This window comes from Colwellia sp. C1TZA3 (genome assembly GCF_007954265.1).
Lineage (GTDB): Bacteria > Pseudomonadota > Gammaproteobacteria > Enterobacterales > Alteromonadaceae > Cognaticolwellia.
Map to the genome: position 1 here is coordinate 1 of NZ_VOLS01000037.1, position 42,364 is coordinate 42,364.

General features: G+C 39.4%; 38 protein-coding genes. 26 read left to right on the forward strand and 12 right to left on the reverse strand.

From position 1 onward, the window contains the following. The 12 genes from ESZ39_RS11625 to ESZ39_RS11680 form a co-directional block, all read left to right on the forward strand. On the forward strand, positions 1–196 hold a 196-nt coding region (locus ESZ39_RS11625), incomplete at its 5' end, for a transposase (protein ID WP_191321678.1). A 241-nt stretch (positions 197–437) separates the two neighbouring features. Beyond that, positions 438–1,343, forward strand: coding sequence for a transcriptional activator NhaR (gene nhaR, locus ESZ39_RS11630; RefSeq protein ID WP_146880069.1), 906 nt, complete (start codon positions 438–440; stop codon positions 1,341–1,343). Positions 1,344–3,137: 1,794 nt separating this feature from the next. Further along, entirely contained in the window at positions 3,138–3,716 is a 579-nt protein-coding gene (locus tag ESZ39_RS11635; RefSeq protein WP_146880070.1) for a Na+/H+ antiporter subunit E, read from the forward strand. Beyond that, the gene (locus tag ESZ39_RS11640; RefSeq protein WP_146880071.1) at positions 3,716–3,973 is read left to right on the forward strand and encodes a monovalent cation/H+ antiporter complex subunit F; all 258 of its coding nucleotides are present in this window, start codon (positions 3,716–3,718) and stop codon (positions 3,971–3,973) included. Before ESZ39_RS11635 ends, ESZ39_RS11640 begins: the two co-directional genes overlap by 1 nt. After that, a complete protein-coding gene (locus tag ESZ39_RS11645; RefSeq protein WP_146880072.1) occupies positions 3,970–4,293 on the forward strand; it encodes a cation:proton antiporter in 324 nt (107 codons plus the stop codon). Before ESZ39_RS11640 ends, ESZ39_RS11645 begins: the two co-directional genes overlap by 4 nt. Beyond that, on the forward strand, positions 4,290–4,601 hold the full coding sequence (locus ESZ39_RS11650; RefSeq protein WP_146880073.1) for a hydrogenase subunit MbhD domain-containing protein: 312 nt from the start codon (positions 4,290–4,292) through the stop codon (positions 4,599–4,601). Before ESZ39_RS11645 ends, ESZ39_RS11650 begins: the two co-directional genes overlap by 4 nt. Further along, positions 4,594–5,343 (forward strand): Na(+)/H(+) antiporter subunit B, encoded by a 750-nt coding sequence (locus tag ESZ39_RS11655; RefSeq protein WP_146880074.1) that lies wholly within the window; start codon positions 4,594–4,596, stop codon positions 5,341–5,343. The genes ESZ39_RS11650 and ESZ39_RS11655 overlap by 8 nt, the downstream gene beginning before the upstream one ends. Continuing rightward, positions 5,340–5,636, forward strand: a complete 297-nt coding sequence (locus ESZ39_RS11660) for an NADH-quinone oxidoreductase subunit K (RefSeq protein ID WP_146880075.1) — start codon at positions 5,340–5,342, stop codon at positions 5,634–5,636. Before ESZ39_RS11655 ends, ESZ39_RS11660 begins: the two co-directional genes overlap by 4 nt. Continuing rightward, positions 5,636–7,150 carry a complex I subunit 5 family protein gene (locus ESZ39_RS11665; RefSeq protein ID WP_146880076.1) on the forward strand — a complete coding sequence of 505 codons (1,515 nt, stop codon included), beginning with the start codon at positions 5,636–5,638 and terminating at the stop codon, positions 7,148–7,150. Before ESZ39_RS11660 ends, ESZ39_RS11665 begins: the two co-directional genes overlap by 1 nt. Before the next feature lie 2 nt (positions 7,151–7,152). Continuing rightward, the gene (locus tag ESZ39_RS11670) at positions 7,153–10,299 is read left to right on the forward strand and encodes a complex I subunit 5 family protein (RefSeq protein ID WP_223270364.1); all 3,147 of its coding nucleotides are present in this window, start codon (positions 7,153–7,155) and stop codon (positions 10,297–10,299) included. Between the two features lie 35 nt (positions 10,300–10,334). Then, on the forward strand, positions 10,335–11,270 hold the full coding sequence (locus tag ESZ39_RS11675; RefSeq protein WP_146880078.1) for a universal stress protein: 936 nt from the start codon (positions 10,335–10,337) through the stop codon (positions 11,268–11,270). A 127-nt stretch (positions 11,271–11,397) separates the two neighbouring features. Further along, complete coding sequence (locus tag ESZ39_RS11680) at positions 11,398–11,598, forward strand: hypothetical protein (protein WP_146880079.1); 201 nt, start codon at positions 11,398–11,400, stop codon at positions 11,596–11,598. A gap of 1,335 nt (positions 11,599–12,933) precedes the next feature. Here ESZ39_RS11680 and ESZ39_RS11685 read toward each other — a convergent pair. Further along, positions 12,934–13,296, reverse strand: a complete 363-nt coding sequence (locus tag ESZ39_RS11685) for a DUF2237 family protein (RefSeq protein WP_146880080.1) — start codon at positions 13,294–13,296, stop codon at positions 12,934–12,936. Positions 13,297–13,344: 48 nt separating this feature from the next. Here ESZ39_RS11685 and ubiG point away from each other — a divergent pair, with 48 nt between their 5' ends. Continuing rightward, positions 13,345–14,142 (forward strand): bifunctional 2-polyprenyl-6-hydroxyphenol methylase/3-demethylubiquinol 3-O-methyltransferase UbiG, encoded by a 798-nt coding sequence (gene ubiG, locus ESZ39_RS11690; protein ID WP_146880081.1) that lies wholly within the window; start codon positions 13,345–13,347, stop codon positions 14,140–14,142. Between the two features lie 371 nt (positions 14,143–14,513). Here ubiG and ESZ39_RS11695 read toward each other — a convergent pair whose 3' ends face one another. The 9 genes from ESZ39_RS11695 to rnm form a co-directional block, all read right to left on the reverse strand. After that, positions 14,514–15,062 carry a YcgN family cysteine cluster protein gene (locus tag ESZ39_RS11695; protein WP_146880082.1) on the reverse strand — a complete coding sequence of 183 codons (549 nt, stop codon included), beginning with the start codon at positions 15,060–15,062 and terminating at the stop codon, positions 14,514–14,516. 64 nt (positions 15,063–15,126) lie between these two features. Continuing rightward, complete coding sequence (locus ESZ39_RS11700) at positions 15,127–16,194, reverse strand: lytic transglycosylase domain-containing protein (protein ID WP_146880083.1); 1,068 nt, start codon at positions 16,192–16,194, stop codon at positions 15,127–15,129. Continuing rightward, on the reverse strand, positions 16,194–16,493 hold the full coding sequence (locus tag ESZ39_RS11705; RefSeq protein ID WP_146880084.1) for a YcgL domain-containing protein: 300 nt from the start codon (positions 16,491–16,493) through the stop codon (positions 16,194–16,196). The genes ESZ39_RS11700 and ESZ39_RS11705 overlap by 1 nt, the downstream gene beginning before the upstream one ends. 176 nt (positions 16,494–16,669) lie before the next feature. Beyond that, positions 16,670–17,821: a ribonuclease D gene (gene rnd, locus ESZ39_RS11710; protein WP_223270365.1), complete on the reverse strand. Its 1,152-nt coding sequence runs from the start codon at positions 17,819–17,821 to the stop codon at positions 16,670–16,672. 1,592 nt (positions 17,822–19,413) lie between these two features. Then, positions 19,414–20,274 carry a 23S rRNA pseudouridine(2605) synthase RluB gene (rluB, locus tag ESZ39_RS11715; RefSeq protein WP_146880085.1) on the reverse strand — a complete coding sequence of 287 codons (861 nt, stop codon included), beginning with the start codon at positions 20,272–20,274 and terminating at the stop codon, positions 19,414–19,416. 139 nt (positions 20,275–20,413) lie between these two features. Next, positions 20,414–20,977 carry an SMC-Scp complex subunit ScpB gene (gene scpB / locus ESZ39_RS11720; RefSeq protein ID WP_146880086.1) on the reverse strand — a complete coding sequence of 188 codons (564 nt, stop codon included), beginning with the start codon at positions 20,975–20,977 and terminating at the stop codon, positions 20,414–20,416. 50 nt (positions 20,978–21,027) lie between these two features. Then, positions 21,028–21,900 (reverse strand): segregation and condensation protein A, encoded by an 873-nt coding sequence (locus ESZ39_RS11725; protein WP_146880087.1) that lies wholly within the window; start codon positions 21,898–21,900, stop codon positions 21,028–21,030. A 112-nt stretch (positions 21,901–22,012) separates the two neighbouring features. Next, positions 22,013–22,633 (reverse strand): L-threonylcarbamoyladenylate synthase, encoded by a 621-nt coding sequence (locus ESZ39_RS11730; RefSeq protein ID WP_146880088.1) that lies wholly within the window; start codon positions 22,631–22,633, stop codon positions 22,013–22,015. Between the two features lie 160 nt (positions 22,634–22,793). Continuing rightward, complete coding sequence (gene rnm, locus ESZ39_RS11735) at positions 22,794–23,672, reverse strand: RNase RNM (RefSeq protein ID WP_146880089.1); 879 nt, start codon at positions 23,670–23,672, stop codon at positions 22,794–22,796. Between the two features lie 422 nt (positions 23,673–24,094). Here rnm and ESZ39_RS11740 point away from each other — a divergent pair, with 422 nt between their 5' ends. Genes ESZ39_RS11740 through trpA form a run of 6 tightly spaced genes read left to right on the forward strand, consistent with a single transcriptional unit; the run spans position 24,095 to position 31,089 of the window. Beyond that, positions 24,095–25,807 (forward strand): anthranilate synthase component 1, encoded by a 1,713-nt coding sequence (locus tag ESZ39_RS11740; RefSeq protein ID WP_146880104.1) that lies wholly within the window; start codon positions 24,095–24,097, stop codon positions 25,805–25,807. After that, entirely contained in the window at positions 25,804–26,526 is a 723-nt protein-coding gene (locus tag ESZ39_RS11745) for an aminodeoxychorismate/anthranilate synthase component II (protein ID WP_146880090.1), read from the forward strand. Before ESZ39_RS11740 ends, ESZ39_RS11745 begins: the two co-directional genes overlap by 4 nt. A gap of 49 nt (positions 26,527–26,575) precedes the next feature. Continuing rightward, positions 26,576–27,613: an anthranilate phosphoribosyltransferase gene (gene trpD / locus ESZ39_RS11750; RefSeq protein WP_146880105.1), complete on the forward strand. Its 1,038-nt coding sequence runs from the start codon at positions 26,576–26,578 to the stop codon at positions 27,611–27,613. Beyond that, a complete protein-coding gene (trpCF, locus tag ESZ39_RS11755) occupies positions 27,613–29,001 on the forward strand; it encodes a bifunctional indole-3-glycerol-phosphate synthase TrpC/phosphoribosylanthranilate isomerase TrpF (RefSeq protein WP_146880091.1) in 1,389 nt (462 codons plus the stop codon). Before trpD ends, trpCF begins: the two co-directional genes overlap by 1 nt. A 1-nt stretch (position 29,002) precedes the next feature. Further along, positions 29,003–30,250 carry a tryptophan synthase subunit beta gene (gene trpB / locus ESZ39_RS11760; protein ID WP_146880092.1) on the forward strand — a complete coding sequence of 416 codons (1,248 nt, stop codon included), beginning with the start codon at positions 29,003–29,005 and terminating at the stop codon, positions 30,248–30,250. Continuing rightward, positions 30,250–31,089 carry a tryptophan synthase subunit alpha gene (gene trpA, locus ESZ39_RS11765; RefSeq protein ID WP_146880093.1) on the forward strand — a complete coding sequence of 280 codons (840 nt, stop codon included), beginning with the start codon at positions 30,250–30,252 and terminating at the stop codon, positions 31,087–31,089. Before trpB ends, trpA begins: the two co-directional genes overlap by 1 nt. Before the next feature lie 357 nt (positions 31,090–31,446). Here trpA and glnS read toward each other — a convergent pair whose 3' ends face one another. Beyond that, positions 31,447–33,129 carry a glutamine--tRNA ligase gene (glnS, locus tag ESZ39_RS11770; protein WP_146880094.1) on the reverse strand — a complete coding sequence of 561 codons (1,683 nt, stop codon included), beginning with the start codon at positions 33,127–33,129 and terminating at the stop codon, positions 31,447–31,449. A gap of 281 nt (positions 33,130–33,410) precedes the next feature. Here glnS and ESZ39_RS11775 point away from each other — a divergent pair, with 281 nt between their 5' ends. From ESZ39_RS11775 to ESZ39_RS11795, 5 genes are all read left to right on the forward strand, one after another. After that, a complete protein-coding gene (locus ESZ39_RS11775; protein ID WP_146880095.1) occupies positions 33,411–34,355 on the forward strand; it encodes an alpha/beta fold hydrolase in 945 nt (314 codons plus the stop codon). A gap of 170 nt (positions 34,356–34,525) precedes the next feature. Next, a complete protein-coding gene (locus ESZ39_RS11780) occupies positions 34,526–35,398 on the forward strand; it encodes an energy transducer TonB (protein WP_146880096.1) in 873 nt (290 codons plus the stop codon). Positions 35,399–35,653: 255 nt separating this feature from the next. After that, the gene (locus ESZ39_RS11785) at positions 35,654–36,346 is read left to right on the forward strand and encodes a hypothetical protein (RefSeq protein WP_146880097.1); all 693 of its coding nucleotides are present in this window, start codon (positions 35,654–35,656) and stop codon (positions 36,344–36,346) included. 23 nt (positions 36,347–36,369) lie between these two features. After that, positions 36,370–37,812 (forward strand): hypothetical protein, encoded by a 1,443-nt coding sequence (locus tag ESZ39_RS11790; RefSeq protein WP_146880098.1) that lies wholly within the window; start codon positions 36,370–36,372, stop codon positions 37,810–37,812. Then, positions 37,809–38,117, forward strand: a complete 309-nt coding sequence (locus ESZ39_RS11795) for a hypothetical protein (RefSeq protein ID WP_146880099.1) — start codon at positions 37,809–37,811, stop codon at positions 38,115–38,117. Before ESZ39_RS11790 ends, ESZ39_RS11795 begins: the two co-directional genes overlap by 4 nt. A 406-nt stretch (positions 38,118–38,523) precedes the next feature. Here ESZ39_RS11795 and ESZ39_RS11800 read toward each other — a convergent pair whose 3' ends face one another. Further along, positions 38,524–39,078 carry a DUF4136 domain-containing protein gene (locus tag ESZ39_RS11800; RefSeq protein WP_146880100.1) on the reverse strand — a complete coding sequence of 185 codons (555 nt, stop codon included), beginning with the start codon at positions 39,076–39,078 and terminating at the stop codon, positions 38,524–38,526. Between the two features lie 575 nt (positions 39,079–39,653). Between ESZ39_RS11800 and ESZ39_RS11805 the strand changes: the two genes are divergently transcribed. Continuing rightward, complete coding sequence (locus ESZ39_RS11805) at positions 39,654–41,378, forward strand: acetolactate synthase 3 large subunit (protein ID WP_146880101.1); 1,725 nt, start codon at positions 39,654–39,656, stop codon at positions 41,376–41,378. Then, positions 41,378–41,878 (forward strand): acetolactate synthase small subunit, encoded by a 501-nt coding sequence (gene ilvN, locus ESZ39_RS11810; RefSeq protein WP_146880102.1) that lies wholly within the window; start codon positions 41,378–41,380, stop codon positions 41,876–41,878. Before ESZ39_RS11805 ends, ilvN begins: the two co-directional genes overlap by 1 nt. The last annotated feature ends 486 nt before the right edge of the window (positions 41,879–42,364 follow it).

Here is a 42,364-nt window from a genome sequence, read left to right on the forward strand (position 1 = left end):
ACCCGCTTATTCACCTGAATTAAATCCAATTGAACAGGTATGGCAGTGGTTAAGACAGAATGAGTTAGCGAATAAATGTTTTAAGGATTATGACGATATTGTTGAATCTTGTAGTAATGCATGGAACGGCTTCATAAGTGATATAAAAAGGGTGAAAGATATATGCTTTAGAGACTGGCTAAATTTGAGTGGTTAATTAATGTAATTGGTATAAGTCAGCATTAACACAAATTATTTAGTCTATATTTACTAAAAGCTTTTTTATATACTTAAGCACTTCAGTAATAGCCCTATGTTGTTAAATAAGCACAAGTGATAAAATTAAAACGTTGCAATGTAAAAACCTGAGTATAAATTATTGTTAAATTGACAATATCCTTGTCATCGCCCTGCTATTATTATAATTTTAGCGATTAAAGCCTTAAGGTATTTTACTTTTGTCTGAGTTCATTAACTATAAACATTTGCGTTACTTCTGGGCTGTAGCACACGAAGGCAGTATAGCTAAGGCAAGTAAACGCTTACATATAACACCTCATACCATTAGCGGACAACTCTCACTATTAGAAGCTAGTATGGGCTGTGCGTTATTTGAAAAACAGGGCAGAAACTTGGTGTTAACCGAGCCGGGTAGAACCGCGCTAAAATACGCTGATGAAATTTTCAAATTAGGCCATGAACTCGGTGGTGTAATGCGAAATTCTGCTTTATGTAACCAGACTGAGTTTATGGTCGGTGTCGCCAGTTCACTACCTAAAACTATTGTCTGTAAAATTATTGAACCCGCACTGCTAATATCTGGTGGCCTCAATTTGATAAGTACAGAAGGCCCTGTTTTAGGTTTATTGGCTGACCTATCTATGCACAAATTAGACATGGTTATCAGTGATGCACCCACTAATAATACCCTAGGAACTAGCCTTTTCAATCATTACCTTGGTGAGTCTGGCTTAACGTTTTTTGGCGTTGCTGAATTACAAAAAAGTTTAGCAGCAAACTTTCCAAAATCTCTACACCACGCGCCGATGCTATTACCCACAGCACAATTTGGCATCAGACAGTTATTTGATCAGTGGATACATAAGCAGAAAATATTTCCTAATGTTGTGGGCCAGTTTGATGACAGTGCTTTAATCAAGTCATTCGGCCAACGAGGTCTTGGTGTTTTTTTTATGCCTACAGCAATCGCCGATGAGGTCTGTCAGAACTTTGGTGTGGAAGTTATTGGCCAAACTGATGAGGTAAAACATAGGTTTTATGCTATTTCAGCCGAGCGTAAAGTCAGTCACCCTGCCGTTTTAGCTATTTGTAAAACGGCAAGAACCTGTATCTTCCGTGATTAAGCGACTCTAGGATCTAAAGTGTTTGAATTAGTGGAGAATAAGTCTGATAATGTCGGCATAGCGCTTGTGTTTGGCTCGTTTGTTTTTTGTGGTGATTAACATATTACCAGATATCAAGCGCTTACTCCTCAAACTTGTGGGGATTCCTCAGACTAAAGTCCAACCTACATCAGGCCTACGGATGATCATGCAGCGTTAAATTTTTTTGTGAGCTGTTGTAAATCTTTTGTAGGTCGGACTTCAGTCCGTCAAGCGTATAGCCAGATAATTAACCCGATGAGTCAAAAAAATCTACAGCGCTCTATTATGTTTGTCATTCACCAAATACACCAAAACTAGTTAAATTTCATTTAACCTGATGGACTAAAGTCCAACCTACATCAGGCCTACGGATGATCATGCAGCGTTAAATTTTTTTGTGAGCTGTTGTAAATCTTTTGTAGGTCGGACTTCAGTCCGTCAAGCGTATAGCCAGATAATTAACCCGATGGGTCAAAAAAATCTACAGCGCTCTATTATGTTTGTCATTCCCCAAATACACCAAAACTAGTTAAATTTCATTTAACCTGATGGACTAAAGTCCAACCTACATCAGGCCTACGGATGATTAATACGATAGTGGCAACAAGTTTTTGTAGGTCGGACTTCAGTCCGTCAAGCGTCTAGCCAGATAATTAAACCGATGGGTCAAAAAAATCTACAGCGCTCTATTATGTTTTTCATTCACCAAGTACACCAAAACTAGTTAAATTTCATTTAACCTGATGGACTAAAGTCCAACCTACATCAGGCCTACGGGTGATTAATACGATAGTGGCAACAAGTTTTTGTAGGTCAGACTTCAGTCCGTCAAGCGTCTAGCCAGATAATGAACCCGATGGGTCAAAAAAATCTACAGCGCTCTATTATGTTTGTCATTCACCAAGTACACCAAAACTAGTTAAATTTTATTTAACCTGATGGACTAAAGTCCAACCTACATCAGGCCTACGGATGATTAATACGATAGTGGCAACAAGTTTTTGTAGGTCGGACTTCAGTCCGTCAAGCGTCTAGCCAGATAATTAAACCGATGGGTCAAAAAAATCTACAGCGCTCTATTATGTTTTTCATTCACCAAGTACACCAAAACTAGTTAAATTTCATTTAACCTGATGGACTAAAGTCCAACCCACATCAGGCCTACGAGTGATTAATACGATAGTGGCAACAAGTCTTTTGTAGGTCGGACTTCAGTCCGTCAAGCGTCTAGCCAGATAATGAACCCGATGGGTCAAAAAAAATCTACAGCGCTCTATTATGTTTGTCATTCCCCAAATACGCCAAAACTAGTTAAGTTTCATTTAACCTGATGGACTAAAGTCCAACCTAAATCAGGCCTACGGGTGATCATGCAGCGTTAAATTTTTTTGTGAGCTGTTGTAAATCTTTTGTAGGTCGGACTTCAGTCCGTCAAGCCTATAGCATAACTTGATGTAAAAAAACCTACCAGAAAAAGCAAACTCACAGTTGTTACTTTTAGCTGATAGCTGATAACTATTTTACTAACGGCTGCCTCTTAAAGCCTCAATGCTTCACTGCTTCACTGCTTCACTGCTTCACAAATCCAATTTTATCGGTAAATCCGATTTAACATATCGTTTTATTCGACTTTTTATTTTCTCTCTTCTGGTTAAAACTGCAATTTTACAAATAGATCTAAAATAAACGCTACATTAACTTTATATCAACCTATTATAAACTTTAGCCTAACTTTTTATAAAATTAATATTACCTAGACATTAAGGGGATAAAATGAAACTTTTCAAGCAAAACAATGAATTGTCGAGTTCACCATCTGCGTTCAACTTTCGCTCAGTGTTTAGCTGGAGATTTTTGATTCGGTTCACTTTATTGAGTCTATTTTGGGGCTTACTTACCGGTTGGCAGCGAAGTTCTCTGGGCGTAGGTATCGTTTTTATTGCTATGGCTAGCTTACTTAGCCTCTATTTAGCGCCACAACAACAACAACAAAAACGACATCAGTGGCTAAAAAACCCATTCAGTATTTTATCATTTTTATCTTACTTCTGTGTTCAGTCTTTGCGAGGCGGATGGTCTATCGCCAAACTGGCACTTAACCCTAAGCTAAAGCTTTCACCTGGCTTTATAAAATATCACACTGATTTAACCAACGACTCACAAGTGTTTACCTTTATGCAGGTGCTAAGTTTATTACCCGGTACCGTAAGCGCTAGACAGAGTGCGCAAGAGCTGACCATTCATGTGATAGATCTAAACACCTTTAATCAGGCCGAAATAGACGATTGCCAAATGCGTATTAAACAACTTTTAGGCACTAGCGTTCAACCGCTTATTGATGGCGAAAAGTGATGATGACCTTACTAGTAATTGCCAGCATAGTGTTAGCTATTTTACTGCTGTTAAGTTTGCTGTTTGTCTTGCGCGCACCAAGTTACGCAGATTGTATTTTGACAACGCAGTTAGTGGGCACTATCGGTGTTGCTATACTGGCACTTCTGTCGGTTATTCAAGATCAGCCTTATCTGCTCGATGTCGCCTTAGTGCTTGCATTGTTAACGTCGATAACGATTGTAACCTTCACCCAACTTAGAGGTAAGTCTCAATGAATTTAGCTGATAGTTTTAGTGTCATATTTTGCTTAGCAGGGCTATTTTTTTTCTTTGCTGGCACGGTTGGTTTAATACGATTTCCCGATGTACTCAGTCGCCTACATGCACTAACCAAGGCTGACAATCTAGGTCTTGGGCTAATAGTGATTGGGCTATTACCACAACTATCTTCACTTACTGATGGCTTAAAGTTAGTGCTTGTTTGGGGCTTAGTTATATTCTCCAGCGCCGCTTGCAGCTATTTAATCGCCTCTCAAGTGATTAACGAGCAAGCCTTAAAAACACCAACACCACCTTCCGTTGAGGGTAAGTCATGAGCCTAGTGATGATTTTTGATGCCCTATTAATATTCAGTATGTTTACCCTTGGCTGGATGAGTATTTTTTCTCTCTCACTTTTTCGTTGTATCGTATTTTTTGTTTGCTTGGGTCTTTTAGCCGCTATTGCTTGGGGACGGCTTGGCGCCTTTGACGTAGCTATTGCCGAAGCCGCCATTGGTGCAGGTATCACCGGCGCTTTGTTGCTGGCTGCATGGAATCGAATTAGACCGCACCGCACAAAAGCAATTGAGCTCAACGTGACTAACGCTAAGACAAGCCAAAAGGATACTACAGAGCATGTTTAACACATTAAATATTGAATATGACAGCCCCGCAGTCGATAAAAGTGCATTGAGTTTAATTGCCTCAGTATTAGTTGCCGGGTTTTTATTAGCAGTAACGATAACAATAGTACTTAGCGATAAGGGCCATAACACTGGCCTAGCCCCTTTAATTACTCAAAATATCGAGCTTAGTGGTGTTACTAACCCAGTTACCGCTGTGTTACTCAATTTTCGCGCCTACGACACCTTGCTTGAAATCGCCGTACTACTGGTGGTTGTGCTGGCTATTTTACCAACGCGTGATCACCATGCGCCATTCTTTAAACGCATCGTAGTCAGTAAAAAAAATTTGGTGCTATCGGCACTGCAACGTTGGATTGCACCCGCAGTGGTCGTTTTTGCCGGTTATCTGCTTTGGGCGGGTGCGCATCAGCCTGGTGGTGCATTTCAAGCGGGCGCTTTGTTGGCCGGTGCTAGCGTGCTGATGTTTCAAAGTGATACTTATCAGGTTAACTACACATCTCTTATGGCGCGTGTTTTGTTAGTGCTTAGTTTGGTTGTCTTTATTACCATTGGCACAGCGCTTATTTACTTTGAAGGCAGCTTACTCACTTATCCCCTAGCATTTTCTGGCCTGCTGATACTGTTAATAGAAACGTGCGCTACGGTATCAATAACCCTTGCATTAGCCTCACTTTATAGCAGCTTTATTGTTAGTGAAAATACATCAGTTACCGACAATAAACACCGGACTATAAAATGACCTCTGCATTGCTTTACGCTATAGCTGGCTTAGCACTTTTTGCTATTGGCTTTTTTGGTGTGGTGGTGGCTAGCCATGTGATGCGAAAAATACTGGCGCTCAATGTCATGGGTGTGGGTATCTTTATGTTCTTGATTGCCTGTGCTAAACGCAATCCACTGGTGGTCGACCCATTGCCTCATGCTATGGTATTGACCGGCATTGTCATCGCCGTAGCAGGAACCGCACTCGCCCTTAATCTAATGGTGCGAATTCATCACATTGATCAGTCTAGCCAAGAGCAAAGTAAGTGATGAATGAACTAAGCTCATCGCTGCTCTTGCCAGCCATCGTATTTTTACCGTTATTGGCAGCAATAATAGCGTTTCTTATCGGCCGAAATCAGCTACAAGGCCGGATAAATATATGTTTTTCACTAGCGCAATTTTTGCTCGTTGTGTTAACAACGCTGCTGTTTTTACATGAACAAACTTATCAAAGTGAGCGTTATGTCATTGGTGGCTGGGGAGCACCTCTTGGCATCGATCTAATTGTTGATGGTTTTTCAATCTTGATGATCGCACTAACAGGCTTACTAACGCTATTAATAACCCTATATAGCGCCTCATATTTTTCAGATAAATATAGCGCTAGCGAAAAAAGCTTACGTTTTTGGCCGCTGTGGTGGTTATTAATCTCAGGGCTTAATGCCTTGTTTATGTCAGCAGATGCTTTTAACATTTATGTCTGCCTAGAGATTATCGGACTCTCTGCCGCAGCCTTAGTGGCGTTGCAAGGCAGTCGCGCCGCCTTAGAAGCCGCATTGAGGTATTTGTTAGTCGGTCTATTAGGTTCACTTTTTTACTTGTTCGCCATTGCTATTCTCTATCGTAGTCACGGCACGTTAGACCTAATGCAAATAGCGGAAACAGCCAATCATAGTTTTCCTGATAAGGTCGCAATGATTTTGATCACTATTGGACTTCTGCTCAAAATAGCTTTGTTTCCACTGCATTTTTGGTTACCACCTGCACATGCAAATGCCCCAACACCGGTCAGCGCAATACTTTCTGCACTAGTAGTTAAGGCTTCATTGTATATCTTAATAAAGTTTTGGTTTGACGTGTTGGGTGCAACCATCACCTTGGGTGCTTCTCAAATGTTAGGTGCTTTGGGCGGTGCAGGCATTATTTATGGCTCATGGTGCGCATTTCGTGCCACACAATTAAAGGTGCTTATTGCTTATTCTACGGTTGCCCAACTTGGCTACATATTTTTATTATTTCCGTTAAGTGAATACTCAATGGGGGTTAGCTCGTTTACTGGCTCTGCATCACAGGCAGCTGTCTATTTCATTGTTGCACATGCGTGTGCAAAGGCGGCAATGTTTCTAGCGGCTGGCAATTTGATCTTAGCGCAAGGTAATGGCGAAATTGCTCAACTCAAGGGTATCGCGGTGCGCGAGCCACTGAATGTTTTAGTCTTTGCTGTCGCAGGGATCAGTCTTATTGGTTTACCGCCAAGTGCTGGTTTTATCGCAAAATGGTTACTACTGACCACGGCCATCGAAAGTGGTCAGTGGTGGTGGGTGATTGTCGTCATTATAGGAGGACTCTTAGGGGCAATGTATTTATTCAAAGTATTAAGTTTGGCTTTTTCTACAGACCCGGCAGTGGTTGAGTCGCCCACATCAAAATCGACACCGCAAGTATCGAACGTTATGACAACAGTCGCCCTAATACTTGCGCTGATCACCCTAGCGTTAGGTTTCAACGCAGAGTTTATTCTTAATATCAGCAATACGGTAAGCGAGGTAAGTGGTATATGAACATGAGCACACTATTACCTGCATTCATTGTTATTTGTCCTATTTTAGTTGGTTTGGCCGTTATGGCCACGCCTGAGCATAAAGCCTTGCAGCGTCGAAGCTTAAATATTGCCGGTGCACTGATCACACTTGGCTTAATCGGCATGCTGCTGTCAGGTGTTGTCAATGGCTTAGATTTTGAAACCCGCCTACCGCTGTTACCTAATATCGATTTTGTCCTTCATGGCGATGCTCTGTCACTGTTATTTGTTAGCTTGTCAGGCCTGTTATGGTTGTTTACTACTATTTATGCCATTGGCTATTTTAAAGACAGCGCTAATCGAAGCCGATTTTTTGCTTTTTTTAGCTTATGCGTTGGTGCCACAATAGGCTTAGCGCTTGCTGGCAATTTAGTTACCTTTTTAATCTTTTATGAATTACTAACACTCGTTACCTACCCGTTAATTGCCCACAAAGGCAATGCGGCATCGATTAAAGCTGCGCGCACCTATCTTATTTATACCATGATAGGTGGCGCATTGCTGTTAACTGGTGTGGTATGGCTAAAAGTGCTAGCTGGGCCGCTCGACTTTACCTCGGCAGGTTTATTAGCCGGGTTGCCAGGGTTAAACAACACACATTTGCAAATCATTTTTGTCTTACTCATTGCGGGGCTAGGCGTTAAAGCGGCGCTGTTCCCTTTACATGGTTGGTTACCTATTTCGATGGCCGCACCTGCACCAGTAAGTGCCCTGTTACATGCCGTTGCTGTTGTCAAAGCCGGTGCGTTTGGTATTGTGCGCGTTGTTTATGATATTTATGGTGTCGAATTTGCCAGTGACTTAGGGCTAACCATCCTACTGGCGGTTATTGCTGGCTTTACCATCATCTACGGCTCAGTTAAAGCGTTGAGTCAGGATGATCTTAAAAGACGCTTAGCCTACTCAACAGTAAGTCAGGTCTCTTATATCGCGCTCGGTACTGCGATTGCAGGGCCAATAGCCACTATTGGTGGCTTAGTGCACTTAGTGCATCAGGGGTTAATGAAAATCACACTGTTTTTCTGTGCAGGTAATCTTGCAGAAACACTGGGGGTTCATAAAATAAGCCAAATGAATGGCGCTGGTAAACGTATGCCCCTTACCATGGCAGCGTTCACTATTGCGGCGTTTGGTATGATTGGCGTGCCACCTATCGCTGGTTTTGTCTCTAAATGGTATTTAGGTGTCGGTGCATTAGAAGCACAGGCCTATTGGGTACTCGGCGTACTGGCCATCAGTAGCCTATTAAATGCCAGCTATTTTTTACCCATTATTCATGCCATTTGGTTTAAAGAGCAAAGTCAGCCGTGGCCCAAAGAAGTAGCTAAATTGCGTTTAGAAACACATTGGATGCTACTGCTACCACCTTTAGTTACCGCTTTTTTTGCTTTAGCTGTTGGGCTGTTTGCCTCAAGTGCTTTTAGCCCGCTCACTTGGTCTGCGTTAATTGCCTCACGGGAATACCAAGCGATTTTCCCTGACATTTCAGGCATAGCACTTAAATACAGTACGGGTCATCTCTGGGTCTTGATTTTACCAACTTTATTATTGTTGGCGATGGCATTTAAGACTTTACGCGCTAAAGTCATTCGTTTAATCCCGCTTGCTCCACTACCCACATTATTAGCGGCGCTACTTGTCGCTAATGAAGATAAGATTGGCCAGTCATTTTTGCTATTAACCTCCGCCATTTGGTTTATTGCCGCGCTTTATGCCCAAGCTTATATGGCTAACGATAACAAACGACACCGTTTTTACCTGTTCTTTATCCTAACGATGATAGGTAACCTTGGTGTGGTGTTATCGCAAGAAATTTCATCCTTTATTGCTTTTTTTGCACTGATGAGTTTCTCTGCTTACCCGCTGATCCTGCATTCAGAAAGTGACGAAGCAAAGTCGGCAGCAACGACTTATATCCGGTGGGTGATATTTTCAGAAATAGTGTTATTTCTTGGCTTAGTGGGGAAAACTTATTACGCTGCATTTGGCACAGAGCAATTACCTGTTGTCTGGGTTTCGGCATTATTGATTATTGGTTTTGGTGTTAAAGCGGGTTTGGCCACTTTGCATGTCTGGCTGCCTAAAGCGCACCCCGTAGCACCAATACCCGCTAGTGCGCTGCTCAGTGCGGTTATGGTGAAAGTAGGCTTGTTAGGTTGGATACGTTTTCTGCCCTTAGGTGATGCAACCATCAATATTTTGGCCCAACCTATGATGGTGCTTGGTTTTACCGCCACTTTCTTAGCTGCCATTTATGGCGCACTGCAAGACAATGCTAAAACAGTATTAGCTTACTCAACGGTTAGTCAGCTCGGCATTATAGCCGCCAGTATTGGTTTTGCTTTAGCAACCCCTGACAGCTGGGCATTATTGTTGCCCGCAATAGTACTTTTTGCCATGCATCATGGTTTTGCCAAGGCAAGCTTGTTTTTTTGTGTTGGGCTCAGTTCAGCGTTAAAACCCGGCCATAAGCTCACTCCGTTCTTGTGGCTATTGGTATTAGTGCCAGCGCTATCATTAATCGGCTTACCACTAAGCAGTGGTGCATTGGCCAAAGCAGCACTCAAAGATGCCACTTCAAGCTGGCCATTATTCTCCACACTGTTAGTTATGTCAGCTATAGGTACCGCATTACTGATGGGGCGTTTTATCGAACTGATGAGAAAACAAGCGATGTTAAGTGCATCAAGCGCTAAACTAAATTGGCGACTTATCTTACCTACGGCGCTTTCAGCCTTGATGTGTTTAAGCTACTTTTACACACCACCGTTTGAATTTAAGCAATTTCAGACCATAGTTTCAACACTAAGTTGGTCTGCTGTTTGGCCAGCATTAACCGGATTATTGATCATTTTTGCCACTACAAAGCTACGCGCTAAATTACCCGTACCACCGGCCGGCGATCTGTTAATTGCCTACCAAACATTAGCACACTTAAGCGATAGAACCAGGCAAAAAATTGCTAATTTAAACACCAATATTGCTCAATATATCAACATGATGCTAAGTCATTTGCAACGGTGGTCGCTAATCGTATCTGGGCATTTAAGCAAGCTATTAACGCTTGATACGCCAGGCACCGTCATGACCGTTATGCTAGCCGCTCTACTCTATGCCTTTTTAACTTAAGCCAAATTGTCTAATCAATAGCAGGAGATAACCCGATGAAACGTTTTAAACATATAATCATCAAAGTCAATGAGCAAACTAAGCCTGAATTGGATATCGCCGTATTGCGAGGTGTTGAACTGGCTAGCACAACCGGTGCAAAAATAACCTTATTTGACGTAGTGGAACCACATGAAACTATCCTCAGTAGTTATGCCGATATTGTCAGCCCTGCCGAGCTAACCGAATTTATTGTCGCTCAGCGGCTCGACCAATTAACTGATTTAGCACAGCAATTACAAAGCACTGGTGTAAGTATTTCAGTAAGTGTTGCCAAAGGTAAAAACTTTATCGAAATCGTTAAAGCCGTTATTTTAAATAAAGGTGATTTATTGATCAAAGCGGCGAATGAAAGTGAAAAGAGCTTTGACAGCAATGACTTTCATATCATGCGTAAATGCCCAAAACCTGTTTGGTTAATTAAAGCAGAGCAACACGATACAGTTAAAAAGGTACTAGCTGCCGTTGACCTTTCAATGGAACAGCATGCAGAGGGTCGCGCGCAAAACCGCATGATAATCGATATCGCCTCATCATTAAGTCAGTATAAAAATGCCGAATTAACCATTTTGTCATGCTGGTCATTGTATGGCGAGGAAGCGCTTAGGCATGGCGCATTCACCAGAGTATCGCCGACTAAAATTGAAACCTTATTAAAGCATGAAGAGCGCGAATACCAAGAGAGCCTTAATATCTTGGTGAACGAGTTTACGCAGTGCAAGTTTCAGCAAATATTAGCCAAAGGTAATCCAAAAACTATTATTCCTGACTTTGTTAATAACAATGCTATCGATGTTGTCGTTATGGGCACTATTGGCCGTTCTGGCATTCCTGGATTTTTAATTGGCAATACCTCTGAATCGGTACTTCAGGCGATTAATACCTCAGTCATCACCTTAAAACCCGAGAATTGGGTCTCACCCGTATATTAAGAACAGGTATATACCCACTCCACCTCAAGCTGGAGAATTTCACAAGTTGATAGAGAGTGTAAACACCAGAAATATAACGACAACTCAAACACAGCGTTACTGAATTTAATCATCATAGGAGAAGACAATGGTTTCTTTAGATAAGTTATTGCTCGTCACCCCGGCAAACTCAATTCAAGCTTCAGTTGTTTCACAAGCAATTAAATTAGCAAAAAGTCATCACTCACACATCACTTTTTTTAGTGTTGTAGAAGAACTTCCTAAAGATCTGCTGGTAATGGGCACAATATGTCGTACTGGTATTATACCAGTTCCATTAAGTTTGTGATCTTGTTGTGCGCAGGAAAAATAACTCAAGGTAAGGCGCTCGATTGAGCAATAGCTGGCTATTGGGAGTGAGAGCAACACAGCATTGAGCTATTTTAACTAGTACAAGTGAGCAATAACTTAATGTAATTGGTATTACTGGACTTTTTATTCGCAATACCGCTGAGTCAATATTAAGTGAAGTGTCATGCTCAGTCTTAACCTTAAAACCGGCAGGGTTTAGCTCACCTATTAAATAGGCTTTTATTTTAAGAAAATTTTTTGTAAAATCTATACTTATTTTCAGTGCTGCTGCGTTATCCTAATAGCTTAACGCATTGTGCAAGCTTGATAAAAAAATATGCGGCTGTAAATGTTGGCTGATCCGTTAAGTTAATTACCCGCTAAATGATTGACGGACTGAAGTCCGACCTACAAAATAATTGCTTATCGCTTGTTTAACGCTTGGCCATATAAATTCAATGCAGGCTAGATGTAGGTTGGACTTTAGTCCATCAGGTTAAATGAAATTTAACAGTTATCGGCATAAATGCTGATAAAAAATATGCGGCTATAAATGTTGGCTGATCCGTTAGGTTAATTACCCGCTAAACGGTTGACGGACTGAAGTCCGACCTACAAAATAATTGCTTATCGCTTGTTTAACGCTTGGCCATATAAATTCAATGCAGACTAGATGTAGGTTGGACTTTAGTCCATCAGGTTAAATGAAATTTAACAGTTATCGGCATAAATGCTGATAAAAAATATGCGGCTATAAATGTTGGCTGATCCGTCAGGTTAATTACCCGCTAAACGGTTGACGGACTGAAGTCCGACCTACAAAATAATTGCTTATCGCTTGTTTAACGCTTGGCCATATAAATTCAATGCAGACTAGATGTAGGTTGGACTTTAGTCCATCAGGTTAAATGAAATTTAACGGTTATCGGTATAAATGCTGATAAAAAAATATATGGCTATAAATTTCGGCTGATCCGTTAGGTTAATTACCCGCTAAACGGTTGACGGACTGAAGTCCGACCTACACAGGACCTACAAAAGACCTACAAAAGACCCACAAGATAAGCGTTCATCAGCTTACTTAAATTTATTAAAAAAATTGGGGAGGAAGCTATCGAAAGGTCAGCAATAATCATTAGAATTTTTTATTGGCAATCAATAAACAGGGCTTAAAATAAATAAAAAACTTCCTTGTTTAGGCCTAAAAATAACTAAAGTGCTAAGCGCTGGGTCATTCACTCAATAACACTGACAATGTCAGACTATCAAATAGCAAAAGAAGAGAATATTGAGCATAGATACTAAGCACTTATATTAGCAAAAGTATGGCGGGTTACTCAGCATATTCATGAGCTTTTAAAACCTCGAGTGAGACTACCGTTAGCGCTTTTTGGTTAGTTGACGCAAGTACAATAGGTGGTGCAACATTGGCTGCAATCGCTTGATACCAGCGAACAGCGCACAAACACCATTTGTCACCCGCTTTTAAGCCAGCAAAGTCGTACATCGGCTTAGGAGTAATTAAATCATTGCCTTGTGCTTTTGAGAATTGTAAAAATTCGTCAGTCATAACCGCACAGACACTATGGTTACCGAAATCATTTTCGGGTACGTAACAGAACCCTTTTCGGGTGAAGCCCGTATTACTACAACATAACTCTAAACGCGTGCCTAATACATTGAATTGATTTTCCATGAATATGCCTTGTGTTAATTAACATTAGATAAAAAGGATAAAATTACCATGCTAGACAAAAGTAAGCTTAATCCCGTCCAAAATAATAGCACTGAACGCACTTCTACCGGTAATTATAGTCCTAAAGAAATCGCTAAATTTGATAAATTAGCTGAAAGTTGGTGGGATCCAAATGGTCAATACAAAACAGCACTTGAATTTAATCGAGTGCGAGTCGCTTATTTTATAGAACAAATTTGCCAATTTTATGATCGCGATCCTAACAAACTAAATCCGTTACAAGGTTTACATATTTTAGATGTGGGCTGTGGGGGGGGATTAGTTTGTGAGCCCTTGGCCAAAGCAGGCGCTACCGTGGTGGGCATCGATGTCAGCGAAATGAGTGTTGAAGTCGCAAAACGTCATGCTTTGAAATCTCAACTTGATATTGAGTATCGTCACGAGCATGCTCAACACACCAGTACAAACGATAAGAATCGCTACGATGTAGTGATTAATGCTGAAGTCATCGAGCATATACCCAACCAGCAAGACTTACTGAAGCAATGTAGTCAATTATGTAAAGTAAATGGATGTGTGATCATGGCAACGCTCAATCGCACCATTAAATCTTATTTGGTCGCCATTGTGGGTGCTGAATATATTATGCGATATTTGCCCATTGGCACCCACAGTTGGCATGCCTTTGTTACACCAGTTGAATTGAATAAGATGGCTGCAAACGGACGGTTACAGTTAGTGACCGGCATTGGCATGACATATAACTTATTTACTAAAACCTGGTGCAAAACGTCCAGCCTAGCGGTTAATTATGTGCAAGTATATCGACGCTTAGCTACTGATTAATACGACTAGCAGGCATTATTTCGTAAATCTTTTGTAGGTCGGACTTCAGTCCGTCAACCGTTCAGCAGGTGATTAACGTCATGGGGTCACCACTATCTACAGCAGGTAATATTTTTAGCTTCGGCATTTAAACCAAAAAACAGTTAAATTTCATATAGCCTGATGGACTAAAGTCCAACCTTGTATCTCTCTAGATAGAATAATAAGCTATTATTCTATGACAAGAACTAAGAGAGTTTGAGTCCAACCTTAAAGCGTTGAATTTTTTTGTGAGCTGTTGTAAATCTTTTGTAGGTCGGACTTCAGTCCGTCAACCGTTCAGCAGGTGATTAACCTAAAGGAAAAAAATAAATAGCCAAGTGTTATCTGACTTAATTTATATCGTGCAGCGGCCACAGAACGATATAGTCTTCAAAGTCTTCCAATTCAACTTGGTTATCTTTAACAATTTTTCCACGTACTGACATACCCGCTTGATGCATGGCTGATTTTTTACCATTGTGCAACAGCGGGTGCCATGACGGCATACCTCTGCCCTCTTTTAGGCGACGATAAGTACAACTTGTTGGCATAAAAAACACATCATCTAAGTTATCTTGGGTTAATTGCACACAATCTGGCACGAGCTCAGTACGTTGCTCATACTTAGAACATTGACAACTTTTATCATTGAGTAAATGACAAGCAATACTCGAGTAACTCATTTGTTCGTCTTCAGTGATATGTGTTGTCGGCATTAGCTCCATTTCATCTGTGGTGCTGTCATCATCAATAAATTTATGTAAGCAGCATTTAGCACAACCATCACATAATGACTCCCATTCGGGTCTGCTCATTTCATCTAATGATTTGGTTTCCCAAAAACGTTCGACCGGCACTTTTTTTGATTTTATTGTCGAACGGTTACTTTTTTTACTCATAGGGCTACTTATCGCTGTTTATGGCTTTCTATTATTTGAATCTAAGTTTTCTATTTAATACTTTTTATTGAATAGCCGGATATTTAATCTGATCTGATAAATGCCCAACTGAGCTTACAAAGTAATAAGATAAATTCCAATGCATTAAGCTTTTATAGTTGTCGTAGGCCAAATAAGCACGGCCTTTTTCATCATCAGGAAAAACTAAGGCGGCTTTAATATCCACTTTAGGTAGGTTAGTACCGTCGCTACGTCGAATGCCTAAAGCCTGCCATTGTGCTAAGGTTTTTTCGCTTTTGGCCCAAGCTTTTAACCAGTTTCTACGACCACCAGTATTTTTAGGAATAGCTAATGAGGTATCAAAACCACTAGGTAGTTTAACTTGACGACCCCAAGTGAGTTCATCGTTCCAGCCTTGTTTTTTCAGATAATTTGCCATTGAAGCAAAAACATCAGCTTGGTTAGCCCAAATATCTTTTTTGCCATCGCCATCACCATCAACAGCATAACCAACAAAAGAAGTGGGTATAAACTGATTTTGTCCCATAGCACCGGCCCAAGAGCCTTTCATGTTGGCACTGTCAATATGACCTTCTTGTAATATCTGTAACGCGGCCCAAAGCTGCTTTTTAAAGAAGACTTCACGACGTCCTTCATATGCTAAAGTTGATAACGCAGAGATAACATTATAATTGCCCATTATTTTGCCAAAGTTAGTTTCTAGCCCCCAAAGCGCGACGATAAAACGTGGTTGTACGCCATATTCGGTAGCTACTTTTTTCAGCAGCACTTCGTGTTCTTTATACTTTGCTCTAGCGCGCTTTATTTTCCAATCAGGTAAGCGTTTTGGCAAATAAGTATCAAGTGTTTCAACCGTTTCTGGCTGATTTCGATCGGCTTTTACCGCACGTTGATGGAACACAACATTAGTAAAAGCTTCATCGATTAATGCTTGCTCAAAGCCCTTAGCTAGCGCCTCTTGCTTGAGCTTAACAATATATTGCTCAAAGCTGACTTTAGTCTCTGATGTTATTGCCGCTTTGTTAGTAGCAAAACTCGTTTGTGAACATAAGGCTAAGCACAGGGAAAGTAATAATATCTTTACTGATTTTATGGCGTTAATAGTGCGCATTATGATTTATCTCCTTGACTATCATCGGTATCTTGCATGTCAGCTTTGTGCGCTTTTAACATGTCTTCTTCCTGCGGCGTTAATTGCAGATAATAACCTTGTTTGGCTAAACTTACTTTTACTTTATCAAGATCAGAAAAGCCCAGTTTGACTTTGGTTGCAAGGTTTAACACGGTAACCATCACCGGCTTACCAAACATTTTCATCAAGGCTTCAGGCACCTCAGAAAAATCATCTCGTTTATTAATAAAGAGATAGGTTTGTATTTTTTTCGAACTTTTATAAACACTGCACAGCATAATGGAGACCTATGATTAAAAATGGGTTATGAAAGGTTGCTAACTTGGCTTTATCTTAGCAACCTTTGAGTAAAGTTATCATAACAAAACGACAGCGTTTTGACTGCTAACTGATGCTTTACTCAAGATAATTCAAGCATCAGTTAAGGACAATTTATGCATAACTGATACTTAAGTTATTGAAAGTCATTCTCAACAAATATTAACAATTTATCACCTAACAAGGGCTTACGCCAACCGCGCATAATATCAACCATGTTGAGGTTATTCTGTGCACCATTGAGCTTAAAATGCCAAGACAGAAATTGATTTATTTGCTTTTTAGAAGCTAAATTTTCTGTCAATAAATTGGTTTGTGTACTTAATTCGTTAATATAATTTTTAACTTTTTTAAAGTTCTGCTTATACCCAGGATATTCGTCAAGACGAATAATTTGTTCAGGTAATTTAACATTTTGTGCTTCAGCTACACGTTTTAATACCGTCAGCATCGCATTACCTTTATGACGAATATCAAGTAACTCAACACCTTCAATGCTCGACATAGCGCCAACATTGCTAGGATTAACTTGTGCCAAGGCCAATAAAGTATGATCTTTGGCAATAAAACCAATCGGGCGATCTTTTAATTTAGCTTGTTGATAGCGCCAAATAGTTAATTGCTGCAGTCGATAAAGTTGTGGTGGGTTTAAACGCCAAGCCATTTTAACATTGAGGTACAACTGACTTTCATCAATCGCTTTGAACTTACGTTCAACCATGACATCACTTTCTTCTTTCACTGCTGCTAACCAACCCGTCTTTTCAATATCTGCCATCAATCTAGGCAGAATATCAAACAAATGCTCAACATCAGCCGCCGCGTAACTCAGTTGCTTTTGTGTTAGCGGCCTTTTCATCCAATCGGCTCTAGATTCAGACTTATCCAGTTCAATACCGGTATAATGTGCAATCATAGCGGCATAGCCCATTGATATACCATGGCCTAAAAATGACATAATAATTTGGCTATCAATTAAGTTTATTGGCTGACAGTTACCTGCAGTGAGAAAGACTTCAAGATCTTCAGAGCAAGCATGCAGTACTTTTTGAACATTAGGATTTTCAAGTAATTGCCAAAAAGGTGATAAATCTGGTAAAGCGACCGGGTCAATTAAGGCTAAGGTTTTACCGTCGTTTATTTGAATAAGCCCTAACTTTGGATAGAGCGTTCGTGTGCGTACAAACTCAGTATCGATAGCAAGAACACTTGCTTGGGAATAGCGTTGACAAACTAGATGTAATTGCTCGGAGTCTTCGACATAGATTCTTTCAAGAGTTGCTTGCACGTAATATCCTATATAAACCAAATACTAAGAAAATCGCTTGTTGTTGTATTGAAAACGTTAACAGCGGGTAGTGGGAAGTTGCATTATATCAATTTGACTAATTAAGTGTACCATAGCTTATTTTCTAATTGTTTTCTAACCATTGCTAAGATGAAACTTAATGGCTCAAGACAAATAAACAGGCTCTGTTGTAGTTAATTGTTGTCGTATCAGATGAAATTAACGCGGCTATCCATATCTGGCCCATCACCTTAATTACTCGCTAAACAGTTGACGGACTAAAGTCCGACCTACAAAAGATCACAACAAGTTATAACAAATTACGAAAAATCACAAAAAATTCAACACGACATGAACACCCGTAGGCCTGATGTAGGTTGGACTTTAGTCCATCAAGTTAAATGAAATTTAACTGTCTTTGCCATAAATACTAACCGATAAAGATAAGAGCCGCTACAAATGTCTTTTGGCCTATCGCGTTAATTGCTCGCTACACGGTTGACGGACTAAAGTCCGACCTACAAAAAATCGCAAAAGATCACGAAAAATTCAACACGACATGAACACCCGTAGGCCCGATGTAGGTTGGACTTTAGTCCATCAAGTTAAATAAAATTTAACTGTCTTTGCCATCAATACTGACCGATAAAAATAAGAGCTACTGCAAATGTCTTTTGACCGATCACCTTAATTGCTCGCTAAACGGTTGACGGACTAAAGTCCGACCTACAAAAGATCACAAAAAAATTCAACACGACATGATCACCCGCAGGCCTGATATAGGTTGGACTTTAGTCCATCAAGTTAAATGCAATTTAACTGTCTTTGCCATCGATGCTGACCGATAAAGATAAGAGACACTGCAAATGTCTTTGGGCCTATCGCGTTAATTGCGCGCTAAACGGTTGACGGACTAAAGTCCGACCTACAAAAGATCACAACAAATTATAACAAATTACGAAAAATCACAAAAAATTCAACACGACATGAACACCCGTAGGCCCGATGTAGGTTGGACTTTAGTCCATCAGGTTAAATGCAATTTAACTGTCTTTGCCATCAATGCTGACCTATAAAGATAAGAGACACTACAAATGTCTTTTGGCCTATCGCGTTAATTGCTCGCTAAACAGTTGACGGACTAAAGTCCGACCTACAAAAGATCACAACAAATTCAACACGAAATAATCACCCGTAGGCCCGATGTTGGACTTTAGTCCATCAGGTTAAATGCAATTTAACTGTCTTTGCCATCGATGCTGACCGATAAAGATAAGAGACACTGCAAATGTCTTCTGGCCTATCGCGTTAATTGCTCGCTACACGGTTGACGGACTAAAGTCCGACCTACAAAAAATCACAAAAAATTCAACACTAAACAATCACTCATCATATTAATCAGCTGCTTAACAGTTAACAGAATAAATCTCAGCTAACAAAAAAACGTAGCTAACATGATAATTTTCTCTCTAAGCCTTTAAACAGTAAACTTCATAATCTAACAACAGTGTTGTGGAACCGCACAAATAAAAATGACAAGTTCGATAATTAATTGAACTTGTCATTTTTTCAGCACTACCACCTTGCTATTTTTAACGTTTACGTCTGGTCACTTGTTTGCTGCGGTGTTGATGCTTTTTAACTGAGCGACGAATTCTGCGGCTTTTCGCGTTATCCATGGCTTTCTCATCCACCTTAACTTTACTTTGTATTTCAGGCGCTAAATCAACCAGTGTTCTGTAATAGTTAACATCTTTTAAATTTAATTCTGTCCAACCACCTAAAGGTAACTGACGCTTCATTTCCATATCGCCGTAGCGAACACGGATCAAGCGGCTTACTTGTACATCTTGGCTTTCCCACAAACGACGAACTTCACGGTTACGTCCTTCAGATAGCACAACATGGAACCAATGGTTGCGACCTTCACCACCTCGGTAAGTAATTTTTTGAAACTTCGCGGTACCATCTTCTAGTTTCACGCCATGGCGCAAAGTTTGTAACATGGCTTCATTAACGTCACCAAATATCCGCACCGCATATTCACGCTCAACCTGTTTTGAAGGGTGCATTAAACGATTGGCAAGCTCACCATCAGTGGTAAAAAGTAACATGCCTGAGGTGTTAATATCCAAACGACCTACCGCGACCCAACGACTACCATCTAACTTAGGTAAACGGTCGAATACTGTTGGGCGACCTTCGGGATCTTTACGGGTACACATTTCACCTTCTGGCTTGTTGTACATTAATACCCGGCAAAAATCTTCTTCTAGTGCCTTAAGCTTAATTTGATGGCCATCAACTCGAATAAGTTCATTGCCTTCAACACGGTCGCCTAAATAAGCGGTTTTACCTTCAACACTCACACGACCGGCGCTAATGTAGGTTTCCATTTCACGACGTGAACCAGCACCCGCTCGCGCTAATACTTTTTGTAATTTTTCAGACATAGGTCTTAACTCTCTTACGTCAGTAACTTCACAGTTAACACGGTACAAACCGGCTACTATTACGTCTCTGTCTCTTTAAGTTTGGGGTAAATAACCCCGGTGTTTAGTTATTGCTATTATAGCTAAAGTGTTAAAAATTTTAACGAGTAAAATCTGCCATCGGCATTAACTCTGGCAATTGGTCAAGTGATGTTAGCGAAAAGTAATCAAGAAATCCTTGCGTACTTGCATACAATACCGGCCGACCTGGTACTTCTTTTTGGCCTACGGTTTTAATCCAATTTCTATCCGTTAATGTCTTAATGATTTGACTACTAACACCAACACCGCGAATGTCTTCTATTTCACCACGGGTTATCGGTTGTTTATAGGCAATTAACGCTAAGGTTTCTAAAATAGCACGTGAGTATTTCGGTGCTCTTTCTTTATATAAATGCGCTAAATCATCACTAAGCGCTATCGGTGTTTGAAAACGATAGCCTGACGCGACTTTGTTAAGCTCAACGCCACGACCTTTATACTGCGCCTGAATAACGATAATTATATCACGAATACGAAGATTACTAATACGATATTCAATTAAAAAATCGCGTTTAAGTAATTGCACTGACAACGGCTTATCAGCAATAAATAATGCGGCTTCAACCAAGCGTTGTAGCTTGGCATCATCGATGTCTTTGTGGCGTATTTTATCGGTTATCATTGCTACTTATTTTACCCTTGATTCTACTATAAGTTCTGCTATAAGTTTTTCTAGTACTGAGTATGCCGAGGAAGGCAAAGATGTATTTCACCATAAACTTGTGTTTGAACACACTCAATTAACGACTCTTTAATGAGTTCAAGAATGGCTAAAAATGTCACAACAACACCTTGTTTACCTTCTTTCACGGTAAATAAGTCGCTAAAATTTCGATAGGGTTGCTCGCTTTCAGTCTCTGTAAGGGTCGCCAAAATATCGGCCATACGCGCTCTAGTCGATAACGACTCTTTTTGGATATGATGATGTTCATAGGCCTGAGTGCGCTTTATTACACCTTGCAGGGCCGTGACTAACTCAGCTAAGTCCACTTGGCTATTAAGTATTTCAGGGATAAAATTCTCGGCTAATTCTACGTTGGCAACATAGCTATCACGGTCCACTCGCGGTAGCTCATCAAGGTTTTCAGCTGCCTTTTTTATCACTTCATATGCTTGTAGTTTTCTAACCAATTCTGCTCTTGGATCACCCTCGTCTTCTGTAACGGCTTGTTTGGGTAATAATAAGCGTGATTTAATTTCAGCTAAAATCGCCGCCATAACCAAATATTCAGCAGCTAATTCCAACTTAATATCTTTCATCAAATCGACATAAGCCATATATTGCGTGGTAATAGGAAAAATAGGTAAATCTAAAATATCAAATTTTTGTTTACGAATTAAATACAATAAAAGATCGAGCGGCCCTTCAAACAACTCAAGAATAACTTCTAAAGCGTCAGGAGGAATAAATAAATCTTCTGGCTTTTCAATTATCGCCTCACCGCGCAATAAGGCAAAAGGTAATACTTGCTGCAACATAACACCAGACACGGGACTGTTGCCTTGCGTGATCTTATTAGATAATTCCTCTGTATTATCAGGCATCAGCAGCTTGCAACATTGAAATTTTTTGTTTCATAAATAGGACGTAAAAATTATGGTTAATCATTGATTGTACTAAGCGATATTGTGCCAAGTGATACTATACCAAGCGATACTATTGAAACGGTGTTGGGTCACCTTCACCAAAACGAATAATTTCAACTTCATCATTAGAAAAGTCGATCACCGTAGTTGGTTTTTCGCCTAAATGGCCACCATTCATAATCAAGTCAACTTGGTGTTCTAAAATATCGCGGATGTGCTCAGGGTCAAACTCTGCGGTGGTATCGCCAGGCATGATCAAGGTAGTCGACATGATTGGCTCGCCCAATTCAGCTAATAATGCTTGGGCAATATTATTGTCAGGTACGCGAATACCGATAGTTTTACGCTTGGGATTTAGTAAGCGTTTAGGCACTTCTTTTGAGCCTTTAAAAATAAAAGTATAAGGCCCTGGGGTATTATTCTTTAGTAAGCGAAAAACACTGTTTTCAACACGAGTATATTCTGACAATTCTGACAAGTCACTGCACATTAAAGTAAAATTATGCTCTTTACTAATATCTCTAATGTTGCAAATTCGCTCCAAGGCTTTTTTATCACCGATATGGCAGCCTAAAGCGTAACCAGAGTCGGTTGGATAAACAATAACGCCACCTTGGCTAATAATGGCAGCTGCTTGCTTCATTAAGCGACCTTGCGGGTTATCGGGGTGAACATAAAAAAACTGACTCATAATGAGCTCCAACTAAATAATACCAATTTGATTAATTAAGTGATTAATTAAACTCAGCTATACAGCTTAATTAAACTGACCTGTGATTAAAATTTCTCGCTTACTTTAGAAGCAATTAAAATTAACGACCAACCAGCAAGATTGCACATTAGTTAATCGCTTATGCTTGCCAAAGTTGCCAAATGGGCTTAGCCTGCTCAGGCATAATTAAATTGCGCCCTAAATCGCTCCAGCGACTTGGCTGATGAAAATCAGATCCCATCGAAGCATGTAAATCATATTCTGCACAATAGCTTAACATTATTTTACGCTGTTCGTTGCTCATCTGTGGTAAAACCACCTCTAAACCGTCACCTTGTGCGGCCTTAAAATCAACAATTAAGCGTCGTAACCATTTGGCGGTTAAATCATATCGAATCGGATGCGCCATCACAGCAACACCACCAGCAGCATGAATAACCGCCACAGCTTCTTCTATGCTACACCAATTAGGGTTGACATAAGCGCGCTGGCCTTTACCAATATATTTATCAAAGGCCGCTTGCATTTTACTGACGATACCGCGATGCAAAAGTACTTTAGCAAAATGTGCTCGAGTAATAGAACCCTCACCGGCTAATGCTTTAGCTTGGCTATAAACGTCGTTAAAACCACACTTTGTTAGTTTTTCGCCCATCGAAATAGCACGCGCTTCTCGACGTTGCTGCTGTGCTGAAATTAACGCCTGCAATGCCTCGTGCTCAGCATCAATATTTAAACCGACAATATGAATTTCAAAACCTTGCCATTGCGTCGATATTTCAATGCCATCAATTAAAGTTAATGGAATATTTTTGTCTATAATAGTTTGTTTTGCACTATCAAGACCTTTAACAGTATCGTGATCAGTAATGGCTAATACGTCAATTTGAAAGTTAACTGCCCGTTCTATTAGCTCTTTTGGCGTTAATGCGCCATCAGAGCAATTAGTATGGCTGTGCAGATCAACGCGCAAGTTGGAAAAATCTTTATCATTTGTAGAATCAGTAGTTGACATCATTACGTGAATCGGTTCTTCTATAGGGACTTAAAACTGTCTAAAACAAGTGCAAGTCGCTATTTGGGCAAGTGAATAACAACGATTTTACTGAGATAAAACAGATAATGATACAAGTAAAAAAAACTATTTCTTTGATTTGGTGGTGGCATAACTCTAGATAACTGGGTTGTGATGTTTACTTGTAAGTAAAAACTTCGAAAACCCGCATTTTATGGCGGGTTTTTTGTTTTTTAAATTTTGAATTAATTAAAACAACAAGAGAATAACTATGTTGCGTATTAAAGCTAAACGTTGGTTCTTATGGTGGCTTCTGCCTATTTACGCTGGATGACCTTTTTTTAAATAGATTATTTGTAGGAATACCCATGAGCAATACTCAAGAAAATAATACCGAACACAACGCCAAAACCAATACTGAAAAAATGCCATTAGATACGGCACAGCAAAATCAACAGCCTGGTGCTGTTGTCACTATCACTGAGAGCTTAAGTTATCAAAGTGATCCACTGGCAGTCTTTCACACACTTTGTGCTGAAAAAGAAAACACCCTGTTACTAGAGTCAGCAGAAGTTGATAAAAAGCATCAACTAAAAAGTTTACTGCTAACCGATACCGCGGTTAAGATTGTTTGTAATGGTCATATAGTTAGCTTTACTGCCTTAAGTAAAAACGGCGAAAATGCTCTTACCTTTGCTAAACAATCCTTAGCATCAGTCGCATCAATTACCGGTGACAACCAAACCTTTACAGCAAGCTTTTCACAAGTAACTGAACAATTAGATGAACGTTCACGCCTACTGGCTGTTAACCCATTTCAGAGTTTACGCTTGTTTAACCAACTTAAAAACACCAACAAACACCCATTTGCAGTCTTTCTTGGTGGCGCCTTTGCCTTTGATATGATGGCCATGAGTGAGTCATTACCTGAGGTTGCTGATGGCGAAAATTCCTGTCCTGACTTTGTTTATTATCTCGCAGAAACTCTGATTATTATTGATCATGAAAAACGGTCAAGTGAAGTGATCACTAACCAGTTTACCGGCACAGGTTATCAAGCAGCCAAAACAGCAGCATTAGGCAGAATCAAACAAATAAAAGCTAGCTTATGTACTGATATCACCGCTACATTTGAGCTTAAATCTTTAGAGGTTGATGCCAACGCAAATACTCATTTGAGCGCTGATTCAAAGATAAGTGCAAATGAGCATAATGCACTGAGCTGTGACATCGACGATAACGCTTTCTGTCAAATAGTAAATGACTTAAAAGAGAACATTTTAGCCGGTGATATTTTTCAGGTCGTTCCCTCTCGCACCTTTAGCCTGACTTGCTCAAATAACCTTAACGCCTATAAAGCCTTAAAGCAGAGTAACCCAAGTCCTTACATGTTTTATTTGCAAGATAGTGAATTTTGTATCTTTGGTGCCTCTCCAGAGTCAGCGCTTAAATATCAACAAAGTAACCGACAAGTAGAAATTTACCCTATTGCCGGTACGCGTCCACGGGGGCTTAACCCTGATGGCAGCTTATCCCCCGACTTAGATAGCCGTATCGAATTGGACTTGCGATTAGATAAAAAGGAATTAGCTGAGCACATTATGTTGGTTGATTTAGCCCGCAATGATATTGCACGTGTTAGCCAACCTGGCACCCGTCACGTAGCTGACTTATTAAAGGTTGATAGATATTCCCATGTCATGCATTTGGTTTCTCGTGTCTGCGGCACATTAGAAGATGAATTAGACGCACTGCATGCTTATCAAGCTTGCATGAATATGGGCACCTTATCGGGCGCACCAAAAGTAAAAGCAACATCATTAATACGTGAAGTTGAAGGTAAACGCCGTGGCAGTTATGGCGGCGCTGTCGGTTATTTAACTGGCGAAGGTGATATGGATACCTGCATTGTTATTCGCTCAGCCTTTGTGAAAAATAAGCGCGCACAAATTCAAGCTGGTGCCGGCGTAGTTTTTGATTCTGATCCACAATCTGAAACCAACGAAACCCGACAAAAAGCGCAAGCGGTGATCAGTGCGATTAAGGAAGCAGAAGGTAAAGTATTGATAATTTCTCATCAAGAAAGAGCTAAAACAATAGTGAATAGCGAAACATTACAGCAGGAGGTGAAATCATGAAATCATCTGACCTTTTAACAGACACTTTACCCGGCTCTTTATCTAACACTTTGCCAGAAATTGTCATGCTAGATAACCTCGACTCATTCACCTATAATTTAGTTGATGAATTTCGTTGTTTAGGCTATCAGCATACCATTTACCGCAATACTTTAAGCGCTGACTTTATTTTTCAAAAGCTGCAAGAGAAACAGCAAAGCAACAGCGCAGGTGTTATTCTAGTACTTTCACCTGGGCCAGGCGACCCAACACATGCCGGTTGTTTAATGGCGTTACTAAAACTTTGCGCGGGAACATTCCCTATACTGGGTATTTGCTTGGGACATCAGGCATTAATTCAACATTATGGCGGCGTTATAACGCGCGCACCTGAAGTGGTGCATGGTAAATCGTCAAACATCATCCACAACGAAGTAGGTGCCTTCAACAATATTGCTAGTCCTTTACCTGTAGCGCGTTATCATTCACTTGTTGCCAGTGTTATGCCGAAACAATTAACCATGACCGCACAGGTTAGTTTACTGCACAACAATGAGGAAATTATTTTACCGATGGCCATCGAACATAGCACTGATGCCGCCATTGGTTTTCAATTTCATCCTGAATCAATACTCACCACCTTTGGCACCAACTTATTAGCGCAAAGCCTACGTCACCTATCAGCTTTAGCCAATAAAAGCCTTTATAAAGCAAACGGGAATGCTCATGACAACCACTGAACTTAGTAGCACAACATCAAAAGATACTCGGGCAGTAAGTAACGATGACATGACTCATAGTGCACTTAATACCTTAGTTGACGGTTATTCATTAACCCAGCAGCAAAGCCAAGATGTATTTGAACAAGTGATCAATGGCCACGTTGCCCCTGAACGATTAGCGGCGATACTCACTGCATTAAAAATAAAAGGTGAAACACCGGCTGAAATTGCTGGCGCTGCAATGGCAATTCGAGATAATGCCACGCCTTTTCCAAACCAAACCAACAGCGTTGCTGATTGTGTTGGTACGGGTGGCGATGGTGCAAATACCATTAATATCTCCACCACAGCGGCTATTTTAGCGGCGGCTTGTGGTTTAAAAATGGCTAAACATGGTAATCGAAGTATCTCCAGTATGTCGGGCTCTGCCGATTTACTCGAAGCGTTCGGTGTTAACTTAACCATGTCACCTGAAGTAGCGAGTCAATGCTTGGCACAAGCCAACATCTGTTTTTTATATGCGCCGGCTTATCATAGTGGCTTTAAACATGCAGCCCCTGTACGTAAAGCCATGGCAATTAGAACACTGTTCAATATTCTAGGTCCCTTAGTCAACCCTGCAAAACCTGATATTATGTTACTCGGTGTTTATATACCTGAGCTCATTACCCCAATAGCTCAAGCCTTATTACTTACCGGTGTTAAACACGCGTGGGTAGTTCACGGTAGTGGATTAGACGAAATAGCCTTGCACGGCAAAACACAGGTTACTGAGATTCATCATGGTGTATTAGCTAAAAAAGAAATTTCACCCGCAGACTTTGGTTTAAAAAACTATACATTAGCTGATATTAAAGGTGGAACACCGCAAGAAAACGCCGATATTATTCAAGCCATATTGGCCGGCAAAGGCCAAGAAGCACACAATTGTGCGGTGGTAATTAACTGCGCGGCGCTACTTTATTTACATCGCGAGCAATTAAATGGCCAAGCAGATACTTTATTATTAGCGGCGCAACATGCCGCAAAAGTGCTTGCTTCTGGTGCCGCCACAAAAACATTAGCAGACTTAGTTCGACTATCAAATTCCGGAGCAGCAGCATAATGAGTAACATTCTTGAGCAAATCGTCGATAATCGACGTATTGAGATAGCACAACTAAAAAAAGACCTGCCTTTAGCCAGCTTTATTGATGGCTTAACGCCGTCAAAAAAAGACATGTATCAGGCATTAACACGCACAGCAGAAAAACCTTACGCCGGCTTTGTTTTAGAATGTAAAAAAGCCTCGCCATCGAAAGGCATAATTAGAGCCGATTTTAATGCTGGGGAAATTGGCGGTATTTATGATAAATATGCCGCAGCAATTTCAGTACTCACCGAACGTAAATATTTTCAAGGCGACTTTAACTATCTTAAGACAGTAAGTGACTTAGTCAGCTGCCCGGTACTAAATAAAGACTTTTTCTTTGACACCTATCAAGTTTATTTAGCACGACACTATGGTGCTGACGCCGTATTATTGATGTTAAGCGTACTCAATGATGAAGAATATAATGAATTAGCCGCGGTTGCTCGGTCATTAAATTTAGCCATATTAACCGAAGTGTCAAATGAAGAAGAATGTCAGCGCGCTATTACCTTAGACGCAAAACTTATTGGTATTAATAATCGTAATTTACGTGATCTTTCTACTGATATTTCACGTACCTTTGACTTAGCGCCAACACTACCGGATGATCGTATCGTTATTTCTGAATCGGGCATTTATCACAATGCACAAGTAAGAGAACTTGCGCCTGCCGTTGATGGCTTCTTAGTGGGCAGCTCTGTCATGGCTGAAGACGATATTGACCTAGCTTGTCGACAACTTATATTTGGTCATCATAAAGTTTGCGGCTTAACCCGCCCAGAGCATGCGAGCTTTGCTATTGAGGCAGGTGCAGAATTTGGTGGTCTTATTTTTGCTGAAAAATCACCTCGATGTATTGATAAAGTGCAAGCTAAAGCCATTATTAAGCAAAACCCAAGTTTAAAATATGTTGGCGTATTTGTTAATCACTCTCAAGAAATTGTGCTTGAATTAGCGCATGATTTACAGCTTAGTGCCGTGCAGTTACATGGTCAAGAAAGCCAAGAGTACATTGATAGCTTAAGGGAAAAGCTAGCCCCTAGTTGTCAAATATTCAAAGCCTTAGCTGTAGAGCAAACAGTACCAACACTGCCAAAAAATGTTGATCATATTGTACTTGATGGCAAAAGTGCTGGTAGTGGTGAATGCTTTAATTGGCAAGCGCTAGCAGATAGTGAGCAAGACTTATCTCGTTGCTTTTTAGCGGGTGGCTTACAACTCGATAATGTCAGCCAAGCTTGTGAGCAGCTGAGCAACCAAGAATTATTTGGCTTAGATATCAACTCAGGTGTTGAGTCTAGCCCAGGCATTAAATGTCGCGATAAACTTCAACAAGTTTTCGCCAAAATACGGAATTATTAACATGTTAAAATCAACAACTGAAAATCAGGTTAAAAAAACTTTACCCGCCTACTTTGGTGAATTTGGTGGTATGTTTGTCGGTGAATTGCTGGTACCCGCTTTAGAGCAACTTGAACAAGCATTTATTGAATCACAAACTGATGAAGCTTTTTTAAAAGAGTTTAATAAACTACTAACAAGTTATGCTGGCCGCCCTACGCCGCTAACCTTGTGTCGTAATATTGTTAAAAACCCACTAGCGAAAATATACTTAAAACGTGAAGATTTATTGCATGGCGGTGCCCATAAAACCAATCAAGTGTTAGGACAAGCATTATTAGCAAAGCGTATGGGTAAAACTGAAGTTATTGCTGAAACAGGCGCTGGCCAACATGGTGTTGCCAGTGCAATAGCCTGCTCATTACTAGGCTTAAAATGTCGAGTTTATATGGGCGCTGTTGATTGTCAGCGTCAACAACCTAATGTTTTTCGCATGCAATTAATGGGAGCTGAAGTTATACCTGTAACCGCAGGTAGTGGCACACTTAAAGATGCAGTAAATGAAGCCTTACGTGACTGGTCTGCTAATTATGAAAACTCTCATTACTTATTAGGTACTGCTGCAGGTCCTCATCCATTCCCAACTATTGTACGTGAATTTCAAAAAATGATTGGGGAAGAGTCTAAACAGCAATTACTTGCTGAAGAAGGTCGTTTACCCGATTACGTTATTGCCTGTGTTGGTGGCGGCTCTAACGCCATTGGTATGTTCCATGACTTTATTGGTGACGAAGAAGTCAAACTTATTGGCGTTGAAGCTGGCGGCAAGGGTACTGACACCTCGCTACATGGCGCAACCTTGGTAGCTGGCACTAAAGGGATGTTACATGGTAACTATACCTACATCATGCAAGACAAAGTTGGCCAAATTGAAGAGTCTTACTCTGTATCAGCTGGCCTAGACTACCCTGCTGTTGGTCCACAACATGCACAATTGAAAGATTCTGGTCGTGCGCAATATGTTGCCATAAACGATGATGAAGCCCTAGAAGCATTTCAACTACTTGCACGTAGTGAAGGTATCATTCCAGCATTAGAGCCTTCTCATGCCTTAGCCTACGCCTTAAAAGTCGCTGAGCAAGCGACTGAAGAAACCATTATCTTGGTTAACATGTCTGGTCGAGGTGATAAAGATTTAGCCCATGTAAACGCGATCATATCGCCTGAAACTGCTGAAAAAAGTACAGTAAAACATCGAGGAGAGGCATAATGTCCCAAGCAAAAAATCTGGGTAGTCGTTATGACCAAACCTTTGAAAAATTAGCCGCAAATAATGAAGGGGCATTTATCCCTTTTGTGATCATTGGTGACCCCAATGCTGAGCAATCTTTTGCCCTAATTAAAACACTGATTGACGCTGGCGCTGATGCTTTAGAGCTGGGCATGCCGTTTTCTGATCCTAGTGCTGACGGTATTGTCATTCAAATGGCAGCACTGCGGTCATTAAAAGCTAATACCAATACCGATGTTTGTTTAGATATTTTAGCTAAAGTTCGTGCCTATGCACCTGACATACCGATGGGCTTGTTACTTTATGGCAACTTAGTCTTTGCCCGCGGCATTAATAATTTTTATCACGATGTAGCTACTGCTGGTGTCGATTCTGTGCTTATTGCCGACTTACCGATACGTGAAAGTGAACCCTTTAGACAAGCGGCAATCGCCAACGGCGTGGCACCCATTTTTATCGCCCCACCTAACGCAAGTGAAGACACCCTAGAAAAAGTAGCACAGTATGGTGCTGGCTATACCTATGTCTTGAGCCGCGTTGGTGTTACCGGTACAGAAACAGAAGCAGAAATGACCGGCCATAAACTTATTCATATCTTGGAGAAATACCAAGCTGCACCAGCGGTTATGGGCTTTGGTATATCAAAACCTGAACAAGTAAAAGCCGCATTGGCAACCGGTGCAAAAGGCGCTATTAGTGGCTCTGCCGTTGTTAAAATCATTGAAAGAAATCTTGATGATAACGATAATATGCTGAAAGAATTAACCCAGTTTATCAGTGCAATGAAACTAGCTACTAAGTTAAAAGTTAAAAGTTAAAAGTTAAAAATAGCACTCTGTTTTAAGTTTTGAGCTGTCAGTTAACAAATAATGCTTAATTTAAAAAAGCTCATAAGATTGCCTTATGAGCTTTTTTATTTTTTATAACTTAACTGACACGATCACCCATAGGTTCAACGTAAGCCCGACCTACAAAACAATCGCCCAACACGACATAATCACCCATAGGCCCGATGTAGGTTGGACTTTAGTCCATCAAGTTAAATGAAATTTAACCGCTCTTTGGCGTAAAAGCTGATCTACAAAGAACCAACAAATGTCTTTTAGCCCATCACGTTAATTGCGCGCTAAACGGTTGACGGACTAAAGTCCGACCTACAAAAGAGCAAGTGATTGCTAGCCTGATATTTTTGCCCAGGTGTCACGTAAACCTACTGTGCGGTTAAATACTAACTTACCTTGTTCTGTATCCTGTGCTGATATCTTATTATCTAAACAGAAGTAACCTTGACGCTCAAACTGAAATGCTTGCTCAGGCTTCGCTGCTGCTAAATAAGGCTCTACTTTCGCGTTAGTGATAATGGTCAACGAATCAGGATTCATTACACTATGAAAGTCTTCTGCGGCACCTGGGTTTGGTACAGAAAACAAACGCTCATACAGACGAATTTCTGCATCAAGGCTTTGCGCTGCCGCAACCCAATGAATAACACCTTTTGGCTTAGTGCCATCGGTTGGGTTTTTACCTAAAGTTTCGGTGTCATATTGGCAATAAACTGTCGTTACCTTGCCATCTTCATCTTTATCACAACGCGTAGCGGTTACTACATAAGCACCACGTAAACGTACTGCTTTATCTAGCACTAAACGTTTGTATTTTTTATTAGCTTCTTCACGAAAATCTTCTGCTTCAATGTAAAGTACTTTAGCAAATGGCACAATACGGGTACCAAAACTCTCATCGCTAGGATGATTTTTAACATTGAGGTTTTCAACAGTATCGGCTGGATAGTTTTCAATCACTAACTTAATCGGGTCAAGCACGGCCATAGCTCGTGGGGCATTGTCGTTTAAATCTTCACGAATACACGCTTCTAAAACACTCATTTCAACCGTGTTATCCATTTTTGTTACGCCAATACGCTTAGCAAATTCGCGTAATGAGCCAGGCGTAAAGCCTTTGCGACGAAAGCCAGCGATGGTGGGCATACGAGGATCATCCCAACCACTGACTAACTTCTCTTCCACAAGATTATTCAGCTTACGTTTGCTCATCACGGTATATTCAAGATTTAGGCGTGAAAACTCATATTGACGAGGTCTACTTTCAATTGAAATATTGTCGATAACCCAATCATACAAACGACGATTATCTTGAAATTCAAGCGTACATATTGAGTGGGTAATACCTTCAATAGCATCTGAAATACAATGGGTAAAATCGTACATTGGATAGATGCACCACTTATCAGCTGTTTGATGGTGATGAGCAAATTTAACCCGATAAATAATCGGATCACGCATGCACATAAAGCTTGACGCCATGTCAATTTTAGCGCGCAGCGCACACTGTCCCTCTTTAAAGTCACCTGCTTTCATTTTTTCAAATAAAGCTAGGTTCTCTTCAACTGACGTTTCACGGTAAGGACTGTTTTTACCTGCTTGCTTTAACGTGCCACGATACTCGCGTGTTTCTTCCGCATTTAAAAAGCAAACGTAAGCTAAATCTTTTTCAATAAGCTCAACCGCATAACCATATAAGCTATCAAAATAATCTGACGAATAATGAATATTACCCGCCCATTCAAACCCTAACCATTTAACGTCTGCTTGAATAGAATTTACATAATCAATATCTTCTTTTTCAGGGTTAGTGTCATCAAAACGCAAGTTACATAGCCCTTGATAGTCTTGAGCAATACCAAAGTTTAAACAAATGGCTTTCGCATGACCAATATGTAAATAACCATTTGGCTCAGGTGGGAAACGAGTTTGTACTTGGCTATGCTTACCACTAGCAAGATCGGCATCAATAATTTGACGAATAAAATTTGTTGGACGGTTTTCTACTTCCGACATCCACAGAACCCCTAAAAAATTTAAATAATACAATTACAAATATTATATCAATAGAATTACCCAGAGCCCACCTAAAGAATATATATTCTGCGATCAAAGGAAGATATAAGCTAACTTGTTCGCTTAAAACATCATTTTGTACTCGCTATCACTTACTCAGTACTAAAACTTACCAGCTGTGCAATATCATTAAGAACATAATCGCTCAAGAAAAATACATTCACATCCCATCAATATGTTGTTATGTTGTTTATAATTATCCTTTATTGTTAACCGTATTAATGTCTGAATGCTCATCTGTTGAAACAACACTTTCATCTAACAATTTACTCCTTAAAAATGCTCAACAATGGCAACAACAATCTAACAGTGCGCTGACCGTTAATGGTTATTATCGCCCAGGAGTTAAAAACGCCAAACGTATTCACTTGCTACACGGTAATGGCTTTTCCGCCATGACCTTAGCCGCCATGGCATCACAATTACCCAAAGACTGGTCAATTTGGTTAACTGATGCGCCCGGTCATGGCTATTCAACACAACCAACAACAAAAATGCCAAACTGGCAAAAAATGGCTAATACCATCGCTGATGCAATTTATCTTCAAGCCAATGTTAAAGAAAACGGACCTTTGATCGGTATTGGACATTCAATGGGTGGTGTTATAACGCTACTAGCCGCCGTTAAATATCCAGATTTATTCAGTGAAATTATTTTACTCGATCCAGTTTTATTTCAAACTGAGATAATTATAGCGCAGCAGCTTATGCAAGTGACTGGCGCGTGGCGCAGAGTTGCACTAGTTAAGTCCGTCACTAATCGCACTGCAACGTGGCCAAGTTTAGCTGTTATGAAAGAAAATATTGCGGGAAAATCTCTTTATAAAGCCTGGCATCCACAGGTAGTAAGCGATTATTGCGCGTTTTCCACTAATGTTGGGCATCAGCATGGCGTTGAGCTCAGTTGTCAGCCAACTTGGGAAGCTTCAATTTTTGGCTCTTATCCAAAAGGACTATGGCGAGCAATATACAAAATAAAGATCCCCGTAGAGATATTAGTGGCCAATAAAAGCTATTTATTTATTCCTAAAGCGGTAAAAAGAGCAGCAAAAATCAATAAAGATATTCAATGGCAAAAGTTCGGCCGACATCACTGTTTCCCTATGGAGCAGCCAGCAGAAACAGCAAAAGCCATTACTGATTTAATAATCTCAAAGCATTGGTAATGTAACAAATAAAGCTTGTAAAGTTGCGTTGTAAGCATTTTATCACTTAGATAATTAAAATTAGTAGCTTACCTTTCTACTCAAAAGTATAAGTAGTACAGATATATGCTGCAGTGGTCATTTTTGTGCTACCTTTAACTGACTGATATTATATCTACATGGATGTTTAAATGAAAAAAATGCTTGTTATTCAACTTTTACCTGTACTTTTACCCACACTTTTACTTTGCAACAACGCAGTCGCTATAGAGCTTTCTCAACATTTAAGCACTTCAACCGAGCCGACACCCAAAGTGAGAGTTGACCCTACCTATCCAATATCTGCCGCACGTAATAATCGCGAAGGTTGGGCTACATTTAGCTTTATAATCGAGAAAGATGGGAGTGTCTCCAACGTGCTAACAAAAGAATCGTCCGGCAGTAAAGATATTACTTTTGCGGCTAAAAAAGCGCTAATGCAGTGGCAATATCAGCCAGCCATTGAAAATGGCGAACCAATACAACAATGTGTTAATCGTGTACAACTTAACTTTAGAATGCACGAAGGCGGCACTAAAAAAGTCACTCGTCGATTTAACAGTCTGTATATTATAACAAAAGCTGCCTTAGCAGAGAATAATTATGTAGAAACAGAAGCACTGTTAAACCAGTTTAAAAAAATAAGATACATGCATCTGTCAGAGCATAATTTTTTACAATTATTAAGTGCTCAATACGCAAAAGCGATAGGTAATGACACCATGCAACTTAGTCATTTGAATAAAGTAAAGGTTGCCTCAAGCGATAAAAATGCAGCACATGAATTATCAATTCTAGATCAACGTTTTGTATTAGAAATCAAACTAAATCAATTAAAAAATGCCTATCAAACCTATAAAATAATCGAAAAAATTTCCTTTGCGAATCCATATTTAGCGCATTATCAAAACTTGATTGAACGGGTTGATGTCTATATTAACTCAGAGAAACAACTTATCGTCAATGCCGATATTCGTAGTGATGACTATTGGCATCATGCTTTGGTGCGTAATGAATTTACCTGACTTCCGCCGATTTATCTTCTTTAAATTTACTCTTTCTAATTATTTAATTGAGGTATTTAATCGTATCCAAATGTAACATTAAGTTGGAGTCTTAAAGGAAGTAATCTAATACTTGTTCACATATTCAAGGAGGGTTTTATGTCTATTATGAAAAGATTTATCAGTAATTTTTAATGTATTCAAAATTTAGATTAGTTCTAATTTAGGGCTTAATATCTACCTTAAAATTAGATTAGTTGCCATAGGATGAAAATAATGAACATTACAAAAAAACTATATATAGCACTTGCGGTATTTTTTATATCTACTCTTTCATTGGATATTGATCGCATTAATGAAGAAATAACATTTAATTTGCAATTTAGTCAGGCATATGCACAGGAGGATGAAATAGAAGTAATTACTGTATCAGGTAAGCGGTATATACCTCCCGCATATTTCTCTCTTATTAAAGACTATGAAATAGAAGCATATTGGTATGATGGCGGTAACCAAGATAGAATTGAATATTATGAAGATTGGGAAGATCATTGTACTTCGCTTAGTTGGAAAAGGCCTTTAGGTTGTAGTTTATCTAATATTCCAGATCTTTCTCCAAATGGATGTTCAACTGCATTTGCAGGAGTTGACTTTTATAATAGCTGGGACGCTATTTTTGTAAAAGATTGCAATGGGCACGATGAGTGCTTTATTGATCTCAATAGTACATATGGGTCTTGTAACAATATGCTACGAGTAAATATGGTTGACACATGTACAGTAAAAAATGAAGAGGCAACAAACAATGGTTATTTATTCGATGTATCAGAGTGCTGGGATAAGTCAACAGAATATTATATAGGAGTTAGCACACCGATTGGAGCTGCAAAATATGTAGCAGCTCAAAAAGATTCCGCATGTGTTTCTTGGGCTGATAGAATGGATAAAGATTGTGATAGTCCACATTAGATTAATCATTTATAGGGCAAAAAATGAAAAATAATAAATTCTTTTTATTAGTGTACCTTTCTTTTATATGTACGAATGCCAATGCTGTTGAGTGTTTTTTGTTCTATGATGGTTTGAACCCTTTAAAACAATCAAGTCCTTTTATCGAACGTGTAGTTTCAATTAAAGAGAAGCAAAAAAAACAAGAAAAACGTGAAATTGCTCAAAAGCGACTTTATCAAGCTAAGTTGATAAGGTCGTTAAGCGCAGATGAATACCTAAAATCCTGGCTATCAGGAAAGATTGAAAGCTCTTTTATTGTTGGTGGAAAAGAATATAACTTACTTGATTTTGCTCTAATTAATGGCGCTAAAGAAAACGTAGTAGAAGAGCTATTTCAACTAGGTTTCAATGTTTCTAAACACACAGTTCCATTTTTATTGAATAGTTACAACTATAAAAAAGCAATAGACATTATAGACAGAATGTCTATTGCTGCCCTAGGAAACATATTAATTCTGGACAATAAAAAATATTATTCTATTGCAAACTATTTTTTGTTGATGAAAAACTTTAAGGCAATTAAGTATCTAGAATCTCGGTATGGTTTGAATATAAATTCAAATATTGAAATAGGTGAAATTGTTGATATTGATAGTTTGCCTTTTGGGAAACGTTTGGAAGCATCAACAGTCATTGATATTTCTCATTATATAGAATTATATAAGAAACAAGAAAATGAAGTGTTTAACACTTCTCTAGAAAAAGAAAACTTTGACAGGGAGTATAAAATATATCGATTGAAGCATGACTGTGACAATATTAATGGATTTAATGTAAAGTTTGCAGTTAAAAAATCGAATATAGATAAGTTATTAAAGGAGTTAAGTATTACTCTGGATGACATTCAAAAAAAAGAATTGAACGAATTATACGAATTAGTTAAAAATCCTATCATACAAGAATACATAGCAAATAAGGTAGAGTTACGCTTCAGAAAAAGTGTAGTAAAGAAATCAAAGTTTATAAATAGTTTTGATTCTTTAACACAAGATGAAATTATTCTGTCTTTAAATAATGAAGAGCAGTTTTACATAGATGCTAGCGGTTTAACTTTGAAGGAGTTTTTATTCTTAAACAACAAATATAAATGGGAGCGAAACTCCATAGAAATGAGCCTTAATCGACTCGCATACTATTTAATTAAAAATGAAATTAACATTTCGAAAAAAAAATATAAAAATAGTTTTAAATCAATAGGTTCATTAAATGAAAGAGGTAAAAATTTATCTTATTTTTTGCTAAAACATGCTAAAAGTAATGAAAGTATGATTACGGTACATAATAACTTACCTGAACCAACTTCTATATACGGGTTGAATGCATTGGAAATGTTGTATATTAAGTCAAAGTTATATGAGGAGCTTCGTGATTCAATAGAAGTTATATCAAAAACTTTACGTAAATCAAATAGGAATAGGTTGTGATCACCAGTTATTCTTTAAGGCTTTTGATAAAAGGGGGAGTTGCATTGGTGCTTGCACATATTCCACTTTTACTTTTATATATGGGGTTTGAAATTTTCCCTATAGTTATTTGGGTTGGTTTGTTAGAAAACCTTCCTCAGTTATTTTTAGATGTTAACTCTATAAGTTGGTTTGAGGTTGGTGAATTTGGTATAATGAGTTACACATGGGAGGGGTTTATAATTTCATTTATTTGTAAATATATAGTATTTTTATTTTTTATAATACTGTTTGATATGTGTGTTATGTGTGCTCGAAAAAAATGAATATGTTTTGAGAGAAGTCAAAGCTTTGAAGTAACGAAGTAACTTAACTTGAACTCGACTTATTGTTTAGATGAACATTAACGGTAAGTTAACCAAAATCGATATTCGTTGCGCTAATAAACGTCATGTTTATTCAAACATGAAAAATACCAGACGATTGGCAGCAATGTCAGGTCTTTATTTTTGGCGAAAACAATGCCAAATTTAATCTCGTTGAGCATCCATTTAAAGTCTAGGTAACCCTTGCAGTCGTAACTTATCGGTAGCTACATAAAGGTGTTTAAGTTAAATAAAGTCGTCTTCAAGAACATTTAATTTCGGACCTAGTGGTATAAAAACCAAAAAAGCGCAGATGGCCTGCGCTTTCTAAAAACTCCATTCGTTGCTCCAAGCTAAGTAAGCTTAACTAAAACTGAGCTACAACCTGTTCAACAACCATTTTAATCGCTTTACTTGGATTATCTTGCTCAGATGACTTAATGCGCTTAACTGCCCATCCGTGCCATACCGGTTGGTGGCTTTTGACATCATAGACATCTATTGCCAATTTTCCTTCCGTGATATTTCGTACGCGTGTATCCGTACCCATGCCACCGTAATAACGACTGCCCCACATAAAACTGTTACGGTATACTAGCGGAAAAGAGTCAACTTTTACTTTCTCTCGACTACCCATGGTATATGAAATAGTAAAGTCAGCCTGCTCGGTATCATTCACTAATTGATAGCCTTTAGCGATGAAAGCTTGTTCAATAGCATTATCAATTCTGACTTTCATCACTGGGTTAGCATCAACAGACTCCGCTAAAATTTTGCTCTGGTTCAGCCATGCAAATGTTTTATAATCAGCAGTAGTAATCTCACTATTGCGATCAAAGTCAACTCTAGCTTGCTGGGTTGACACACAACCAGCCATTACACCGACAAGTGCTAATATGATAATTAGTTTATTTTTTAACATAAATCCTTCCAAATAACTTTGATGTATTTAAACTCTAAATAACAGCCTACCATAAATATGTTAATAAACTGTTGAAACATATCATGGCCATACTCTGCTAACATAATAATAAAGAATAACGCCTCATAGTAAACTACTGACCACGAAAATATAGTTAAAAAAGATAATAGCAGCATAATAACTTAACTATTAATTGCCTTTGAACTATTAAACGACAAGGCTTAACTATATGACCAGACTAACACCCTATTAATGACAAAATTTTATTTTTAGCTCGTGTAGGTAGTAAGAATTAGTAAAAATAATCATAAATTGTAAACTTTCCATTGACACATTTAGACAAACCCATTAAAACTATAGGTATTACTTTTTTATACAAATACTTTTCAACATGAACTTTGTTAATACCCTACTATCTCTCCTCATTGTCGTCTTGGTCTCAAAACCCAAGCGCGGATGATATTGTATGTAGAAATAAAGTAAAAAAAACAACAATAAACCCTCGCTCTGAAAAGAACGGGGGTTTTTTTATCACTATTTATTTCGATTGATATTATTTATTAAAGGAATTACATATGACAAAAGAGCAATTCTCAGGTGCAGAACTTGTGGTGAAAACCCTGTCAGCACTTAAGGTAAAGTACTTGTTTGGCTATCCGGGAGGGACGGTATTAGATATTTATGATGCACTCTTTCGACAGGACGATGTTGAACATATTCTTGTGCGCCATGAACAGGCGGCAACACACATGGCAGATGGCTTTGCCCGCGCTACCGGTGAAGTAGGCTTTGTTTTGGCGACATCAGGTCCAGGTGCGACTAATTGCATTACTGGCATAGCAACCGCGTATATGGACTCAATTCCTATGGTGGTGCTTTCTGGCCAAGTACCCACCGAACTTATTGGTGACGATGCTTTTCAAGAAACTGACATTGTTGGTTGTTCTCGCCCCATAGTCAAACATAGCTTTAACTGTCGTCGTGCTGTCGATATTCCTAACACGATTGCTAAAGCATTTTATATTGCTAGTACCGGTCGACCAGGCCCTGTGGTTATCGAACTACCTAAAGATATTTTAACGCCGCAAAACAAGGTAGATTTTAACTACGATGCACAAGTGAACATGCGATCGTACAACCCAAACGTAAAGGGCCATCACCGTCAAATTAAAAAAGCCGTGCAGGCAATAAGCCAAGCAAAACGCCTGGTGGTTTATGCAGGTGGCGGCGTAATCATAGCAAATGCCGCAGAGTTACTAACCGAATTAGTTGAAAAACTAAATGCACCGGTTACCAATACCTTGATGGGATTAGGCGCTATCTCAGGTATACATGAAAACTTTATTGGTATGCTAGGCATGCATGGCAGTTTAGAAGCCAATAGATCAATGGCAAACGCTGATGTTATTCTCGCTTTAGGGGCAAGGTTTGATGACCGCGTTACTAACAATGTAAAGAAGTTCTGTCCCGATGCCACCATTGTTCATGTTGATATTGATCCCACCTCAATATCAAAAACTATTAATGCTCATATTCCTGTTGTTGGCTTACTCGATATTGTGATTAAACAATTACTGGCTGAGCTTGAAGAAAATCAATTTAGTGTAAACGAAGAAGAAAATCAAACCTGGTGGCAGCAAATTGCTCAATGGCGAGCCGTTAAAAGCTTTAGCTACGAGCAAACTGATGGCGTAATTAAGCCACAGCGTGTTATTGAGTCTATGTATAAAGCAACGCAAGGCGATGCTTACGTATGTTCTGACGTCGGCCAACACCAAATGTTTGCCGCGCAATACTATCCATATGCTAAGCCTCGTCAATGGATAAATTCAGGCGGTTTAGGCACTATGGGCTTTGGCTTACCCGCAGCAATGGGCGTAAAACTAGCCTTCCCTGATAGCCATGTTATTTGCATTACCGGCGATGGTTCAATACAAATGAACATACAAGAGCTAGCAACTTGTATGCAGTATAATCTCTCCGTGGTCATTATCTCATTAAACAACCGCTCTTTAGGCATGGTGCGCCAATGGCAAGATATGGTTTATGGTGGACGTCACTCCTCTTCATATATGGAGTCTTTACCTGATTTTGTCAAATTGGCTGAGTCATATGGTCATGTCGGTATGCAAATTAATAAACTTGATGAATTAGACGAAAAAATTGAAGAGGCTTTTGCGATTAAAAACCGTCTGGTTTTTGTCGATGTGCTGGTTGATGAAAATGAGCATGTCTACCCAATGCAAATACGTACCGGTGCTATTGATGAAATGTGGATCAAAAAAGGAGTGAAAAGCTAATGCGCAGAATCTTAGCCGTATTATTAGAAAATGAAGCAGGATCACTTTCACGCATTGTTGGGTTGTTTTCTCAGCGCGCCTTTAACATTGAAAGTTTAACCGTGGCACCCACCGATGATGACAGCTTATCTCGTATCACTATCGTCACCAAAGGCAATGACAAAATGCTGGAGCAGATAGTTAAACAAGTCAACAAACTCATTGATGTAATTAAAGTCACCGATTTAACTGAACGAAATTATGTCGAGCGAGAAATACTGCTTATTAAAGTCTTAGCGATGAACGAAAAATCACGCAGTGAAGTCAAGCGTATAACGGATATCTTTAGAGGCGCTATTATTGATATCGGAAAACAAGTTTACACCGTTCAGCTGACTGGTGATGCAGAAAAAATTAATGCTTTTATTTCCATACTTGCCAACGAAACAGAAATCATTGAGTCAGTTAGATCTGGTTGTGTCGGTATTGCTCGCGGTGAAAAGGCATTAAGCGTAAAATAAAAACACCCTTTTTCTCTATATACGCTCCAGAGGGGGGGTGATATTTTTATTAAACACTTGGTATTTATAAGGTATTTATAAGGTATTTATCTTGATGGACTAAAGTCCAACCTACACAGGACCTACGGGCGATTGTTTAGCGTTTGGTGATAACTTAGCGTTGGCCTATTTTTTTGTAGGTCAAACTTCAGTCCGTCAACCCTTTAACGAGCAATTAACAAGATAAAACAACAAGTTTTTTGTAGGTCGGACTTCAGTCCCACAACCGCTTAGCTAACAATAAGCTTGATAGACCAAAAAAACCTGCAGCAAAGTATCGTTCTGCCTTTAGGTTCCTATAATAAACACGGTTAAATTTCATTTAACCTGATGGACTAAAGTCCAACCTACATTAAAACTATATTAAGCATTAAACAGCACTGAAATCAGATAAAACCTAAGGACGATCATTAAACGTTTGGCCAGCACTTAACGTTGGTAATTTTT

What these genes read in the sequence shown, in the direction of transcription:
- ESZ39_RS11635 (WP_146880070.1), top strand. Translation starts at nt 3,138, where the DNA reads ATGAAACTTTTCAAGCAAAACAATGAATTGTCGAGTTCACCATCTGCG.
- ESZ39_RS11640 (WP_146880071.1), top strand. Translation starts at nt 3,716, where the DNA reads ATGATGACCTTACTAGTAATTGCCAGCATAGTGTTAGCTATTTTACTG.
- ESZ39_RS11645 (WP_146880072.1), top strand. Translation starts at nt 3,970, where the DNA reads ATGAATTTAGCTGATAGTTTTAGTGTCATATTTTGCTTAGCAGGGCTA.
- ESZ39_RS11650 (WP_146880073.1), top strand. Translation starts at nt 4,290, where the DNA reads ATGAGCCTAGTGATGATTTTTGATGCCCTATTAATATTCAGTATGTTT.
- ESZ39_RS11655 (WP_146880074.1), top strand. Translation starts at nt 4,594, where the DNA reads ATGTTTAACACATTAAATATTGAATATGACAGCCCCGCAGTCGATAAA.
- ESZ39_RS11660 (WP_146880075.1), top strand. Translation starts at nt 5,340, where the DNA reads ATGACCTCTGCATTGCTTTACGCTATAGCTGGCTTAGCACTTTTTGCT.
- ESZ39_RS11665 (WP_146880076.1), top strand. Translation starts at nt 5,636, where the DNA reads ATGAATGAACTAAGCTCATCGCTGCTCTTGCCAGCCATCGTATTTTTA.
- ESZ39_RS11670 (WP_223270364.1), top strand. Translation starts at nt 7,153, where the DNA reads ATGAGCACACTATTACCTGCATTCATTGTTATTTGTCCTATTTTAGTT.
- ESZ39_RS11675 (WP_146880078.1), top strand. Translation starts at nt 10,335, where the DNA reads ATGAAACGTTTTAAACATATAATCATCAAAGTCAATGAGCAAACTAAG.
- ESZ39_RS11680 (WP_146880079.1), top strand. Translation starts at nt 11,398, where the DNA reads ATGGTTTCTTTAGATAAGTTATTGCTCGTCACCCCGGCAAACTCAATT.
- ESZ39_RS11685 (WP_146880080.1), bottom strand. Translation starts at nt 13,296, where the DNA reads ATGGAAAATCAATTCAATGTATTAGGCACGCGTTTAGAGTTATGTTGT.
- ubiG (WP_146880081.1), top strand. Translation starts at nt 13,345, where the DNA reads ATGCTAGACAAAAGTAAGCTTAATCCCGTCCAAAATAATAGCACTGAA.
- ESZ39_RS11695 (WP_146880082.1), bottom strand. Translation starts at nt 15,062, where the DNA reads ATGAGTAAAAAAAGTAACCGTTCGACAATAAAATCAAAAAAAGTGCCG.
- ESZ39_RS11700 (WP_146880083.1), bottom strand. Translation starts at nt 16,194, where the DNA reads ATGCGCACTATTAACGCCATAAAATCAGTAAAGATATTATTACTTTCC.
- ESZ39_RS11705 (WP_146880084.1), bottom strand. Translation starts at nt 16,493, where the DNA reads ATGCTGTGCAGTGTTTATAAAAGTTCGAAAAAAATACAAACCTATCTC.
- rluB (WP_146880085.1), bottom strand. Translation starts at nt 20,274, where the DNA reads ATGTCTGAAAAATTACAAAAAGTATTAGCGCGAGCGGGTGCTGGTTCA.
- scpB (WP_146880086.1), bottom strand. Translation starts at nt 20,977, where the DNA reads ATGATAACCGATAAAATACGCCACAAAGACATCGATGATGCCAAGCTA.
- ESZ39_RS11725 (WP_146880087.1), bottom strand. Translation starts at nt 21,900, where the DNA reads ATGCCTGATAATACAGAGGAATTATCTAATAAGATCACGCAAGGCAAC.
- ESZ39_RS11730 (WP_146880088.1), bottom strand. Translation starts at nt 22,633, where the DNA reads ATGAGTCAGTTTTTTTATGTTCACCCCGATAACCCGCAAGGTCGCTTA.
- rnm (WP_146880089.1), bottom strand. Translation starts at nt 23,672, where the DNA reads ATGATGTCAACTACTGATTCTACAAATGATAAAGATTTTTCCAACTTG.
- ESZ39_RS11740 (WP_146880104.1), top strand. Translation starts at nt 24,095, where the DNA reads ATGCCATTAGATACGGCACAGCAAAATCAACAGCCTGGTGCTGTTGTC.
- ESZ39_RS11745 (WP_146880090.1), top strand. Translation starts at nt 25,804, where the DNA reads ATGAAATCATCTGACCTTTTAACAGACACTTTACCCGGCTCTTTATCT.
- trpD (WP_146880105.1), top strand. Translation starts at nt 26,576, where the DNA reads ATGACTCATAGTGCACTTAATACCTTAGTTGACGGTTATTCATTAACC.
- trpCF (WP_146880091.1), top strand. Translation starts at nt 27,613, where the DNA reads ATGAGTAACATTCTTGAGCAAATCGTCGATAATCGACGTATTGAGATA.
- trpB (WP_146880092.1), top strand. Translation starts at nt 29,003, where the DNA reads ATGTTAAAATCAACAACTGAAAATCAGGTTAAAAAAACTTTACCCGCC.
- trpA (WP_146880093.1), top strand. Translation starts at nt 30,250, where the DNA reads ATGTCCCAAGCAAAAAATCTGGGTAGTCGTTATGACCAAACCTTTGAA.
- glnS (WP_146880094.1), bottom strand. Translation starts at nt 33,129, where the DNA reads ATGTCGGAAGTAGAAAACCGTCCAACAAATTTTATTCGTCAAATTATT.
- ESZ39_RS11775 (WP_146880095.1), top strand. Translation starts at nt 33,411, where the DNA reads ATGTCTGAATGCTCATCTGTTGAAACAACACTTTCATCTAACAATTTA.
- ESZ39_RS11780 (WP_146880096.1), top strand. Translation starts at nt 34,526, where the DNA reads ATGAAAAAAATGCTTGTTATTCAACTTTTACCTGTACTTTTACCCACA.
- ESZ39_RS11785 (WP_146880097.1), top strand. Translation starts at nt 35,654, where the DNA reads ATGAACATTACAAAAAAACTATATATAGCACTTGCGGTATTTTTTATA.
- ESZ39_RS11790 (WP_146880098.1), top strand. Translation starts at nt 36,370, where the DNA reads ATGAAAAATAATAAATTCTTTTTATTAGTGTACCTTTCTTTTATATGT.
- ESZ39_RS11800 (WP_146880100.1), bottom strand. Translation starts at nt 39,078, where the DNA reads ATGTTAAAAAATAAACTAATTATCATATTAGCACTTGTCGGTGTAATG.
- ESZ39_RS11805 (WP_146880101.1), top strand. Translation starts at nt 39,654, where the DNA reads ATGACAAAAGAGCAATTCTCAGGTGCAGAACTTGTGGTGAAAACCCTG.
- ilvN (WP_146880102.1), top strand. Translation starts at nt 41,378, where the DNA reads ATGCGCAGAATCTTAGCCGTATTATTAGAAAATGAAGCAGGATCACTT.